This is a genomic window from Exiguobacterium sp. KKT215 (assembly GCF_055635335.1).
The window spans coordinates 1509500-1566652 of sequence record NZ_CM145756.1; the positions used below are offsets into that span (position 1 = coordinate 1509500).

Below are 57153 nucleotides of genomic sequence, written 5' to 3' on the forward strand. Positions count from 1 at the left end.
GGAATGCTAGCAATGTCCGATATCAATTGTATCAAATATCTGAGAAACCACAAATCACATTCGATCAATCGAATCGCTAAAAATCTAGACCTCAACTGGAGGACGGTAAAAAAATACGCGGATTCAGCTCAACTGCCGAGTGAAACCATTCGCCCCAAGAGAGGCATGATGTACGGAACGAAATGGGGCGAGATGGTCGAGGATTGGTTGACCGAGGATCAAATGCTTCAGAAAAAGTTAAGACGAACGAATAAAAAGCTTTATGAAACGCTGGTGGCGAACGGATTCGAGGGTTCTTACCGGACGGTCTGCAATTTCATCAAGAGCTGGCATATGACGAGCGAGGAGGAAAACGACACAAGGCAAGAACGATTGCAACACCCTCCGGGTGAGGCACAGGTAGATTTCGGGACGATGGAAGTCGTCAAAGATAGTCATGCGGTCGATGTAAAATGCCTCGTCATGAGCCTGCCCTTCAGTAACCGCACAGCAGCTGTCGCCCTGCCCGCAGAAAACCAAGAGTGCTTTTTGACGGGACTCAAAATGCTTTTTGAAGAAATCGGTGGTGTACCGCAACAGCTCAGAATCGATAATCTCCCCGCCGCAGTCATCCAACCACGAACGACAAAAGAAGAGGCGATCTATACAGATGCTTTCCTGCAGTTCATGGCACATTACGGCTTCCAAGTTCAAAGCTGTAATCCTTACAGAGGTAACGAGAAAGGAAGTGTCGAGAACAAGGTAGGATACGTTCGGTACAATTTTCTTGTCCCAGCCCCTGTCATGCATGATTACGATTCGACGAACCGGCAACTCGCAGCTTCCCTACGGGATGACATGGAGAGAGTGCATTACGAAAAGCATGTGCTGATCCGTGAGTTGTTCGAAGAAGAGCAGAGACATCTATTGCGATTGCCGCAAGAAGACTTCCCCGTCTTCAAAGAAGAACTGTTCAAGGTGAACAAGTACGGCGAAATAACGATCGATAAGACGAAAGTCTTGATCCCTTCAGGGGCTCGTCATGGGCAAGTACGCGCCATCTTAAGGTGGGATTCGATGAAGATTCTCTCACTTCACGGAGAAATCCTCTACGAAGAAAAACGTCCCTACATGATGACAAAGCGTGCGCTCCCATGGGAAAACATCATCAGCACTTGGCACAAGAAGCCGAGAAGCTTCGGGCACTCCCGTTATTCCGAATATCTGCCGGGTAGAATCAAAGAGTACCTGGGCGTACCCAACTTACTCGTTCGGCAGGAAAGACTGGCCTGGATCCGAGCCAAGCTCGCACTCTATCCAATCCTCGAGATCAATGAACGCCTATACGAGCTACTGAGCGAGGACGACGATCCAGCCGTGGTTGAGGACCATCCTTATGATGTGGATTGGAGCAAGTACGATAGCCTGAATCGGCCTTGGGGAGAAGGTGGTGCAGTATGAGCCTAAAAGAAATGTGCAAATCGCTCCGCCTTGCCTATGTCGCTGAAATCTATGAATCGATTCCAACGGAATCCCCTGAAAAGTTTCTCACGGAGCTTTTCTCGATGGAAATGCGCCTCCGCGAGGAAGCGAAAGCGCAACGGTTAATCAAAAAGGCAAAATTCATCAACAATAAGTCACTAGACGACTATCATTGGGGCAATCACATCTACTTCCCAAAGCATTTAGATAAGGACGAACTGACCTCACTGAATTTCGTCGAGCACTCACAGAACGTCGTTCTGACAGGGTCCCCGGGTACAGGAAAGACCCATTTGGCCATCGGGCTCGGGAGAGAAGCTTGTCACAAAGGTTATGAGGTGAGGTTCTTCCGGGTCTCTGAACTCGTCGAGCAACTTAACAAGGCCTGGCGGGATGGAAAACTAGGCAACTTCCATTCTCGTCTCGAGTCGGCAGATATGATTATTTTAGATGAGATGGGATATCCCCTCTCACAAAAGAATCTGCGGAACTTCTGTTTCATCTCATCACCGACTGGTACGAGCGAAAGAGCCTGATCATCACATCCAACCTTGAGTTCAGCCAATGGAATCGCATCTTTGGCGACGCGCGCTTGACTGCGGCACTCGTCGATCGCGTCATCCATCACGCTCACATACTAAACTTTACAGGTGACAGTTATCGTGTCACGCATGCGTTGTCGAAACACTAAAACCCAGCTGGCAAAGTTCTGTACTTTTCGTTGCATTATTGTGCACATTTGTATTGCAAAATACAGTCGAAGCAATACCTCCGTCATCTCGTCCATCGTCTGTTGATCTAGTTGGTAACTGTCCATCTGAATCTTCCTCTCCTGTTGATAGCCTCATGATACCTCGCATCCAAGCAGACAACATCTCGCCTAATTTCACGTAAGCCCTAGGGCTTGTTTAGAAAACATGCTCATTTTCAATAAACAAACCGTGTTTTCACTTCTGTCATTTCATCAAATAGTCTTCTTACGAGACAGACCAAAACAACGTCCAACCTTCACACACGAACCATCGCGTTTTCGTCATGCGAAAACGACCCTTTTCCGGATCCCGCTCTATGGATCCAGGCGAGAGCAACGCGAGTCGCCCATCCAGTCAAAGAAAAACGTACGTTTTTCTTCCTTGTCCTTACCGGACGGACCGGGACCGGTCCCCCGGCCCCACTCCATTCCGTTCAACCCATGTAACCTCGCTGTTTCATGCTGACGTACGACTCGTCCGCTCCGAGGATGAGATGGTCGAGCACCGGGATGCCGATGAGGTCCCCCGCCTCATGTAACCGTTCGGAGACGAGGATGTCCTCCCGGCTCGGCGTCGGGTCCCCGCTCGGGTGCTGATGACAGACGATGAGGCACGAGGCGTTGTTCAAGATGGCGCATTTGAAGACCTCCCGTGGGTGGACGACACTCGAGTTGACGCTCCCGACGTGTGCCCGGTGGACGCCGATGACCCGGTTCTTTGTGTTGAGCATGATGACGAGGAACACTTCACGGTCGTCGTCCCCGATGAACGAGGAACCGATTTGTCGGGCACTGTCCGGTGATTGGATGATGGCGTGCTCGAGAGCGACCATCTCCTCGCGAATCTCTTGTTTGATACGAATGACCTCGATGATGGATGTAAGTTCCATGATGGTTTGTCCCCTTTCGGATAAGCCGAGCTCAGAACGAACACCGTTGTGCGTCCTGTTGACGGGAACGAAGCGAGCGTCGGGAGACGGTGCAAGGGCGACCGCAGGGAGAGCCTCAAAAAAATGCGTAGAGCAAACGGAGGGACAGGCTTCCGTAGCCAACGAGCGAAAAGCCTCGCTTTGAGCCTAAAGCGAAGGAAGACGGGCCGGAGGGCGCGTCATTTTTTTGACGTCCCTTGCACCGAAGACCAGCGAGCTAGAGTACGGAAACAGGACGCACGGATTACCAATCACGAAAAAGGCTGTTCAAACGGGACAAATCGGGTATAAAATAAGAACAAACGTTCGTTTTATTGAGAGGGGTAATTATTATGACGATGTATCGCGATCGGGGCGAATTGAAATGGATCCCATTCCTCATGCCCGAGCACAAGGCGCTACTGACGAAATACTATAAAGAGATTCAAAAAATTGAGATGCCAGATATCGATGAACAGGTCCTATCGGTCTATGAGAATGTGCTGAACGACGCGATCTTCAGCGGAGATTTGGTAGAGGTAAAATATGTGGAGAAGCGGGAGATGAAACGATTCAGAGGATTCGTGCACCGGACGAACTACATGGAGCGGACCGTCGAGCTGGCCAATCAAAGGGAAGGGATCATCCATGTGCCGTTCGAGGCAATCATTCACGTCGAACAATCGATAGACTAACGCCCTGGCGGTTGCTGACGAAAAATCCTTTGCTGCTTTTATAGATGTATCAGTTAAAAGTTGCAGTACACTGATATCTTTAAATCATTCCGTTTGTCAATTTAAGCTAGACAGATCGACTCCATTCAGGTGACTCAAAAATGCCTCCAACGGTGTGCGGTAATTCAGTGACTTTCTTGGGATGTTATTCCGCTTGTCGGCCACCGACGAAATGAATGTTTGATCCACCTGGTTGAAGTCCATTTCCTTTGCCAAGCCGTCTTTCCGCAGGAGCCCGTTGGAGTTTTCATTCAAGGCGCGCTGAGAAGGCGTGCCGGGATCCGCAAAGTAAATCGAGACGTCGTGCCGGTTGCACAACGGTTTCCAATTGGAGAATTCCTTGCCGCAATCAAACGTGATGGATTTGAACAGATTTCTCGGGACCCCTTGGAACCACTGGTTCAACGCAGTTTCAATATCGCAAGCCTTGCGTCCTGCAGGCTTCAGGGCGATGATGACTTTCGTCAGCCGTTCGACCAGCGTGATCACCGCACTTTTGTGGCGGGCACCCACAATGGTGTCGCCTTCGATATGCCCGAACTCTTTTTTGAACGACGGGTTGTCGGCTTCCCGTTCGGAAATATGGCGTTTGAACGCCTGTTTTCCCCGGCGTTCCTGGTGTCCATTGGGTTTCCGTTTTCCTTTCATCGGCAGCGTGGCGGCGTCAAAGACCTGATTTTTGAACATGCGATAGATGGTGCGCGCGGAACAATCGATGGCCGTTTCTGCCCGGCCGACAATGACATCCGGCGTCCAGCCCTGCGCCACCTTGTCTTGAACATAGGCCACTTGTTTCTTCGGCAGGACAATCTTCCGCCGGCCGCAGCGTTTCTTATTTTTCTTGTATTGCGTGTAGAAGTCGAGCGCTGTATGTCCTGATTTCAGGAAATTGATGACGTTGTAGATTGGCTGCCTGGAACGGTTCATCAACTTAGCAATGATCGCTACAGGTATATTTTGGCGGTGGTAGGATTCTATCATCACCAGTTCATCCGTGGTAAGATGGGTGTAGGTCATTCGTGATCACTCCTATGTTTTTCTTTGGTCGGAAAATACATTGTGAGTGTACCACGAATGGCTTTTTCAATTGTCTAGCTTAATTTTACAATCGGCGATTAATGAATGAATGATCAATTTTTGAAAACTTTTTTGTGTTAATTGAATTTAAGTAGAAAAGAGAAGAAGCTTTTGGGCTTCCTCTCTTCCGATAATATCTCATATGTTAACTATAAAAATATATTTAATTATCCAAAGTCTTCAAACCTCCGTTTGACTTTAACCTAATACAAAACTGTGCCCCCAAGGTTAAAGAAAATTCAACTTTTGGGAGGCAGCACTTTTCGTGTACGACAATTAAACACGGTGTTAAACAGCTCTATTTCTTAGTTTCAATGTCATCGCATTGATAGCCACGATAACCGTGGACACGGACATCAGAACTGCTCCTGCGGCAGGAGCCAACGTAATCCCAATGGAGGCTAGAACACCCGCCGCTATGGGAATGGCAATAAAGTTATAACCGGCTCCCCACACGAGGTTCTGTTTCATTTTACTGGTTGTTTTATTGGCCAATTCGATAAAGGATTCAATATCGCCTGGATCCGACTGAGTCAAAATCACATCAGCGGAATCGATGGCGACTTGAGTTCCGGCACCGACTGCTATCCCAACGTCTGCTATTGCAAGGGATGGTGCATCGTTGACGCCATCGCCGACCATGATAACCGTTTGTCCATTATTTTTCAGTGATTCCACTAAACCATATTTATCTTGCGGTGATTGATTGGCTCTGTATTCAATGCCCAGTTCCTCTGCTACTCCTTGGGCCGCCGTTTCATTGTCACCTGTAGCCATAATCGGTTTTATATTGTAATGCTTCAATGCCTGTATCAGCGTTCTGCTCGTTTCTTTCAATTCATCGCCTAATGCGACCGTACCGATCGGATTCCCGTCCTCAACTAGTATACTTAATGTTGCCCCTTTGGGAACATCCACCGCTACATCTCTTCCAAGTGCCTTTTGGCTGATCAATTCGTATTTGCGGCCATTGGCGTTTCCTTCTATACCCGCACCCGACACAACATCAATCGAATCAAAGTGGACAGGCTGAATCCCTTGTTTCTCAGCGTATTGGACGATTGACTGGGCGATTGGGTGGCTGGACCCGCCTTCAATCCCTGCCATTAACGCCGCGATTTCGGCTTCGGTATGTTGACCATCCAGTGTTTCCATGTTCAAAACTTTAAATTCGCCAGTAGTCAATGTACCCGTTTTATCCAGTATCATTACATCAGCCTTAGTTGCCAGCTCCAATGCTTCGCGGTCTTTCACCAACAGCCCGCGGCTTGCACCTAAACTGGTGCTTCGTGCAATAACCAGCGGAATGGCAAGGCCGAGAGCGTGTGGACATGCAATGACTAATGTCGTAACCGTAAAAAGAACAGCGGTTTGAATGTCAGCAATGTACAGCCAAACGACAAAAGCGAGGAAAGCCGCCGCAATGGCGATATAAAACAGCCAGCCGGCTACTTTTTGAGCCAGATTTTCAGCTCTTGAAGGTTGATCCTGCGCCTGGCTTATCAGGGTTTGTACTTGGGAAATGAACGATTGGTCGCCGGTTTCCTGTACTTCAAGATATATGATGCCTGCACCGTTCGTGGAACCGCCGATCACTTTGTCTCCGGCTCCTTTTTCAATGGGTTTAGATTCCCCCGTCAGCAAAGCTTCATTGATCCGCGAGGTGCCTCTTTTGATGATGCCATCGGCAGGGACGTTTTCTCCGGCCTGAACCCGTACAAGGTCTCCGACTTTCAGCTCATTTACGGGACGCGTCTCGATCGAATCATCTTCCAATACCACATGTGCATCTTTCGGCACCAATTCGGCGAGCGATTTTTGCGCGTCTCCTGCTTCTCCGATAGCCTTCATTTCGATCCAGTGTCCAAGGAGCATGATCAACAGCAAGGACGCGAATTCAAAGAAGAAATCCATGATGTGATCGCCGGTTACGTAGCGTGCCAGCACGGCGTAAATGCTGTACAAATAGGAAACGGATATCCCTAATGAAATAAGGGCCATCATGCCCGGTGCTTTTTCCTTAAATTCAGCGATTGCACCTTGATAGAAGGGTTTTCCGCCATAAACCAATAAGATAGTTGCTAATACAGCGACCACAATATCCGAGTATGGAAAAGTAAATTGGAAAGGAAGCCGAACGTCCATCATCGGCGACAATAATAGAATGACAATGCCCAAGGGCAGCGACTTCAGGAAAATTTCTTTGAAATTCCCATGATGGTGATGTCCATGGTCACTATGATCGTGGCCACCATGATTGTGATGGGCATGATCATCATGAATTTTGGCAGGATTGCTGTCGTCTTGAATGCCTTCTTTCACTTGGTCTTCATGGTACGAATGCCCAACATGTTTGGAATGATCCATTTTACTGTGATCTACCTGTTCGTCTTGATGGTGGTGATGGTCTTTATCATTTTTAGCCATTCAGTGCGCCTCCTCCAAACTAGTGGTTCTTATCCTATTTAACCCTATTTACATTCTTAACATTCACAAAGTTCTTGCCGAATATACCACGCGAGGGTATATTTCATTTAAAAGTAAAGTGTGCTGTGAAAGCACCCTTATACGACGTCATACCCTTGTTCTTCAATCGCTTTCTGAATTTCGTTTAATGATGTCTTGGCAGTATCATAGTCTACTGCCACTTCGCCTTTTTTAAGATCAACTGTCACAGATGAAATCCCTTCGAGTTCACCGACGCCCGTTTCAACCGAGTTTGCACAGTGGCCGCAGGACATACCTTGTACTTTTAATGTTTCAATCATTATTATTCCTCCTAAAGTAATATTTCCTTAAACTTAACATACCCCGATAGGGTATATCAAGTGTTTAGTATCATTTTACTTTATCGCTGTTTCCATGACTCTAATTTAGAAGTTCACAATGACCCCCCAAAAAAACCGCACCATTGATTTTAATATTTGATTACTTGTCTATAAAATGTGCAGTTTCTATGGAGTTTCGGTATTTCTGTTTAGTTTGGAAAGGAGAGGGAAATCAAGTAAATGAAACAAAAATAAGAAATGGAGGTTTTAACATGGCTCATGAACAACATCAGGAATTGATTCGGGCATTACATGATTGTGCAGCGGAATGTAACCATTGTTTTGACGCTTGTCTGCAGGAAGATGATGTGAAGATGCTAGCACAGTGCATTCGATTAGACCGGGAATGCGCGGACATGTGTGCATTTTTGGAACATGCCATTACTCACAATTCACCGTTCGTTTCCGAACTGGCAGCCGTTTGCGCAACCATTTGCGAAGCTTGCGCAGAGGAATGTGAGAAGCACGCCGATCATCATGAACATTGCAGACGCTGTGCGGAAGCTTGCCGTAGATGTGCAGAAGCTTGCCGTAACGCCGCATAACCTTACTCAAAAAGGCCCGTCGGATAGACTGACCTAGCGAAATGAGACACTAATAAAAACACCTTGATTAGGCTGCCATCCCACCGTATTTTATCGGTGTGAGGTAGCCTAATTTTTCTTGGATACGTTCTTCGTTGTAGTAGGTCAAGTAATGGTTCACCCGTTCATGCACTTCCTGGTCGCTTAACGAGTTGAACTTGACGTACTGGAAGCCCTCAGACTTCAAGTTCGAATGGAATGATTCGATCACCGCATTATCCCAACAGTTGCCTCTTCGAGACATGCTGCTCGTCAGATGGCTCCTCTTAACGAAATCTTGAAAGGCATATGAGGTATAGACACTTCCTTGGTCCGAATGGATGATGACCCCTTCGGGGTTGTTCCGGCTTTCCAACGCCTTCTTTAACGTATCGATGACAAGGGGCGTCTGTTGATGCTCGTACAACTTATAGGCAACGATCTCATTGTTGAATAGGTCGATGATGGTCGAAAGATATTTCGTCGTGCTCCCGTATTGGATATAGGTGATGTCCGTCACCCACTTCTTATTCGGTTCACTGGCCGTGAAGTCTCGTTTGAGAAGGTCAGGTGCGATGATGATGCTCTCACCCTGAGACCTCCATTTTCGTTTGGGTTTGATCCGACACTGGAGATGGTGCTTTTTCATGATTCTCTGTACGGTGTTCCGGTTTGCTGTTAACTCATAGTTTTGCTCTAACAGGGCCTTTATCTTTCGATGTCCATATCGATATTTCGTATTCTTACATACTTCGACGATTGCTTGCTCTAGCACCGAAGGGTGCTTCACCGGTTCTCTGACCCAACGGTAATAGGTTGCCCGTGGCACGTCTAGGACACGTAGGATCGTCGTGATCGTATATTTCCTCTTCAGGAGTTCTACAGTCTTTAGGATTACTTCTTTCTCAACTCTCTTTCGATCTCCATGAATTTTTTTAAGATTTCGTTCTCCGTCTTCAGGTGGGATAGTTGACGCTCTTTCTTGTCATCCTCGCTGGCGGAATCAGGACCAAGTCCGTAGGTGTACTGCTTCCCGATCGGCTGGTCAAATCGATAGATTTCATTGGACCGATACCATCTCATCCATGTGTGGATCTGGGACTCACTTTTGATTCCGTGTTTCTCCATGATTTCTCTATTCGTCAACTCACCGCTCAGTTTGTCTTTCACCACTGCCCATTTCACTTCACTTGAATATACGTTTTTGCCCACGCAAAAACACCTCCGATGCTAGCACTTTTTTAAAGTGTACCACTGCGAAGGTGTTTTTATATTGTCTCAAAAATTTAGGTTAGCCCAGGAAATATTTTCCGACGGACCTTTTCTTTTATCAAGCATCATTCTGCTTCATGGATCCATTTGTAGCCGATTCCCCAAACCGTGAGAAAATGATCATCGACCGGAAAACCGGACTGGCGGATTTTTTCCCGAACATTTCGCACATGCGAATCGATGGTCCGCCCTTCCGTCTCTGAGTCGAATCCCCAAATTAACTGGATCAGCTGCTCCCTCGTAAACACTTTGTCGGCATTCTTCATCAGATGGCCCACCATCAGAAATTCTTTTGGCGTCAATTTGATGATATGTTTGCCGTACGTAAGTTCAAACCGGTCTTCGTCCCACACCAAACCGTCCACTTCAATGGTATTTTTCGGAGTTCTCCTGCGAAGCAGCGCCCCCATCCGGGCCAGCAACTCATCTTCATTAAACGGCTTTGTGATGTAATCATCCGCCCCGATATTCAATCCCTTAACAATATCCTCCTGTTGTTCCCGCGCCGTCAGCATAATGATTGGCACATCCGAAAATTTCCGGATTTCGCGGCACAGTTCCCAGCCATCCATTTCCGGCATCATGATATCCAGTAAGACGAGATCGAAAGGTTCCGATTCCAAATAGTCGAGGGCTTCATGAGCTCCCAGTGCTTTTTTACAGAGGTACTGATGCGGCTTCAAATATAAAGCCACTAAATCCAGCATTCGTTGTTCATCATCAACCAACAGCACTTTCTGCAAGCGAATCCCCCCTTTTCAATTCTATCAGGACGGTTGTCCCTTGTCCGTACTCACTTTGAAGCGTCATGAGACCACCGTGCGATTCGACGATTTCTTTCGCAATCGCCAGGCCAAGACCGCTTCCTCCGTACTGTCTGGATCTGGATTTATCGACCCGATACAATCGTTCAAAGACAAAAGGAAGATTTTTTTCCGGTATGCCCTCTCCTTCATCACGGATGCTTATGGTGATGGTACCTTTATCTTGGACTCCCTGTAATACCACTTGTGTTCCTTCAGGAGAATGCTTGCGGGCGTTGTCCAAGACATTCAGCAATACCTGCTGAAAACGTTCGGGATCAATGAAGGCGACAATCTCATGTTCACAATGGACAGCCAATGAAATCTGTTTCTCGTCAAAAGCTGGCCGAACCAAGGCAACGACGGATGCAAAAAGCATCTCCAGTGAAAATTCCTCTTTTTGAATGGCGAACTGGTTATGATCCATCTGAGCCAGCTCAAACAGCTGCCGGATCAATTCCGTCAAATGGGCCGTCTCTTCCCGGATGATGCCAATGTATTCCTTTTTCTCTTCCTCGGATGCATCCGGCCGGCTCGCGATATCGGCATATCCTTTGATATAGGTCAACGGCGTCCGCAACTCGTGCGAAATACTCGCCAAAAATTCATTCCGCTCATTTTTTAAATGTTCCAAGTCACTGGATAGAGCAGTGATGGCTTTCGCCAGCTCTCCCAACTCATCGTTTCGGCCAATATTCAGGCTGACCTCGTGGTGCCCTTCGCTTAACTGTTCCGTCGCTTCTTTCATCCGAATCAACGGCAACGTAATCAATCGGGATAGCAGAAAAATTGTGATGACGGTCAACCCGACAGCAATCAGGCCAACAATCAGGAATTGGTTTCGCAAATGACTGACCATCCCTTTGATATGATTGGTTTCCGCAAACATGAACACGTGGCCTCTATGTTCTCCTTCAATGGTGATTGGGCTGTCCGTCGCAATAAACTCTTTTTTGTCCCATCGCTCTTCCACGACCTTCCCTCCCTGCAGAACCTCATCAAAATCGGTGTGTTCCAACACTTCCCTCATTTCAGGTTCAATCAGATCGGAATGGGTCAATTCGTTGCCATCTGCATCCGTGATGATGACGATGAAATCGGAGGCCGATTCCATCAACGCCACATGGTTCAATGTCGCCGGTTCAAAACTGTCTTCCAATACTTCGCTGTGGGTGTTCCCTCTTGCAAGCAGGTTGGTCATGACTTCATCCACCCGTTCATTGACAAAAGTAACGTACAGGGTTAGAAACAAAACCGATTCAATGATGATAATAAACACAAAAAACAGCAAACCTATTTTCAATGCAAGCCTGTTTAACATGGCATCCCTCTTTAAGTCGATTGGTTAGCAGCAATCAAGACAAAGACTGCTGCCGAAAGCTGTTGGATTCGGTTCGTCTTTCAAACGGCTAGCTGGTTTCTACTTGGTTTTTCCCTCTTCCAGCAGCGTTTTCCAGGTCTGTAATCCGTCTTCCGACAAGTAGGCATTGCCTTCAAATGTGTAGATCGCCAGTTCCATTCCATCCATCGGGTTTTGTGCAATAAAAGCGACGGCATCTTGTGAAAGGTCCGGTGTATCCACCGGCTCGAGTTCTTCATTTTCCATAGTATACTTCACCAGAGCCGCCGCTGTCCCGTAGCTTCCGAAGTACAAATGGTCTTCGGTGAAATGCACCGCTGTGCCTGTTTCACTTCCGTCTGTAATGGCTTTAAAATTTTCTCCGCCATCCCGTGAGAAATAAATCCCTGCAGCCGTAGCTGCAGCGACGAAGTTTGAGTCAGCCGGGTGAAGAGCGAGCGAAGTCACTTCGCCTTCCAGCCCTTCAGCCTTCACAGTTTTCCATGATTCGCCTTCATCACCGCTTTTATATACGCCGGCTTCCAATAGGGAATTCTTGGCCGGATTGATTAGGAAAATGTCGTTACTGTTATATCCCACCGCCATGGCATGAAAATCCGTTTCTCCTTGAAATGCAATCTCTTCAATCGATTTACCGCTGTCGATGCTTCGCTGTATCCCTAGGGGATTGGGTAATTCTGAGTCTGCACTTGGGTGGCCCGACGTAATAAATCCTTCATTTGTTGCATTAAAGCCCATATAATCATGAAAATTATCCGCCGTTTCGAACCAGCCCTCTTCCCGGTAAATTTTCAGCCCGGTATGCGAGGCAAAATACAGTCCGTTCTCATTTCCTGCATAACCCATCCCATGAACATGGTTCAGTTCCCCTTCAAACGGCACTTCAAATGAATCCGTTGTATCATTGCTGCAGCCTGCCAGCAAAAGAAAAGCCGACAGCACTGCCGTTCCTATTCTCTTTTTTTTCATGTAGATGCCCTCCGAATATGTCATTTTTTATTTTTTATAAGTATAACATTCTTAAAGTTTAACGAAAAAGTTTCGACTTTTTGTGCAGATATCTTGATTTCAAAACAGGTAATCCATTCCCTCTACAATTGACCCAAAAGGAATAATCCTTCCAATCGGTCCGGTGGAGGATCTTTGCCTGATTTCTATTTATAAATTTTCTACACCTGACATTTCTTTTCTTTCGGTTAGTCCACTTTAAAGAAATGTTTTTTTCTCGTTTTTTCTTTGCAGCATTTTTCAAAATAACGTGGCCCGCATTATGCTTGGGAAATTCAGAGGTATCAGCACGGTTTGATCTGTTCCATATAACTCGCGATATCCTCTTCGGACATTTCACCCGTAATAATTTTCTCGATTTTGCCCTCTTGATTGACTAACAGAGTAGTCGGCAATGGACGGATATTATAAGCTTCCATAACACTTTTGTCCTTATCGATAACAATCGGGAACGTTAAATTTCGCTGTTCAGCAAATTGTCTCACTTCATAATCGGATTGCGCAATATTGACAGCGAGTATCTCCACACCTTGATCCTTGTATACCTGGTACTGCTTTTCCATCAGCGGGAACTCTTTTTCGCACGGTTTGCACCAAGTACCCCAAAAGTTCACGAACACCCCCTGCCCTTTGTACTCAGACAGCTGATGCCGTTCCTCGTTCAAATCCGTCAACGCAAAATCGGGTGCCGAATCTCCAACTTGCAGCAATTCGTTTTTCTCTTTTGTTAATCCGTTGTAGATGGTAAATGCAATAGCGACAACCAGAATGAACAAATACTTGTCCTCATAATCAAGCGATTTCTCTTTTTATCCTTTTTAGCAGCCATACACTGTCACGTCCTTCCTAGATGATGGGTTGAGTCCATTAAAACCCTGTAAATCCACCCGTAAATTGCGATAAAAAAGCGATGATTTCTGTCAGCATGTCAAAGTAAAGTAAAACGCCCATCAGAATCATTAATGCTCCTCCTATTGACATGAAAAGAGCGCTCTTCTTCTTCAAGAAAGTCATTTTCTCAATAAAAAACGACATCAAGAGAAAAGGAATGGAAAATCCCAGAACGTAAAACAGCATATAGAGTAAGCCACTGTCCGGATCCGCTACTCCGAGTGCAATAACTCCTGCAAGTATGGGACCGGTACACGGGGTCCATCCAGCTGCAAAGCCAATGCCGATCAGAACAGAACCCGCGTATCCGGAGGGCCTTTTCTGGAACTGTAATTTCTTATCCGACAGCAGGAAGTCGAATTTCAGAATACCGGTTAGGACCAAGCCAAAAAACACCATCAAAATAGCGCCCAATTGACGTAGAAGAACTTGATATTCCAAGAAGAAGTTTCCGATAAGCGAAGTCGACAAGCCCAACGCTAAAAAAATGATGGAGAAACCTATCAAAAATAGAACCGTATGAATCAAAGCCGTGCTCCTCATCATTCCCTTGCCCGTCTTTAACTCATTGACTGAAACTCCAGTAAGGTAGGATAAAAAAGCCGGATACAAAGGAAGGGAGCATGGAGAGATAAATGATAAAAGCCCTGCGCCAAACGCAAGATACAAACTAATTTCCGCCACTTGTACACCTCCTATTACAGTAAGTTGAATCCTCTTCTTTATCATTTTTGTATCCCTTAAGGAATCAAATGAAATTTTCTATATAAGACTCGGGGAATTTCAAGGTATGTAAAATTAAATACAGCCCCTCTCTTAACTTCTACTTCCCCGTGCTTGCTTAACCGTTCCAGAAGACGTCAACCAATCCAGTTTACCGATTAATTCTTGATTTTCTGTGCAGTTTCTTCTATTCCGGTTCAGGTGAAGTCCCGGATGATTTGCAGGAAGCCGAAAATCCAACCTTTGAAGTTGGAAGCCAGGCGATTATTGAAACCGATCATATGGAAGGCATGAAAGGTGCTGAAGCCACAATTGTCGGGGCTTATGATACAACCGCCTATGCAGTGACCTATACGGCGACGGACGGAGGCGAGCCGGTTGAAAATCACAAATGGGTGATTCACGCAGAATTGGAAAATCCAGGTGATGAACCATTGGAAACGGGCGATGAAGCGGCCATTGCCGCTGACCATATGGAGGGAATGGACGGCGCAACGGCTACGGTTGATTCTACCGAAGAAACGACCGTCTATATGGTTGATTTCGTCCCGACCACCGGAGGCGAGGAAGTCACCAATCATAAATGGGTGACTGAAAGCGAACTGTCACCCGAATAAAAGCGCCAAAACCCGGGATCTTGTCAACAAGATCCCGGGTTTTTATCTGTAATGGTTCATAAAGGATTCGATTTCGTTTGTATTACAAAAACATTAAGTTTTAGTAGTTAGGCTTCCCGTATAAATTCTGCACATTTTTTCAACATTTTTATAATAGAATAAATCAAATTTAAATAGTTTTAGAGAGGTCACCAAATCTATGAAAACAAATCAGCTTTTGAACGAATCCGGTCTGATTTCCCGATTAGATTCCAGAATATTAGAATTAGACATCAAGGGGATTGCCGATAACTCAAGCGATGTGGCAAAAGGTTTTGTGTTTGTTGCTATTAAAGGATTTGAAATTGATGGTCACGGGTTTATTGACCAGGCAATTGAAAAAGGGGCAGCCCTTGTCATCGGAGAACAAGGAATTACCCGGTTAGGTGTCCCTTATTTACAGGTGGAAAATAGCCGGAAAGCGCTTGGCATCCTGGCCAGGAATTTTTATGGCCGTCCATCTGACCAGAAAATAATGATTGGAATTACGGGCACCAACGGAAAAACGACGACGAGCTATATGCTCCAGCACTTTCTGGAAAGCAACGGTATGAGTTGTTCTGTCATCGGTACCAACCAAAATATTATCAATGGCGAAAAAATGAAAAGCTCGAACACCACACCAAATTCACTCGCTCTCCATAAACTGTTGACCCTCAGTCAGGATGAGGTCGTCATTATGGAAGTTTCTTCTCATGGACTGGCCCAGTATCGGTTAGAAGGCATTGAATTTGATTACGGCTTGTTCCTCAATCTTCACCATGAACACCTGGATTATCACAGTTCCATGGAAGAATATTTTCAGGCGAAGCTTACAATGTTCAATCAGATGAAAGAACATGGGATTGCTGTAGTGAATACAGATAATGAGTGGGGACGAAAGCTCTGTGGAATCCTGCAAACAAAGGGAAAACCGATTTATGCAATTGGCACATCCACTGAATGCAACCTGCGTGTTGCAAAATTTCATTCACTGTCCTCCACTATGCGGGTGATTGAAAGTAACGAAACGTATCAAATGGTCGCTGCCATGACCGGAATGCACAATATGTATAACACCTTAATGGCCTACGGAACATCATTGTTGCTGGGTATCCCCAAAGAAAAGCTCTTAAACTCCATTCACCATTTCAAGGGAGTCGATGGACGCTTTGAGGTCACGAAACTGGCCAAGGGCTCGATCGTTATTGTGGATTATGCCCATACTCCGGATGCCATCTCTTACTGCCTGGAAACTGCAAAATCACAAGGGGCCCAACGAATAACCCATATTTTCGGCTTTCGTGGAAATCGAGATGCCAGCAAGAGAAAGCACATGCTATCCATATCTGCTGAAATGAGTGACCGCTACATTTTAACGTTGGACGACCTGAACAATGTTTCTCCAGGAGATATGCTGGAAGTTTTAAACCAACTAAATGAAACATACGGCAACTCAAAAGGCAGCATCGTTCCAGACCGTACACTCGCCATTCAGCAAGCAATCCATGAAAGCAAGGAAGGCGACTGGATTGTGATTACCGGTAAAGGACACGAGAAATACCAGCAAACCTTTCATTTACCGACTGATTCGGACCGGGAAACCGTCAATTATATAATAAAGCAGAACTAAAATAATCACTCAGGAGGGAGTAGTTATGAAAAAACTAAGTGTTGTTTCAACCATTTTAATCATGATCAACACTTTAATCGTTTCGTCCGTTTTCAGTAAAACTGATGACCCTTCCCTGCCAAACGTATCCAGTGAAGCAGCTATTGTCATGGAAGCAACGACTGGAGAAATCCTCTATGAAAAAAATGCACAGTCGCAGATGTATCCTGCCAGCCTAACAAAAATTGCCACAGCCATTTATGCAATTGAAAACAGAAAATTAAATGATATTGTAACCATCAGTAAAAAAGCACGCAATACGGAAGGCACCCGTGTTTATTTGGAAGAGGGAGAACAAGTGACTTTAGAAAAACTGTTGCTGGGCCTCTTAGTCAACTCTGGAAATGATGCCGGCGTCGCCATTGCTGAACACATCAGCGGCAGCGTTGAGTTATTTTCTGCTGATATGAATTTATATTTAGAAGATGTAATTGGCCTGCGGAATACGAACTTCGAAAATCCCCACGGTCTTTTTGATCCCGAGCATGTTACGACAGCCGAAGATTTAGCGAAGTTAACCCGATATGCGATGAAGAACGATGAATTCATGAAAATATTTGGAACAAAAGAACTGCCCTGGAACGGTGAATCCTGGGATACCACGCTTTATACCCACCACAAACTATTAAGGGAAAAACCTTATGAAGGCGTTACGGGTGGTAAAACCGGGTTTGTGCCAGAAGCAGGCGTCACGCTGGCCACGACAGCCAAAAGAGAAAACCTGAATTTAATTGTCGTCACCTTAAAAAGCGACACAGAGGCAGAAGCTTATGCTGACACTATTCAACTTTTGGATTTTGGATTTGAAAATTTTAAAACAGTGAGCATTCCGAAAGAAAGCAGCTTTTTTGCCGGTGATGTGGAATACATTACGCCAGGCGATTTCTTTTATACACACCAAACAGATGAGCAAGTGACAATCGCTGTAAAAGAAGATGGACTATTAAGGATTACTGATCAGGATGGCACTCTTTTGTCTTCTTATCAGTTTCCCGTTGTCAGTGCTTCTGAGACAAACCTTCCTTCTAATTCTGAAGACGTTCGCACATTTTTCCCACCTGGGATTTTAAGTTCAATCTATTTGTTCCTCCTCGTCGTTGGCTTTTCAGGATTAGTGTATTACCGAATTCGAAAAAAGCGGATATAGAACGCACTTCTCTATCTTAAAATTTCATTCAACTGAACTTTTATATACCATCAATTTTTTAAACAGCGCAGGAGGCGGATTATACCATAAACACTCAGTTCCCCGTTTTAGAATTTCTGCTGCTTCTCATTTTCAACATAAGTATGGGTGCAGTTGGCTTTTTCCCAAGCTTTTTGCTCACGTCTCTCAATATCAGTTCTTTAGGGTTAACCATTGGCGTCATCCTTTCTTTGTCGGGGGAGATTTTTGGCGCTATCGTCGGATTTTACCTATATCGATATGGGTTTTCAAAAGTTAATCCAAAGTGGTTAAAGCGGCCGTTCTGGAGGTACATCCAGAGTTCTTCAATAAGCCGCGTCTTCTGGGCAATCATCTTGCTGCGCTTAATTCCTTTTGTCCCATCAGGTCTGGTAACAGCAGGGGCGGCCTTGACGCCCATTCCAGGTGGCTTATTCATTATTGCCAGCACCATCGGTAAAATTCCGGCCGTTTCTCTTGAAGTGGCTGTTGTTTATGGCCTTGTAGAATCCATACATCCCGGTTATCAGTACGGCTTATTTATTTTGATCTTTCTATCGTTTCTAGTGATCTGGGCAAAGAACAAAAGAAAAAATTCTTTGTAATTTTACCCCCTGTTTGAGAAAACTTCGATAAATTCATCCTCTTTTTCTGGCTCATCACCATAACTCGTGGTTGCTATTTTGACGACCGATCTCGAGGCGCAATCTTAAAAAGAATCGCTCGAGGTTTCGATAGCCATAGCCACGGCGTTTGATGAGCTTGATCTTGTTGTTCGTCCCTTCCATCTTCCCGTTCGACAGCCTTGACACGATTGTCTGGCGCATCGCTTGCTCCCGGACCCGGATTGCTTTCGCGATCTTCGCCAGGGGCCCGCACGGATGGAACTGATAACGGTCCAACCAGTCTGTGAGCCGCCGTTGCGACTGTATCTCGCACGTCGCCTTCAGCACATACCGGATATGCTGGAGCCCTTGATAGAGGTTCCGAATGAATGGATCTTCCTGCATACAGGAACGGGCGACCTCCCGGTCTTCCCCAGTCAGCGTTTCCGGGCGACGCGCGAGCGAACGATCGATCACGCGAACGTGGTGATGGCGTCTTGCCTCGTTCAAAAACGACGCCGTCGGCGAAGGGCGTCCGTGACGAACTGGACGAGGTGGAACCGGTCCAGCACATGTTCTGCCTCCGGGAAGACATGGTTGATGGCCTTCGCCATCGCCGGTGCAAAATCACTGACGACAGAACGGACATCCCCGGATACGCCTTGAAGTGCTGCCGAGATGGCTGCCACGTCCCGGCCCGGGACAATGGACAGAAGCTGGCCACTCTTGGCATCGAGGACAATCGTCGCATAGTGGTGCCCCTTTCTCGTGGCGAACTCGTCGACCAGGACATGCGTTGCACGCTCCATCGTCTCCACCGAAGCGTACTGATAGAACCAGCGCTCCACCGTCGTATAAGGGAGGCTGTACTCGCGTGCGACATCTGAGATTGTCAGTCCGTGGCAACGTTTTGCGATGCCTTTCCGGAACACCTCGGTGGAAGTGCTGACGAGCCCGAGACCGTAGTCATACACGAACGTCAAATCACAAGAGGTGCATCTTTGACGTGGGACATCCAGTTCGATCCAGAGTACACCGACGTTCCACGCATGACCGTGTCGAAAGCGACGCCGCTTTTTCGAATGCAGGATGGTCTTTCTCTGGCACAGCGGACAAGGGATGTCATGTCGATCCGGGATGACCGGAAAAACGTTTGGTTCTTCGTCTGAAGACATCTGAATCTGAAAAAGGTCTGGAAGTGGAAGAAGTAATTTGATAAACTGTTGGGACAAAGCGAAAACTCCAATCGTGGTTTGTCTAAGCAACAATTACGATACCGGGGTTTTCGCTTTTTTTCTATGTTCAATTCAAAATCTGATGGATTTTATGCGTCAACCACACCTTATGGTGATGAGCCTTTTTGTGACATACTGTTCAAAATCTACTTTGAACGGGGACGATTGCGATGAATACTTGGAAACACACTTTACTCTTACTAACTGGCGTCTGCATCTCGAACCTCGGCGCCTGGGTGTATTTCATCGCCCTCAACTTGATTGTTCTCGAGATGACGCAATCGCCGTTCGCCGTCTCGGTCCACTACATTCTGGTCCCGCTCGCGGCACTATGCGCGAACGTTTGGTCAGGCTCGGTCATCGACCGTACCGATACACGCCGCTTGATGATGTGGCTTGATGCGCTCCGCGCCGTCGTCGTCTTCAGTCTCGCTTTCATCGACTCACTCGCGCTCATCTACTTGCTCGTGTTTCTATTGAACATCGCGAGTTCCGTCTTCGAATCGGCCTCCCTCGTCTACATGACCAAGCTCGTCCCAAGCGGTGACCGTCAACGGTTCAACGCCATGAAAAATTTCGTCCAATCGGCCGGATTCATCTTAGGCCCGGCCATCGCGGGATTGTTGTTCATGATCGGTACACCCGCGCTCGCGATACAATTGAACGCGCTGGCGTTGCTCGTGTCTGTCGGAATCCTCTCCCTACTACCGAAGTTGTTCACGGCCCGCGACGAAGTCGAAGTGTTCAACCTGCGCATGATTCTCGATGATTGGAAAACGGTCGTCCGATTCGCATCGACCATGCGTTACGTGACACTCGTCTATGGCCTATTCTGCGTCATGACGATTTTCATGTCGAGGCTCGACTCGCTCGAGGCGTCGTTCGCGACGCAAGTGCTCAACTTTTCTGAGAGTCGCTACGGTTTTCTCGTCAGTGTTGCCGGAGCCGGGATTATCGCTGGTTCCATCATCAACGCGACGTTCAGTGCCCGGCTGACGTTACCGTTCCTAATCAGTTTCGGTGCCATCCTAACACCTGTCGGCTATCTCGTCTTCGCCTTCTCCGAGTCATTCGTGGTCGCAGCGGTCGGATTCTTCCTGCTCACGTTCGCCTTGTCGTTCGCGAACACCGGCTTCTTGTCGTTCTATCAAAACAATGTCCCGACCGACCTGATGGGCCGCTTCTCCGGGGTGATCAACGTAGCGGAGTCCGTCTTGATTATCGGGTTGACGTTCGGCATCGGTCTCCTCGCTGAATATGTCGGGATTCGCTCGACGTATGTCGCCTTTTCACTCGCTTTCTTGCTCGTCGGCTTGGTCACGGTTCGGGTAGTGTTAGAACATTCGAAACGAGGACTGTATGAGGCGGTCGTCGTTGAAGAAAATGTGTCATGAAGCTTTAGGACATAACAAGTAGCCAATCGTGAAGGCCTTCACGATTGGCTAATTATATAATCAAAAAACTTAATGAGTCTCGACACCTATTTGATAGAGGACTTTCTAAACCATCTCATATGTTTCGAGAATGAGCTCGACCTCTTCCAACTACAAATGTTCTACATCCTCCAAAGTATCAAGTAAGATTCAGTCCACTTCAAAAATGTCACGGTCCATTGGTCCCCTTTCATTTACAATCGACCTATTAAAACCATTGCTAATTAATTGGAAAACCTATATAATTTTGGAGATTTGGAATCCGAAAGGGAGTGTAGCGTTGAACAATTATCAAAACGTGCTCATCAAATTAAGCGGAGCGGCCATCGCCGGCGAGGACAACTCAAATTTCGATGCATACAATCTCGATCAAATTGCGGCTGAAATCCTGTCATTGATCGACATGGGCATCAACGTCTCCCTGATGATCGGCGGAGGGAACATCTTCCGAGGCAACATGGCCGAGGCATGGGGCATCGATCGCGTCGAGGCCGACAACATCGGCACGCTCGGCACCGTCATCAACAGCTTGATGCTACGCGGTGTGCTGAAAAGCAAGACCGACCGCGAAGTTCGGGTCATGACGGCCATGCCGATTCCAAGTATGGCCGAGCCGTACATCCCACTGAAGGCACTCACCCATCTGAATAAAGGGTACGTCCTCATCTTCGCAGGCGGTAACGGTCAGCCGTTCGTCTCGACCGATTATCCGGCGGTTCAACGCGCGGTCGAGATGCACTGCGACGCCCTGTTCGTCGCCAAGAACGGAATCTCCGGCGTCTATACGGACGACCCGAATCGTTCGAGCACGGCAAGACAATATACGTCGCTCCACTATAACGATGTGTTGCGCCACGACTTGAAGGTGATGGATCAATCGGCACTGCTGCTCGCGCGGGACAATCAGCTCCCGGTCCATGTGTTCGACTTTGAAGAGACGGGCGCGATGAAGCGTATCTGTTCGGGCGAATCAATCGGCACGTTGATTCACGATGGCCAGACCACCCTTGCTAAATAACTGACGACACCACCGGCATCTGTGTCGGTGGTGTCGTTTACTTAATCCCGAAGAACGCACTCGCTCCGATTCGAAAAACGGTCTCGTCGTTCCAGTCTAATGTTTTATAATGAAGGTGACGGACATCTTTGATTGGTTATTCCGCATATACAGCGGGTAATTGAAGAGGTGGCTCATCGTGAGCCGATTCAAGACAGATGGAGGGGTGAACATGAAGCAATGGACTAATGAATCGATTTATTTGTTCGGTCTCATCGCTTGTATGATTGTCGGTACGATGGCTTATACCGTCCTTTTGTCTGAAAGTAACACCGGTCTTCTCGGCTACTTGATTTTACCCACCATCATACTCTCTTCTCTCATCTTCGGGATGCGAGCTGGGCTGACTCTGTCTGTCACGCTCCTCCTCTTTTTATTCATCTATTTCCGATGGTTCGCGTCCATTTACGAAGCAGGAAACGTTCAGTTTTTTAACGCCAGAGGCATCAGTTTTACGATTCTGCTTCTCGTCATGTCCATTCTGTCTGGTCTCGTTCATCAACTCGTGAAGCACGCCCAACTGTCACGGCTCGAGTTAGAGGAGCGGGCCAGACAGCTCGTAGCCGTCGATCCTGAGACGTGGCTCGATAACGCCGAACGGTTTCGAATGGACTTGAATGCAGAACGAGATCGTCTCATTCGCCACGGTGACGCCTTCACGGTGTCGTTCATTCAAATCCATGAGCTGAGACAGTTCGAGGAACGGTTTGGACGGACCGAGTGTGAATGGTTCTTGAACTACTTCAGCGACGAGCTCCATCTGGCCACAAGACGAACGGATCATAAGTACCGCGTCGCCCTAGACACGTTCGCCATCATCTATCCTCACACGTCCCCTGAGGCCGCCCGCGTCGTACATGACCGGATTCGTCCGTTACTCGAACAGTACGAACTCCAAAGCGGTGAACACGTGTCGTTGACTCATGAACATACGTTTTATGATGTGAATCGAGAAAATGGAAACGCGGTCGTTGATGAAATCAATGCGAAAATTTCTTTCACTAGTTAAAATACATCCGATGAAAAAACCTTGAATGATCAACACTTGATAGAAGTGTGCATTCAAGGTTTTTTGTGTGCTCAAACCAACTCGTCATCCCCATTGAACCGTTCCGACAGGAGAATCCAGCACTTCGATTGTCCTTAAAACTGTATCGACAATCCGGGTACGGGTATCGTTTTTCGACAGCAATATCGCCTTGCCCGTCTCATCAAAGCAATACGCAATCGGAATCGAATGGCCACAGTTTCGATACGACCCGTCGGCATGGCTCGTCCCGAGAATGATTGAGCGTTGTTGCAATGCAATCTTTTTCGCTTCTCCAGACCAGTCGCCGTACTGTTCTTCACTGAACATGCCGACTCCGATCGGATTGAAGATGAGTTGAATGGGTTCTTCCGATTTGAGTCCTTCCAGCCCCATGAAGATTTCTCGACAGAGCACATATCCGTATCGAAGACCGTCGTCATCGGCGGTTGACGGCATGAACAGCGGCATCGCCTCTGGTGTCTTGGCACGGTCCAACAGTGTCTCCCCACGTTTGTTGATGATGAGGGCCCGGTCCACGTTCTGCTCGTTCCGATACCCCATCACGACCGCTGCCTGGAACATCTTCGCAAGCTCCTTGACCTCGTCCAGATGTGTGTATTGACAATAGCCCTCCGGATACAACATCAAGTCGACCGCAGGGTTCGCTTTGATGTCTTGAATGAATTGCTCTAAGTGTTGCTCCATTTTGGGTTGACCGATCAGAATCCTCATTTGTACCGCACATCCTTCTCTCATTTGCTTTGTTTAGAATCAATCCTCTCACTTCGAAGTAAACCCGACTGAATAAAGAGGTTTCTTCTCTTGAACCGCCTCGACCACGCCTCCGGCAATCTCTTCATGCGTCAACCAACGGCGCTCCCCCTTCTCGACCCGATAGCCGAGTTGAACTTGGTGATAACGGACGTCTTCAGGGATCGTCAGACCGTTTCTCACATCGCTCGAGTTGCCGCGGCTCCCGAGAACATGGAACACGTCCGTGCCCCCGCGCAGTGCTGACAACACACACGGCAAGGCGTCAGCTGCGTCCGAATGAATCCAGGTAACGACCAGGTCGAAATCTCCATGACTCGCCATCGAACGTCGCAGCGCCTCCTTCAGACGCAAGTCGTCCAGATAGTCGACCAATACGGCAGACAGCCGGCCCGGCGATTGCTCGGTCAATCGGCTCATGTTCTCGGCATCCCGTCCGACGATGGACACGTGATACCCAACCTCTGCCAACCAAAGGACCGTCCCCGCCAGCATCCCGCTGCCGCCAATCACTAGCGCATGTTTCACGATCTATCTTTCCCTTCTGATTATAAGTAAGGAAAGGAATCCTGACTGACGAAAGCGAAATCTACATACAACATCCCCTCAAGGAGGCATGATTCCCATTCCATCGACCATCTATTCCATCAAACCAATCGAGTCGCCACGCGAACTCGATGACTCGTTCCTTGTCATGAACCAACTGCGCACCGACCTGACGCTCGAGGCCTATCACGAGCTCGTCGCCGCCATGCGACCGCAAGGCTATGAACTGTATGCATTATACGCCGACGATACCATCGTCTCACTCGCAGGGATCGAGGTACGTCTCAATCTCTATCTCGAGAAGCACGTCTTCATTTACGACCTCGTGACGTGCGTGAACCATCGCTCGAACGGATACGGCGAGATGTTGCTTCACTTCGTCCACGAATACGCCCGCGACCTTGGGGCCAAATACGTCGCCCTCGAGTCAGGACTCGCTCGAACCGAGGCGCACCGTTTTTATACTGATAAGATGGACTACGCCATCACGAGTTATTCGTTCCGTAAACAACTTTGACTTCTATGTAACGAAAAAGGAAGAGCCGAACGCTCTTCCCGTCTTTATTATATCGTGATTCACGAGCCAAAAACAGACTGTCTTCTCCTAAATTCATCCACTATACTGTGAAGACAATCTAATTGAAGGAGAGATGAAGCATGACCGATGACATGAGACCGCTCGACCCCGGCCCGTTTTTCCACGGCACGAAAGCCGAACTGAAGCTGGGGGATTTGCTTGAACCGCAGCGACGCTCGAACTATCAAGACAAGCAGTCGAACTACATTTATTTCACGGCCACCCTCGACGCCGCCAAATGGGGTGCCGAACTGGCGAGCGGTGAGGCTCGTGAGCGCATCTATCTCGTCGAACCGACGGGTGACTTCGAGAACGACCCGAATTTGACGGACAAGCGCTTCCCCGGCAACCCGACCCGGTCGTACCGGTCGAGCGCCCCGCTCAAAGTCGTAGCCGAACTCGGGGCGTGGGAACGCCACCCTGACGATGTGATCGCGCATATGCTCGACTCACTTGAGAACCTGCGGCAAGCCGGAGAAGATGTGATTGACGACTGACACGAAGTAGAAACACTTTGAGTAAATCGCACAGAAAGCGCTGATATTCAGGTAAAATTGATCATGACAAACTTGATTTATGAATGGACCGAGTTAAATCACAATCTGAAGATTAATTTATCATAGGTTTCTCATAATACTGAGCGAATTCAATCACTATGAGTGGCTGCCCGTCTTGATGAAAAGAAAGTAAACATTCCACTGGCGATGGCTGAGAACACAATTTTTAAAAGATAGTTGTGAGTAAAACCATCAATCACGTATCCCTTCAGCTTTTGCAATAGAGTGGCTTCCGGAATCCAATCAATCACATAACCGATTCCTAACATTGAAGGAAGACTCATTAACAAGTACACCGAGACAAAAACGAGCATAAACGACTTCTTGTTCACCATCTTTACCTCCTTAGTTTTACGATAATCAAGTACTAAAAGAAAGCGGATGACATCAGTGTGTGATGCCGTCCGCTTTCTTTTGATTCATCTTTTGAAACGAGCTATCCTCATGCACGAGTGTGAACGGATCCACGAGTGACGCGGCTGCCGCCTCCGCTTCAGATATCGTCTCTTCGGTGACGACCGCTTCTTGACGTCGCAACCGGAACGCCCGCTCGAGTCGGCTCGTCAGCAAGTTGCTGAGAAAGACGAGCATAGACAGTCCGAGGGCCGGGACAAGGAACATATGGTTGGTCATCCACGTCGTCGCTGTGAACTGCTTGAAATAAAAACCGAACATCGACGACCATTCAAACAGTGTCGGTCGGACCCCTTCAAACAGGAAGACGGTCCCCCCGAAAAAGACGCCGAACAACGATAGGTGGATGAGCAACATCAGTGTTTGCACGAATTGCTGCATGAAGACGATGACCAATGTCGGGACGAGGTGTGGCCACAGATGACGCCTTGTCCGGTGCCACACGCTGCCGCCTAACGTCTCGGCGACAATCATAAACTCTTGTTTGAGCAACTGCCGGACCTCGGTAATCAAATAGAGTGTGACAGCAGGCAATCCGAGCGCCACGAACACCGTCAACTGCAGCGTCACGCGGTCCAATAGCGGCGGCACCATGGTTGAGTCTGCGAAGAAAAAGGACGGGAACAGCATCATCATGGCCAACAAAGAGATGGGTAGAATCAAAAAACCATCTAACACCATTTTGAAGATTCGGTTCACGCGCGCCCCGCGAAAAGCGAGCGGAATTCCAATCAATAAACCGAGTGCCATTCGTCCGAGCGCAACAACCGCACAAATACCAACCGTCCACTTGAAGCCTTCAATCATCATTTGGAACAAATCGTTCCCGGCCCGGTCGGTACCGAGCCACTGATCTTTCGATGGTTCGAGTGGCGGGATGCCAATCAACCGACCTTCATCGGAGTAACGGTTCAAGAATTGATCGACTTGGCCATCACGGAATACGGTATTGCCGATACTGAGTAACAACAAGCTGACAAATATCGCGAATCCAATCATAAAGATCGGATCGCGTAGGAGTGCACGACGCATCAAATCCCTCCTTTCCAGGCATTCGGAATGAGCCATTCCGCTACTAAATCCAATAGGAAAATCGGGATATAAACGACCAACAAGATGACGAGCAGAATCGGCATGACCGGGTTATAGACGGCGAACCGGAAAATACCTTGGACGTTGAACAAATACTCGATAATCAACAGACTCGATAGCACCGTGATTAAGTTCGAACGGAAAAAGAGGTAGAAGCGATACACCAAATTCGGCAACAAGTGTCTCCAGAACAAGGCGGCCGGTCGGACGCCTTTGGCCCGCGCCAGCTCGAGAAACAACGACACTTCTTCCTCGAGGATATGTTTCGTCAACCATTTGAGGAAGAAGAACAGAATCGTAAGCGTCAACGTCACAATCGGTAAAAAGCGTATGTATTCGGCGAACCCACCAGCGACTTCAATCCGATCGAACCCTGTCTTCTTATAAAACGTGATGGCGAGGAATTGCGAGAAGATGAGCCAAAATAAATCCGGGATCATCTCGAGCGTCTGACTCGTTTGTTGGAGCACCGTGCGCACGCGTTTGCCGCTCCGATAAAAGAAATAAGCATACAAAAGCGCGAACCCGACCGAGACGACGAGTGACGTCATAAAGATGATGACCGTCTCTTTCATGAGCGGGGCGAGATCTGGCAATAACGGTAACTCGCGTTGTGCGGTGACGTTGTAGTATGTAATCTCATCGAGTTTCGCCAATTGGCTGAACTGTTGTTGGAGCCCGTTCCAGTAGTTCGCTGGCACGAACTCGAGTTGCACGACGAGTGACGGCAAGGCACTGATCGCAATCAATACAAATATGGTGATGAAAAACTGAGCCGATTTTTGAGCAATCCAATTCATCCGGTTCTCTCCTTTCAAAATACAAGTACATTCTCATAACCGTTTCGAGCTTACTTATAGACCATAACCTATAGGTTCCATAGATTCGATTCCAAAATAAAGCATATCTCTCATCCCAAAGTAAAAAATCTCCATTTACACTGTTATGATTTTATCATAATCATTTATGAATAAAAACAATATTCCGAAAATTTCAGAAATTTAAATAGTCTTTTGATTCGACAGTTTCCACATTGAAATCAGTGTTGTTACAACTTAACGATATTTATTCCACTCACACATTTGCTTTATCGGAAAAGTAGATTTCACATAATAATTGAATTTATAGGACGAATGGCAGAACATCATTTAAAAAAAGTATCCTTCTAATCAGAAGAATACTTTAGTATGTTGAAAAGAGCGTATCGCCGTCTTTCGACTTCAGCACATAGTCAACCCCAGTCGAATTCACTTTCGTCAACGTGACGGTACAATCAAACAACGTGACAGGCTCATATGCGACGTCCTCCGGTATGTCTGAAAAATCGTAAGACTCCTCTTCAAACCAGAGCGTCACGCCGCCTTGTTTCGACTGATTGTCAACGACGTAGTACTTCCCAGTTTCCGTCTCATAACGGCCAAGCGCGCGGTCATATGTATCAGGTACGGCGATCATAAAACAAATGATTGCGATGCATATGCTGAATATAGCTCCTAGCAATTTCATCAGTTTGCGCTCGCTCCGCCACTGTAATGCATACATAAACGTCGAGAGCACACACATGAATCCGACAAACCAAAACATAAATATTTGTGCCAACCTGATCACCTCTTTCATATTATACGAATATTGTCGAAAAATGTTTCATCATCCTATCAGATTAAGGAGTCCTATATGGCCCACTTTCTCAAATTACAAAACCTCTCCATCCTGCTCGCGCTCACCCTACTCTTAAACATTCAACTGCTCGCCAACAGCGAACGGCTTTATTTGTTGATGGGTGATGCTTATATGCTAGCCATCACTATGTTCGGTCTTGTTTCACTCATCTTGTTCACGCGGCTCATCATCAAACGTATCAGGCAACTCGCACCTTCACTATGGAACCTATCCCTGTACGTGTTATGGCTCCCTTATTTGGCGCTGTTCACCTATGTCTGGACACAAATCGTCCCCGCCCTTGGTGAAGCTTCATGGCCAAGTCCTGCCGTCGGACTAGTGATCATCGCGCTCGTATTGACGTTTCCGCTTTATATATTCATCATCCATATGATCGCCCGCTCCAAACAACAAACGACCTAAAAAACGTGTGCAACCAACGACGGTTACACACGTTTTTTATGAGAGTTCCTGTCTCCGCTTCTGCCACGCCACGAGCAAGATGCTGATGATGACGAGCAGGAACCAGGACGACAACTTGCCGAGGTCGACGAGCGCCCAGCCGCTCAGCTGATTCGGATACGCCCAACCATTGTAGAACGTGACGATATTCTCGGCGAACCAGATGAAGCAGGCAATCAAAAAGAAGGCGACAACGACAGGCATCGTGAAACGGCGGTCGTCGAGCCGATACGTGACGATGGCCCGGCCGAAGACGAGAAAGACGAGACCGATCAACACCCAGCGTAAATCGAGCCAAATGTGGTGCCAAAAGAAGTTGAAGTAGATGGCAATGCCCAGACCGAACGCAATCAGCGGTGGGGGCATCTTCAGAAACTCCAAATCGAGCCGGCGCCATGACTGGACGACGTAGCTGCCGACGCTCGCATACATGAAGCCTGCATAGAGCGGCACGCCGAACACTTTTGTCAGCGCCTCGTCCGGATAGCTCCACGACCCCATCTGGACTTTGAACAGCTCGAGGCCGAGCCCAATGACATGGAACCAGCTGATGACCTTCACTTCTTCCATCGTCTCGAGCCCGGTCTTGACGAGCACGACTTGGACGAACAGACACCAGATGAGTAGCACGTCATAGCGTGGGAGCGGAAAGTCGAACCATTTCGTCAGCGCGAGCGCTCCGAAGATGGCGACCGGGAAGATACAGCTGAGTGCTTGTTCGTAACCAAAGATTAACAAATAACGGAGACGTCGCATCTTCTCACCTACAATTCGATGTATTCGTATAAGAACGACGACTCGCCGTCAAAGAAGCGCGGGTCATATAGACCGAGTCGCTCGTCATCCTCGACGACGACCACGAACTGGGACCACTGTTTGAGCGTGATCGCTTCTTTATTCTCGGCGAAGAGCGGTGCAAGATCTGCATCGTCGGCACTCATCAACTCGTATTGGACTTCAGGATTTTGATAGACCGAGTCGCTGTAAATCGACACCGACTCATCGGTCTTCGTGATCACGGTGAACTGGGTCGGGATGAACGAGGCTGACAACGCCACCTCGTCGTGATCGGCGGCATACGACTGATACAAGTACGCGCCTTGTGCACTTTGAATCAAGACGTGCACAACGATTGCTGCCCAGGCGTAGCGATACACCTTATGCCTGACGTCCGTTCGACGTGCAATCAGCCAGGCGACGAGGAAGATGCCCCAATAGACGAAATCAACAATCGGGATGACGCCGAAAGTGACCCGGACATCGGATAACGGTTCAAAGTAACCCGTCCCCCAGGCGTTGAACAAGTCCGACGTATTATGGATGAACACAGACAATAGCGCCCACCAGAAATAGCGGATATCGGTCACCTTGAACAAGAGACGCACGAGTATGTAAATGAGTAGTGCGAACAACGGGACGAGGAAAATCGAATGAGTGATGCCACGGTGCCACATCTGATACATCCCTTCCGTGTCCCATAGTCGCGAGATGACGTCACTATCTGGGATTTGACTCCCGACGAGCGTCGTGACGAACAAGGCCCGTTTTTCGTTTGTTTGTAAGTCTCGCTTATCGGCCGCCCCGTAGAGCGTCAGACCGAACAGCGTATGGGTAATCGTATCCAACGGTCTCCTCCTTTTGATGATGGAAAAGACATCCCCCTCATGACGAGAAGGATGTCCGTCCTAACTTATTTCTCTTGGTCCATTTTCATGGCGCGTCTTGCAACGACGGCGACAAAAATGACAGCGACAATCGGAATGATTAAAGGCATCCAATTCAACATCCGCCTGTCCCCCTTCTACAAGTGTCGCAAGCAGTATATCATACCTTCATTTCAATCGTTTCAGTGAATGCTCGCCTTCGCATAACGTCCGGCCATCGCCTCGATCGTCTCGCGCATGTGGTCGCGGAGTGTCACCGGTTCGAGCACCTCGACTTGCGTCCCAAGCGACAAGAGCCAGAAGACGAAGCCATCAGATACGGCCGCGTCAAATCGAATCAGGAAGCGGTCACCGTCTTGCGCGATCGAGACGTCTTCACCGAGCTTATCGAAGATGACCGGAAGGACCCGCTCGTCGACGGCGAGGACGATTTCCTCGTCGAGCCCGTTGTACATGTTGAACGACTTTTGGAAGTAGTCGTCCGGCAAATGTTGTTTCATGCGCGGCGTGTCGTCCTCGACGATTTCTGAGTTGACGATGCGGTCGACACGATAGTTGCGGATTTCCCCGATCGACTCATCGATGCCGATCAAATAATACTGCTCATGGTTCCAATGGAGGTCAATCGGATTGACGACGTAACGTTCGCCGTCACGGCGGAGCGGGAACGTCCGCTTCGTGGTGTCAAATCCGACGACGTCCGTGTATTGGAACGAGATCGCTTTTTGTTCTTGAATCGCGCGCTGGATGCGGTCGATATGGTAAGGAATCTGTCCGTGTTTCTTCTTCGGTGTCTTGATAATCGACTGGAGCGTCTCCGCTTCCGGGATGCTCGTCAGTTTTTGAAGTTTCTCGACGATCCGCTCTGTCACGTCCTCCGAGATGAACTTGGCTGCGACGATGGCATCGACCATCATCCGGAGCTCATGGATTTCAAACAAGCGGGCCGAATGCCAATACTTTTTGGCGAGACCGTTCTTCTCGAGCTCATCCTGCACCTCGAACCCCGAATCGGTCAATGCTTGGATGTCGTCTTTCACTGATTTTTTTGCTAACTTAGAAGTATCTCCGATAGTAGATAAATATTCGAGCAAGTCTTCTAACGTCTTTGGATGATTGTCATCTGTGTGGCGTTCGAAAAACCGTCTCACCTCGAGTAACCGTTCTCGGTTGTTCACGGTTTAATCCCCTTTCACTTCTCTATGTAAAATATGTATAAACAGACAGTAGCATGTTATTTCCATGAAATAAAGTTATTTTCCATTACAATCGGTTTAAGGAGGCCATTCCGTTTTGAAACATTACGCGCACGTCAACGGCACGAAAATCGAATATATGGACCGAGGTCACGGTCCGGTCATCATCCTGATTCATGGGACCCAGTCGTCAAGCCTCGAACCGTACCATGTGGACCGGCTCGTCGTGTCCGGTTTTCGGGTCATTGTCCCATCCCGTCCCGGTTACGGTGAGACTCCGTACTCATTTTCAGCCTCACCGCAAGCATTCGCCGCTAGCTTGCGTCGCATGATGGAAGTCATGGCGATCGATCAGTATCACGTGTATGGCATCTCGGCCGGGGGACCGACCGCCATCGAGCTCGCGTCGCAGAATGAGCATGCGCTCAGTCTCACGCTCGCGGCCGCAGTGACGAGTGTCGTCGACTTCCCGTATCGGCACTACGTCAGCCGTAACGTCGCCCAACCTGCGTTCATCGCGCTACAGTTCGCCATGAGAAAGTTCGTCCTCCGGGCGATTCAAAAACAGCCGTTCGAAGCGACGGCCCGCATGATTCAATCGACGAGCCTGCTCGCACTCGATGTCATTCGTGACGAAGTGACCCCGTACGATATCTTCTTATTGAAACGGGTCGCGAACCAAATGGCGTTCGGTCTCGGTGCCCAGTTCGACCTGCGGCAACAAGTGACCGATGAAGCGCTGCTCGGGGTGACGTGCCCGACGTATATCGTCCACTCCAAAAATGACAAGGCCGTTCCGGTCCGCCATGCGCATCATGCGAAGCGACTCATTCCGCACGCCCAACTCACCATCTTGAACAGCCCTGGTCATCTGATTTGGATTGGGCGTCAAGCGCGGAAGAGCGAGCAACAAATCGAGCGCTTTATCCGCTTCAACTCGTAAGACGCCATTCCAGGCGTCTTTTTTAGTCGCCTGACTCGAGCAGATCAATCAATTCCTCTGTCACGTCAGCCGGGAGGCGGTACCCGATGTTCGTGTCGTCCGCGTCATAAAGGCTACTGACGGATTTCGGATCATCGTTCAGCCATAAGTAATAGCGATTCGTCTCCCCGTCCTCGAAGTGGACCTCAATATCGTATTCAGGACCGACCGAATTGGCGACACCGGGAAGCTCGTCCGCCTCACGCAGCATGTCTTCGAATACTCGAATCGATTCCGACTCGTCGAACGTGACGACATCGCGCTCTTGGAAACTTGAAAAACCGTCCGATTTCGAGACGCGGACTTCTTCAATCCCATCCGTCCGAAAATCGTTCGAGCCGCAGCCAGTCAAAGTAAGGGCTAATATTATATAACCAAGAACTGACATATGACGTTGTTTCATAAATAGACTCCCTTTGTTTGTGTATGGTTGATATACGCGATGAAAGCTAGTAAAGTTCCCATCACATGTCTATCGATCACTCGTCCACCCCGAGCACTTGAATCAACCGATTCGTCATGTCTGCCGACACGCGATAGATGAGGTGTGAATGGGTCACGTCCATCAAATAGCTCGGTTGCTGCTTCTGTCCGAGCCATAGTTGATACTGCGCCATCACCCCGCCCTTCCAATGAATCTCTAAATCAAAGTCCGGTTCCCCGTGAATGGAATCTTCGAGCGCATCATCTGCATTGCGCAACATGTCTGCGAACGGTCTCACTTTTTCGACTCCATTGAACATAATGAAATCCGTCTCATTGAACGAACCGATCCCTGACGACTCAGCGACTCGCGCTTGAATCATTTCTTCATTATTCAATTCAGAACTATCTGGTTCCATGAATGCCTTAATCATCACCGAAGCCCCTGTCAATATGGCTCGATTTAGTTTCATGCCTTTCACCCCATTCACGTTGATAGTCATCATTTACGAGAATCCGGACGAAAGGTTTCACAATTTCTGACATCGGATTGTGATCCGTTCATGCCCGTCTCCTCGTTCGCTCCAAGAAAATCGGCAATAGGTTCAATAGAATCGAGATGCTGGTGAGAACCCATAATGCCCGTCCCATGCCGGGGATGACATCCGCCAATGCACCCCAATCTTCCGCTTCGACCCAGACCGACAAATAACTGTAATCTGCACACACCGTCAACGCGGTCAGCGATAACGCAAGCGCCATCGGCAGTTTGTAATCTTTCCCGACGCTAAACGTATACAAATTGACCAGTGTCGCGCCAATCGCGAGCAATCCTAAAATCATCCACATTTCTAAACCGCCCCCTATCTAATATGTAAGTTATTACCTATTCTCAGAGTAACACAAGCCACTTCATTTATAGACAAACAAAAAAAGCCGAGCCGAAGCTCAGCTTTTCCTTATTGATACGTCCAACCGGTCAGGCTCGCAGTCGCGCCTTCGTAGCGCAACTGTTTCTCGAGCTCGCTCGGGAAGACACGGAGTGTCGCGACCGCCTCTCCGTCATTGACAAAGCATTCGACACTTGACGAGTCGACGAACAAATGAAGCGACGTCACGGCAATCGCTTTCGTCCGTGTCGTGCCATACTCGGTCGCGAACGTCTCGCCGGCATGCGTCCGGTCGATCGTCAATTCGCCTGCCGCTGCGTCGTATCGGATGACGAATGACTCGTCGCCGACTTGAAGCAAGTCGAGGCTGAAGTCTAAGCCGTCCGTTTTCAGCTCCAGCTCGTAACGGTCCGGTGTCGCGACGCTGACCGACGTGCCAGTCGCGTCGAGAAATGTGTCTCGGCGAAGCGTTGTCATCTCCGCCACCGGACGCTGCTTAAGCATCCCGTCCTCAATTGTGAGCACTCGCGGTAGCGTCAAGGCGTGTGCCCAGCCGAAGCGGTCCGTCGGATACTCGATCTCAGGCAAGCCCATCCATCCGACGAGGACGCGACGTCCGTCTTGTTCGGTCGTCTGCGGCGCATAGAAATCGAAACCGAAGTCGAGTTCCTCGAACGCGCCGTGGGTGAACGTCAACGTTTTAAGGTCGAGCTTGCCGATCAAGAATCCGGACTGATAGATGTTGTGATAGCGATGCCCGTCCGGTTCAATCCCTTGCGGCGAGAAGACGAGGACATGCTGTCCGTTCAGTTCGAACACGTCGGGACATTCCCACATGTAGCCGAACGAATCGAGTCCCGTCTTAATCTCACCGAGAAACGTCCACTCATCCAAGTCGATCGAGCGGTACAACACGACGCATCCTGTCTCGTCCGTGCGTTGTGCGCCGACGACGGCGTAATAGATGCCGTCCTCGAGCCATACTTTCGGGTCACGGAAGTGTTCCGTGTACCCGGCCGGCACGTCCGGGATCGCGACGTTCCGACGTTCGATTTTGCCGTCTCGTAATACACCGATGACCTGCGAGGCGTGACGCGTCCAGTCATCCGTCCGGTGATTGCCGGTGTACATGACGTGGAGTTCTCCGTCCTTCACGAACCCGCTGCCTGAATAGGCACCGTGTGAATCTTCGGTCGTCTCCGGGACTAACGCTACCCCGCGGTCCGTCCACGTGACGAGGTCGGGTGATGTGACATGATACCAATGCTTGAGACCGTGTACCGGTCCAAGCGGGAACCACTGATAAAACATGTGATATTCCCCGTTGTAATATGCGAATCCGTTCGGGTCGTTCAGGAGTCCCGTCGGCGGTTGGATATGGTATCCGAACCGCCACGGGGAAGCCGCCGTCTTTGTGCGGAGCGTCTCCATCTCGAGGGCACTCACGTCACGTAACGAGCGATAACGCTCTGCCTTCGTCCAACTCATAACATCACTTCCTTTTTCTTAAGCTGCTTCTTTTACTGCTTCTTTTTTCGCTTGGCGTTTTGCGAGCACGAACGTCAATCCGAAGGCGACCGCGAAGGCAATGGCCATCCCGATGATATACGAGACGATTGACGCTGGTGCAATCGAGATAATCCCTGGAAGACCTGCCGCACCGAGGGCGACGGCGAGGACTTCACGTCCGACGATGAACGCCGAGGCAATTCCTGAGCCGATGATGGCCGCGATGAACGGATAGCGTAGTTTCAAGTTGACCCCGAACATGGCCGGCTCCGTGATTCCGAGGAGTGCCGAGATACCAGATGCCGAAGCGACACCTTTCATCTTTTGATCACGTGTCAAGAAGAAGACGGCGAGTGTGGCCGCACCTTGCGCGACGTTCGACATCGCGGCGATCGGGAAGATGAACGACCCGCCTGTGCGGGCGATATCCGCGAGAAGTTGTGTCTCGATGGCGATAAAGCTGTGGTGCATCCCTGTGATGACGATTGGTGCGTACAAGAGACCCATGACGAGACCGCCGAAGAAGCCGAGTGAGTCGTACGTCCAAACGAGACCGTCGATAATCAAGTTACCCGCTTCACGCGTGATCGGTCCGACGAAAGCGAACGTGACGAACGCTGTGATGAGGAGCGAGAGGAGCGGTGTGAGCAAGATATCGAGTGAAGCTGGCATGAATTTACGGATATTGATTTCAAGTTTCGACAAGATATAAGCGGATACGAGGACCGGTAACACTTGTCCTTGGTAACCGAGCTTCTCGATTTCAAAGCCGAGAATATTCCAAACCGGAATATCGCCAACCGTTGCTTGCGCGTAGGCGTTGACGAGATCCGGGTGAACCATGATCATCCCGAGCGCGGCGCCAAGGTACGGGTTACCCCCAAACCGCTTGGCGGCGGAGAAACCTATCAGGACAGGTAAGAAGACGAAGGCGGCGTTGGCGAACGTGTTGATCATCGCGGCGAGGTCGGCGATGCCAGGGTACTGGTCAATCAATGAGCTGCCTTCGAAGAACAAATCAGGTGCCGTGAGCAAGTTGTTGATCCCCATCAAGAGACCACCGGCGACGATGGCCGGGATGATCGGGACGAAAATATCAGACAACATCTTAACGAACTGTTGGAGTGGGTTGCCTTTCTTCGCACCGGCCGACTTGACGTCGCTTGTCGACATATCGCCGAGGCCTGTCAGTTGAGCGAATTCGGCGTATACCTTGTTGACCGTACCTGTACCAATGATGATTTGATATTGGCCACCCGTCGAGAACGTCCCTTTGACGACGTCTAAGGCGTCCAACTTCTTCTCATCGACTTTCGATTCGTCGTTCAAGACGAGGCGGAGCCGGGTCGCACAGTGGGCCGCGGCGGCGACGTTGTCTTTTCCGCCGATTGCCTCTAAAATCGCTTCTGCTTCTTGTCTGTAGTTCATGCTGGTTTCCCTCCTAGCGCTTCAAGCACGCGTTGTTGTGTTGGTATGGCTGGAATCGCGCCGTATGCAGTGCATGTCAATGCACCGGTCACGTTCGCATATTCGATGTCCTGCAAGAGTCGGTCGTCATCCATCCCGAGTGTCGACAACCGATATAGATAGGCTCCGACGAAGGCGTCGCCCGCTCCCGTCGAATCGACGCTGTCGATTTTCACTGAAGCGATGACATCTTCGACATCTTTCGTCGCAATCAGCGTCCCGCGCGAGCCGAGCGTGATGGCGATTCGTTTCGCACCCGCTTCAAGCAGTGACGCGACCGCTTGATTCAAATCTTCAAGCCCCGTCAACAAGTGCGCCTCTTCTTCGCTCAATTTGACGAAGTCGGATTCAGCGATGAAATGGAGCGAATCTTGTTTGAACGCCTCGAGGTCGGTCACAAGCGCGTCACGGTAGTTCGGATCGAACGAGACGAACAGGCCGTCACGTTTGGCGAACTGAAGAAGTTTGAAGTAGGCGTTCTTTAACTCGCCGTCGAGGAGCGCCGTCGCCGACCCGAAATGGACGATGTCTCCAGACTTGAATGCCGACAAGTCAATCGACTCGAACGCGTAGTCACCGTCGCTGCCGCGGCGGAACGTGAAGTCCCGTTCTCCGTCTTCTTGAATCGAGACGAACGCGAACGTCGTGTCACCTTCCTCAACGAGGTTCTCGACGCCGACACCGTTATCAACGAGCGTCTGTTTTAAAAATCGGCCGAACGGGTCAGCCCCGACTTGACCGAGGAAGCTCGAGCTTCCACCGTGTTTGCTGACGACGGCCGCGACGTTTGCCGGTGCGCCCCCTGCTTTCTTCACGAATGTCGTCCCGTTGACGAGGTCGCTCGACGCGTCCTCACAAACCCAATCAATCAATAGTTCACCAATGCAATGTACGGTATTCATCCGTCCACCTCCATGTCTGAATGTATTGCTTCGTAGCATCTGTCGAACCGGTTCCAAAAACAAATAAAAAAATGTTGCGGAACCGGTTCCGCAACACAAATGTAAACGATTTAATTTAAAATGTCAACGCTTTCGCGCAGTTTTAATTCAAAAGTTGTGAACGTTTTCATCGGGATGGTTTCACCTGTTAACAACTGGAGAATCATGTCAGCCGCTCGGGATCCGGTCCGACGGTATGGGAGGTGGACCGTCGTGATGGACGGATGGAGCACTTCGGTAAAATCATAGCCTCCAAATCCACTCACCGAGATGTCGCCCGGGACCGTCTTGCCGGCGTTGGCAAGTCCCTTCAACACGCCGAGTGCGATGTTGTCGGTCGCACAGACGACGAGTGACGCCGACAGCTCATGCCCTATCTGAGCCCCAATCGGAATCGCGTCATCGATTTTAAATGACGTCGTGTACGTCTTCACATCCGCCCCTGCCTCGTTGAAGGCGCGTAAGAAACCATCACGTCTCGTTTGACCGACGGCGATGTCGTACTCCTCGACGCCCACATAGATGATGTCGCGATGTCCCCAATCCATGAACTGCTTTCCGAGGGCGTACGCCGCGTCAAAGTCGGGATAAACGAGGCTATGAACGTGTCCATGTTCCTGACCGATCAATAAGACGGGGATTTGAATGTCTTGTATTGCCTGCAAGTGTCGCTCCGTCACGGTCGTCCCGAGCCAGATGATACCGGCCACTTTTTGTTTCGCCAAGTTATACAACTGCTCGATTTCCCGTTCGGTCTGTTGGGCCGTGTTGACGACGAGCATTTGATACCCGCGTTCGGTCAGTCGTTCATCGATGCCCATCATGGTCCGCGAAGCGGCATAGGAATCGAGCCGCGGCACGATGACACCAATCATTTTTGTCTGTTTCGACTTCAAGCTTTGCGCGAACTGGTTCGGCTCATAGTTCGTCTCTTGGATGACGCGCTCAATCTTGTCGCGGGTCGCCTGTCCGACCGAGCCCCCGTTCAAGTAACGGGAAACGGTGCTTTTCGCAACTCCGGCCAATTTGGCGATGTCATTGATTGTCACTTGTTTCATCTCAAAAACCTCCATACGAAAAAACTGACGCGTTAGACGCCGTCAGTTCAATGGTTGATTACATATCGTTTTTTAAAGTTTAAATAATAAAGGCCGTTCCGTTTCTCGAAGCCGTTCTTCTCGAGGACATGGCGTACCGCTTCCTGATGCGGACTCGTCGGCGGGATGCCGGCGCGGACCGTATGCCCTTCTTTCAAATCGGACTGCTCGAGCGCGAGGCGAAGCCCTTCAGTCGCATAACCCTTGTCTTTGAATGGGTCGAACACCATCAAATCAAGCTGATAGACGCGAGCCAGTTTCAAGAGCAACACTTTTCCGACGACTTGACCATCGACACGGAGGTCGTAATAGAAGTCCTCCCCATAGCTATGGGCGTCGGCTGAGTACACCTGCTCTTCGCCCATCTCGACAAAGATGCCTTTTAACTCTTCGGCTGACATGCCGTAAGAACTTTGACCGTATTTTTTAAAATGCTCATATTCGATCTCATCAATCTGACGAATAGGTTGACGCACGATTTCCATCCCGTGCCCTCCTTAACAGTTATCTCATTGTCTTTCCACACTCATTATATACGAACGGCGCCGTGAAGCGCAAAAGATAACCGAAATCAGACCGGTTCGATGTGAATGTGGACTGTATCGACGGCATGGTGTTCGTCGAGTTCGCGCTCGATGTCATCACATAAATCGTGCGCCTCCTCGACGGTGAGGCTTCCTTCGACGGCAATCGTCACATCGAGCATGACGTGATTGCCGAGGTGGCGTCCTTTGATTTCACGGACTTCCTTGACGGCATCAAAGTGTTGGATCGTCTCTTCATACGAATCGACAAGGTCCGGTGGGAACCCGTCCGAGAGCTGATGGGTCGCGTCGAGAAAGATTTGAATCGCCGTCCGGATAATCATCCCCGCGATGAGGACGGCGAGCACCGTATCCATCCACGGCAATTTAAAGTAGGCAAACAGGACGCCGAGCGTCGCCCCGATTGAAATCATGGCGTCGGCGAGATTGTCTTTCGCTGCCGCCTTCAAGGCGAGTGACCGGGTCTGCTTGGCCAATCTCGAATTGTACGCATATACGCCGAACATGACGAGCGCACTCACGAACGCGACGACGGCCGCGAGCGGGTTCGGTTCCACGTATTCGCCCCCTATCAGAGTGGCGATACTGTTCAATAGAACGAACACCCCAACGGCGACCATGATCAGTGATGCGACGAGTGCGGCGAGTGTCTCCATCTTGGCGTGCCCGTATTTATGTTCCGCGTCCCGGGGCAGTGCGGCGATGCGAATGCCGATATAAACGGCGATTGAAGCGATGATATCGGTCGTGTTATTGAATCCGTCGGCGAGGACGGCTTCCGAATTATACAAATAACCGAATACGACTTTTAGGACAGATAAGACCAAATACGTCGTGATGGATAAAATGGCGCCTTTGAGCGCTTTTGGTGGATGAGTTGTCGACTGCATCCGACCACCTCCTTATTAGCTAAGTCAGTATACCAGTCGAATGTCGTGTGGGCATAGAGAAACAGTGTTTCCCTCAGTCAAATAAAATGGAATATATTCCCGGTAGTTTCGTCTTTCGATAATTATGGTAAAGTAAATGAGAAGATACCTAACGGTTACCCAACAAAAGAGGTGAAACGAATGTTTACAGAACGTGATGGAATCAAGCTTCGCTTGGAACAAATTGACAGATTACTCGCCGATTTGAACCGAGAAGCAAAACAGTTGATGGCTCGTCTGCGTGAACTCGACGCAAGCGGTGAAAACCCGCATGAAGTGACGCTCAAGCCGGAAGATCGTGATACGCTCAAATCGTCAATCGATGAGACGCTCGAAGCGCTTCAAAGCCGCTCGAAACGCCCGATCAACCCGAATGATGAGAAGAAGAAAGAACTCGCCTCGCATAAGGCGCTCATCGATGAATTGTCGGATTTACTCAGCAAGAAAAAATGAGACGCCTCCGCGTCTCATTTTTTCAGTAAGGAGATGCTATGACCTATATCGTTACGACTTGTTTACGCCCAACCGAGGCAACCATCGAACGGGCCGCGGCTCACGCAGCAACGTACGACGTCCGTTTTATCCCCCGACGCAAACACTCCATCGACACGTTAAAGCAACGCCACCAGACAGGCGTCCTCGTCTTTGATAAGCGCCGTGTCGAATATACCCCACTCGACGGAGATGAACCGTTCTTTTTCCACCCATCGAGCTCGGTTTTCCGTGTGAAGCAACTTGCGCGCGGTGGGAACGACCCGCTCGTCGATGCTGCCGCAATCAAACCAGGTGACCGCGTCCTCGACTGCACACTCGGGCTCGGCTCGGACAGCATCGTCCTCAGTCATGCCGTCGGTCCGACCGGTCGCGCCGTCGGTCTCGAGAGTGAGTTCGTCACCGCGATGCTCGTCAAAGAAGGCTTGACCGTCTGGGAAGAGAAACACGATGCGGTCAATGAGGCGATGCGTCGACTCGAGGTCGTCTGGACGGATGCCCTCACCTATTTGAAATCATGCCCGGACGATTCGTTCGACGTCGTCTACTTCGATCCGATGTTCGAAAAGACGATTTCAGAATCGGTTCACTTGAACCCATTACGTTCACTCGCCAACACGAATCCACTGTCTCTTGAACTCATGACGGAGGCCCGTCGTGTCGCGGCCAGACGGATTGTCCTAAAGGCTCATTTTGAGAGTGAGACGTTCGAAACGTTTGGTTTTACAAGGATTGTTCGCAAAACATCCAAATTTCATTACGGCATCATCGATGTAGAGACTTGACCCCTTAGGTCTTTAGGACCAATCGGGACGAAAGTCTCTTTTTTCGATTCTTATTTTCTGAATATTGACATTAATCTGACACAAGTTTAATGTTGGATTCAAGCTCACACAATTTCCCATTATTTTCACAGGAGGTTAGTACAAATGAAAAAACGTTCCATCCGTCGCACGACGCTCGCCGTCGCGCTGACATCGGTCATGAGCGTCAGTGCGATCCCGGCCGTCGGTGCCGCTCCACTCGCCGCCTCACCGCTACCAACCCCAAGCACGAATGCTCCATTCGATCACAACATCATCGATGAGGATCGGCTCGCCAAAGCGCTCGAGAAACGAGGCGTCATCAAAAAAGGGCTTTCGGCCACCGAGCGCCAAAAGGCCGTCGATGCCTATATCGAGAAGAAGCAAGGTAATGCGCAAGACGTCCATAAGCACGGCTTGAACGATAAAGCCGCTGAAGCAAAAGAGAAGATACATAACCAATTCGAGAAAGAATCGAAACGTCTCCTCGACAAAGCGAAAAAAGGACAAGCGAACTATCGGAAAGGCAAGCCGAACGGCCAAGTCAAAGTCGACCCGGCCAAGCAAGCTGGCTATAACGGCGCCGTCCGTGAAGACAAAGTACTCGTCCTTCTCGTCGAATATAGCGACTTCAAACATAACAACGTCGTCCAAGAAGAAGGTTATCTTTATAGCGACAACTTCAGTAAAGAACACTACGAGCAGTATATGTTCGGCGACGAGTCGTTCGAACTGTTCAACGGTGAAAAAGTCCAAACGTTCAAACAGTATTATGAAGAGCAGTCGGGCGGCAGCTACACGGTCGACGGCACGGTTTCTGACTGGTTGACCGTCCCAGGCACGGCGAAAGACTATGGTGGTGACAATCCGGCTGGCGGGAATGACAACATCGGACCAGGTCCGCGTCAACTCGTTAAAGACACGTTGAACGCGGCAGTCGCTTCAGGCATGGACCTCGCCGAATATGATGAATACGATTTATATGACCTCGACGGTGACGGCGACTTCAACGAGCCGGACGGCTTGGTCGACCACTTGATGATCATCCATGCCGGTACCGGCCAAGAAGCGGGTGGCGGTGTCCTTGGTGATGATGCAGTCTGGTCACACCGTTGGGTCGTCGGGAACAGCCCTTACCGTGTAGCTGGAACGACAGCCGACGTCCCATACTGGGGCGGTCAAATGGCGGCATTCGATTACACGATTCAACCGGAAGACGGCGCAGTCGGCGTCTTCGCTCACGAATATGGTCACGACCTCGGTCTTCCAGATGAATATGACACACAGTACACAGGCCAAGGCGAGCCGATCCAATCATGGTCGATTATGAGTGGCGGCAGTTGGGCCGGTAAAGTGGCAGGTACTGAGCCGACGAGCTTCTCGCCACAAAACAAAGAGTACTTCCAAAAATTGATGGGCGGCAACTGGGCGAACATCACGGAAGTCGATCTTGAAGACATCACACAACAAGGTTTCGTCTCGAAACTCGATCAATCGGTGACGAAATCAACGAACCCTGGTTTGTTGAAAGTAAATCTTCCTGACAAGAAAGTAAAAGGCATCGAGCCAGCATACGGCGAGTATTACTACTACTCGACGAAAGGCGATAACTTGCATACCGAACTCGCTACACCGACGGTCAAACTCGGTGCGGACGGCACGCTCGCGTTCGACACACGTTTTGATGTCGAGTTTGACTACGACTACTTGTACGTGAAAGCACTCAGCGGCGGCAAAGAAGTCGTCCTTGACGTCTATGGCGATGACAACACTGGAAACGGTGCGGAATCGACGAACGGCGCTTGGGTGAACAAATCGTACGACTTGTCTCAATTCGCGGGTCAAGACGTGCAAATCGTCTTCGAATACGTGACAGACGGTGGACTTGCCCTTGAAGGGTTCGCACTCGACAACTTGTCAATCACGTCAGGCGGTCAATCACTTCTCGCAGACGATGCGGAAGGCGCAGAGAAAGTCACACTCGACGGCTTCGTCAAGTCGGACGGCTATGACACGAAACCGCACTACTACTACCTCGAATGGCGCAACCATGTAGGCGCTGATACTGGTCTCTTGAACGGCCGTGGCGTCAAGTACAACACAGGTCTCGTCGTCTGGTATGCGGATGATTCGTTCTCAGACAACTGGGTCGGGATTCACCCGGGTGAAGGTTTCCTAGGTGTCGTCGACTCACACCCTGAGGCGATCATCGGCAACTTGAACGGGAAAGAGACAGTCACGGGCAGCACGCGTTACCAAATCGCCGACGCGGCGTTCAGCTTAGATAAGACGCTCCCATGGTACATCGACTCACCGAGCCGTGGCATCTATGACTACAAAGCTCAACCAGGCGTGAAGCAATTCAACGACGCCAACACGTATATCAACTCGCTCATCCCGGATGCGGGCCGTAAACTTCCACAATACGGTCTCGTCGTCGACGTCGTCGGCGAAGCGAAAGACAACTCGGCTGGAGCCGTTTGGGTCCGTACGAAGTAAGCTTGATTCAACGCACCCCCGCCCTTCTCACTTTGAGAAGGATGGGGGTCTTATTATTCTAAAAAAGCTTGAAATTTCAGATCAGACTGTGTAACATACTAGATGTAACCGCCTCTGTAGGTTAGTGGCAGACCTCAGCAATGGTAATGCTGCAGCACGAGTTCGATTCTCGTCGGAGGCATCAAGAATACCGCTCAATCAAGCGGTTCAGAGCACTTCCTGTTTATGACAGGAGGTGCTTTTTATTTATCCGTGAACACAACTTTGACAGACGACAAAAAACGCCCCGAAGGACGCTTATTTGATGTATTCCCTAATCTTTTCTAAACTTTTAACTGATCATTCAATTTGTTTTCTTTAGGTTGATAGCTCTCTTTAGAAGTGAAAAAGAAAATGATAGACAGTATAAAAAGTGCTACAGGAAATATTATTAAAGAAGCATTAAATTTAGTGGAACTAATAGCATACTCGCCATACAAATAAATCGTCATCCATAAAGAGTTACATAATAAAATCACTGCCGATATAATTTTCATAATTTGCCCACCTTTCAAGTGATATTATAACCGATTTCCGAGCCACTTTTGGACGCTTCCTAAAACTTACAAAATATCATTCATTAATATTATTTATTGGTGTCTAATTACAATTAGATACTCCATTTAACAAATATGGGTATACATAGTTTAGATGATGTTACAATAGACTCGATGAAAGAAGGGAGTGTTTTTTGATGTCAGTCGACTGGTATTACGCTCTGAACATAATCTTGATGTTGACGGCGGGAATCGCGTTCATGGCGAGAAGTTATTTTATCAAGAAAGTCATTGAGGGTGACGAATCCGTCTACCAACACAAGCAAAACAAGCGTCGCGTCCATCAATCGAGCATTATCTTGGCGGCTGGGGTTCTTGGGATTCTCATTTTAATAGGAGCAACCAGCTTACAAGAAGACGATTCGGCAGTCGAAACAGCGACGGACCAGACGGAAACAATGATACTCGCGGATGGCGAATATGGGCCAGGCACTTATAAGGTCGGTACAGACATCGACGCCGGTGAGTACAAGCTCACTGCTGCTGATGAAGATTATCACGGCTATTATGAGGTAAAGACTGATTCTTCGCCAGATGGGGACATGGTCGGAAACTCGATGTTCGAAACCACAGAGTATGTAAGTGTCGAGGATGGCCAGTATTTAATCGTCAAACGCGCAACCTTCGCAATGAGTAAAGAGGCTACCGTGGCTGAACCAAAAGAAACGGACAAAGATTCAATTTTAGAGCCGACCGATGACACTGTCGATGCGTTCTTTGATACTCCGGAACAGGAAGCTGAGTTTTTCAAAGCAATCGCACTGACGGTGGAACAAGGACGTGAGACGATACAGTTAGCATCTGCCTTGACGCGAACATGCGGAAAGCTATGCCCTGATGTCCCTGGTGAGGAGTGGGTGTTGCAACTCGAATCGGCGAACAACGAAATGTTCGGACTGCAACGAAGTCTTCACGATTTCGCTATTGACCTACGCGTTATCCCCGTCGGCAGTTCGGAGAATATCGACTTTACGCAACGGGACGAGCTTGCCAGTGAATTTGAACGAGTCTCAGAACTCATCACCCCAATTATGCTGAAAGAAGATTGGGCGACATGGGACGACGCCAATGCGGCGGTCGATGAAGCAATCACGCTTATGCAAAATATGCGCGCCGAAGACGTTTACACGGTCCCGAATCAACAATGAAGTTATGTAAAAATCGTGCACAGTAACGTGCACACTTACCGCCCATGCACAGGCGAATTCACAGTTTTTCCAACTACTTTCTTACAAATTCAAGACCATCAACCCGCATAACGGCGCGAATTCTCAAGCGTTCTCATTCCCACGAAAAACCAAAATAGAAATGGTAATGCTGCAGCACGAGTTCGATTCTCGTCGGAGGCATCAAACGCATTCCGTGACACGGACCAACACAAGCACTTTCTCAAACCTTGAGAGAGTGCTTTTTTATTGTCGATCGCCCATCCTGATATTCCAATAAATGGTATGATGAATAAATACTTATCTATAAAGGAGACTCGATATGAAACGTATCCTCATCATACTTGCTACCGTCGCCTTATTGGCCGCCTGTACTGAACAGACGACAGTTCCTACGTCTGACTCATCCCCGAAAGCTAAACATGTCGTGATTGATGTATCTGAGACGCAACCTTTCTCCGAGCCCGTCCCGACCAAAGAAGAAATCACAATCTTTTTAGGGTATCTCGAATCTCTGAGCAGTGACACACTCGGGTCTTTGCGTGAATCAGAGCAATCGATTTTCCCCTGTGGGAAGTCTTGTGAAGATCGTCCGCTCGACGAAATCTCTGCGCAAATCGACAGTAACCGGGAAGGGCTCGAATCCGTCCGTGCCGACATTGATGAGATTCTCCCGGCGCTCGATCACCTTGTCGAATCTGACGCGTCAGGCATCGACCGTGAAGGGCTGACCAGCGTATTAAACGAACTCACAACCGTCAGCGAGGGAATCTCGCAGTTTTTAGAGGCTGACGATTGGGCATATTGGGAAGAAGCGCGCAGCCGATTGAATTACCTGTCATCGCTTATGAAAGGTATCTCCATTAATCTAAGTGGTGTATAATGGCATACCAACTAGATATATCGCTCTCACCAAAAACTATGGTGAGAGCTTTTTCCGTTTAGTCATGGAAACTGTCTTGACACGGTTTCCGTTCCTCTATAAACTTGTAAAGTTGACAGAATGAATGATTTGGAAGGAGTACGATCCCCATGCTCAATGAATGGTTATGGATTCCTTCTGCCTTGCTCACGCTCGGTCTACTCGTCCTCAGCTATAAGCTGTTCGGACGCGTCGGACTGTTCGCCTGGATTGCGATGGCCTCGGTCGTCGCCAACATCCAAGTGACGCAGCAGATTGTAATCGGTGGTTTCATCTTTACTCTCGGGAATATCGTCTACGGTTCCCTTTATTTAGCGACAGACATCTTGAATGAAAAATACGGTCGTCACACCGCCCGTAAAGGCGTCTGGCTCGGCTTCTTCATCTTGATCGTCTCGACCCTGCTCATGCAATATGCATTGCTCTATGAGCCGTTTGAAGAAGCACTGTTCATGCATGAGAGCTTCGAAGCGCTGTTCTCGATGCTTCCGCTCATCACGCTCGGTAGCCTCGCCGCGTACCTCGTCTCGCAACTGTTCGACGTCTTCATCTATTCGAAGATTCGCGCCAAGACGGGTGAGAAAAAACTGTGGCTTCGGACGACCGGTTCGACCGTCGTCTCTCAGTTCATCGATACGCTCACTTTCTGTACGATCGCCTTCTGGGGCATGGAATGGGATATCTGGTGGAACATATTCATCACGACATATGTCGCCAAGTTCATCATCGCATGGATGGCGACGCCGTTCATGTATTATGCGAAACGGACCGTCCCACAGGACGACGAAAAAGAAGAAGCAGCCTAAGCAAAACCGCGAGCCCATCGGCTCGCGGTTTTTACTTTCCTTTGATATGGAGCCGCACCGCATAAGGGCGTGCATCTTCAAGCGACGATTTCTCCCGACAAACGGTGAGTGCCACGTACGCGTCGATGGCGAGCGCCTCGATGGCCTCGTCCGTCGCCTCGACCTCTAGTATGGTGTAGGGCGGCAGTTGCTCGATTTTGACCCACTGCCCGTGTAGATTTTTCGCGTAGATGATTGGTTCGTCGATCGAATAGCGTCGGAGTAAGTCCTTGACATTCATACGATCCCTCCTTCACCAACTCTGTCTTTCTATTATAGAAAGCGTTTGCAATTCTGTAAACCGCGCTTCCTAAATTTTGGTGGCTCCCCCCTTCACGAATCGCCACAAATAGCCGATAATCTAGGTAGAGAAATGAGGTGAACCGATGCGCTATCGACGACAAGAAACGTTTCGCTATATTTTACCGAATCCCCGCTTCATCCCATATCGCCTCATTTGGGAAGACAAAGAACTGCATGACGGGGAAGCACAACTGCTCAATATCAGTGCCCACGGTCTGAAGATGCGGTGCGACTACTTATTCCCACTTTCTGAAGGATTGAAAGTCCAAGTCAAACTCGACCTCGTCCCGTTGATTCAACCGCTCGATCTGACAGGTCACGTCCGCCACCGCGGACAAATGGGAAGCCTATATGATTACGGGATCCGACTCGAATCAGACTCAGACGAGACCCAGCAACTCGTGACGATGATTAAAGCGTATGCTCGTGAAAACCAATGAGAACGTGTCGATTGACACTTCTCATTTTTTGTTCGCTTGATTCCGGGGTATACTAATGGAAACAGAGACAGACTCGAGGTGTTGGGCATGACTAGAAAGTTTTTACTCATTCCGTGGGCCGCCGCGATCGCGATCGCGCTCCTCGGCCCGAATGAACCGTTCTCGAGCCGGTTTTTGCTCGATTTCATCACGTATAACACGGACGCCTATGAAGGATATTCGCTTTCCCTTTTCAGCATCCTAGGCGTCTATCCGCTCGCCTTGTTCCCGCTTCTTTGGTCCGAGGTGAACCAGTTGCGCCCGAACCCGCTCTTACCGGCAGCGACCGGTTTCGTCGTCGGCGGCTTCATCATCGCCCCGTACTTGGCGTTCGCGCGGCAGTCGCCTTATCCGACACCGATTAAGCCGCTCCCGACGCGACTGCTCGGGGTGCTGCTCTTGCTCGTCACGATCGGCTTGTTCATCGCCGCCTCAACGACCGGGAACGTGGCCGAATATTGGTCTTACGTCGAACAGAACCAGTTCGTCCGGACGATGACGGTCGATTTCTTCTTGCTCGCCTTCATCCAAATCACGTTGATGAATCGGGATGCCAAGCGCTACAAGATGAGTTTGTGGCCTCTGCCTTATATCCCCTTGTTCGGTTTGTTGTTCTGGCTGATCATTCGCCATAAACAACCGTTCAACGAGGCACCACCGAACCGCCACAAATTAAAATGAGACGAGCCCCTTTCACATTCAACACGGAAGGGGCATCTCTATGGAAACCGGGATGACGGTTCCCAAATCAGGCCAGCTCCTTTATACTGAGAATTCAGCTTACAGACGAAAGAAGGTACACCAATGAGATTTTTTAAAGTGATGACGCATACGAACGACAGAGGCGAAGACATCATCTTGAGCGAATACTTCAAAATTAACGACAAACAAGTCGATCAGTTTTTGAAGGACACGCTCGAGCTTGATATGTACGACCAGAAAGTGACACTGAAAGAGTGTCAAATCGCCAAAGACCGTTGGGAATGCCCGGTCGGCGATTTCGTCGTCGTCGAGTATTTCAATGAGAAAGAATTCGACAAGATGACCGAGTATCGCAGCCCGGCACCGAAGAAATAACAGTAAAAAGGGATTTCCGACATTGATCGGAAATCCCTTTTTGTATGAATCGCCGATCAAGCATCGGCGTCCTTAGTTTGAGTCGTCATTGTCCTGTTCCGGGTCCGGATCTGGATGTTGGGTCGGTGCCGGTTTAGTGGCCGGATCTGACTCTTCATCCGGGACTGGATCTGGGTGTACCCCAGGTTGTGATTCATCACGTTTCATTGAGCATCCCTCCTCTGCATAATGCTTTAATTCCACATTCCGTCTTCACTAAAACATTAGTGTATGTCTTTGTTACCGATGACACGACGCGAGATGGCTTTCTCGATTTCGACGATGACAAAGACGATGAGACCGAACGCGACCGGATAAATCCAGTCTTGCAGCTCGAGCGGTGCCGTACCGAACAGCGTATGCATGAACGGGACGTAGGTGATGAACAACTGGAGCCCGATCAGTAGTGCTGAGACGACAAAGGCAATTTTATTGTCGAAGAAATGACGGTTGAACGCTGGCGCGAGCTCGGTCCGACAGTTGAACAAGTGGAACAGTTGCGCCATGACGATCGTATTGAGCGTAATCGTCTGCAATTTGTCGGTCGAATAATCGAAATCGCCGAGCATATAGTTGATGATTAAACTTCCGCCCCCGATCAAGATCGAGACGAACGTAATACGGAACACGTAATATCGACTTAGCAATGGCACGTTCGCCGGCCGCGGCGGCCGCTTCATCGTGCTCTCTTCAAGCGGCTCGAATGCGATGGCGAGCGAGAGCGTGATGGCGACGACCATGTTGACCCAAAGGATTTGAACCGGGCTGAGTGGTGCCGCTGCGCCAAGCAATATACTCATGGCGACGAGGAGTGCTTGACCACCGTTTGTCGGGAGCAAGAACAAAATCGTCTTCTTCAAGTTATCGTAGACACGGCGTCCTTCACGGACGGCGTTATAAATCGTCTTGAAGTTGTCATCGACGAGGACCATCTGCGAGGCCTCTTTCGCGACCTCTGTCCCTTTAATCCCCATCGCGACGCCGATGTCGGCCCGTTTCAAGGCCGGTGCGTCGTTGACGCCGTCCCCTGTCATCGATGTGATTAAGCCGTTCTGTTGTAACCCTTTGACGAGACGAAGTTTATCGTTCGGACTCGTCCGGGCGAAGACGTCATTATGGACCGACGCCTCTTTGATTTCTTCGTCGGACATATTCGTCAATTCTTTCCCTTCAAGGGCACCCTCGACTTCCATACCGAGTTCACGGGCGATGGCGACGGCCGTGTCTTTATGGTCGCCAGTGATCATCTTGATGCGAATTCCGGCATCACGGCAAGCCGCGACCGCTTCAATCGCTTCTTGACGTGGCGGATCGACGATGCCGTAAAGGCCGAGGAACGTGATGCCGTTCTCAACATCTTCATGGTCGACCGTTTCTTTGGAGGCGTCGACACGCTTGAATCCCCCACCGAGCACACGTTGTCCGCGGTCGGCAATCTCTTTTCGTTTCTCATCCCAGTAGGCACGGTCAAACTCCGTGTCTTCCGCCATATCGAACAGGCGGTCGGGCGCCCCTTTGATGAAAATCATGCGCTCACCCTTATAATCAACGAGCGTTGCCATATATTTGTACTCTGAATCGAATGGAATCTTCGAGATGACGTCTAACCGCTCAATCGGCCGCTCCGCCTTCTCAGCTAGCGTGAGCAAACATGCTTCCGTAGGGTCACCATTGACGACCCATTCGCCGCCTTCCTCGTACAATTGGGCGTCGTTACACGTTTTCCCGACCGTGAGCAAATCGATCATCGACTCGTCATCATCTAAATCGAACGGTTGACCGTTCAATTCTAAATCACCGTCCGGCGCATAACCGCTCCCTGACACTTCGATGTCGTGTTTGACCGTGACGACTTGTTTGACAGTCATCTCATTCTTCGTTAACGTCCCGGTCTTATCGGTACAGATGACCGATACGGCACCAAGCGTCTCGACCGACGGCAAGCTACGGACGATGGCCTTCTTCTCGGCCATGTTTCGGACGCCGAGCGCGAGGATAATCGAGATAACGGCCGGTAATCCTTCTGGAATCGCGGCGACGGCAAGACCGATCGTCGTCAGCATCAACTCAATCGGGTCGAAATCGCGGACGAAGTAACCGAACGCGTAAATGACGACCGAGATGACGAGGATGGCAATGGATACCGTCTGACCAAATTTTGTCGTCTGGCGAATGAGCGGCGTCTTCACCGTCTCGACTTCAGCAATCGAGGCGTTGATTTGGCCGAGTTCCGTGCCTTCTCCGATGGACGTGACGATTGCTTTCGCGCTTCCTGTCGCCACGCTCGTACCCGAATAAATCATGTTTTTGCGATCACCGAGGACGGCGTCTTCCGGTACGACTTGAATTTTCTTTTCGACCGTCGTCGCTTCACCCGTCAATGCCGATTCCTCGACTTTGAACTTCTCCGCTTGGATGACACGGGCGTCAGCCGGGACCTTGTCCCCGGCGGCAAGGACCAAGATGTCCCCGACGACGAGGTCACTCGAGTCGACTTGGCTCTGCTTGCCGTCACGGATGACGCTCGCCTTCGTCTCGAGTAACTTCTTAATACCTTCTAACGCTTGCTCCGCCTTGTTCTCTTGGAGGTAACCGACGACCGCGATAATCGTCACGACGAGCACGATGACGATCGTATCGATGTACTCCCCTAAAAAGCCGGTGACAACAGCGGCACCAAGTAAGACGAAGACAAGAATATCATTGAACTGACGCAAAAATTTTATGATTTCAGGTGTCTTCTCTTTCTCGGGCAATACGTTCTTTCCATACTGCTCTTGCCGACTTGACACTTCCCCTTTCGACAGACCACTGTTCGTGTCCGTCTCGAGCGAACTCTGTACCGCATCCGGTTCGAGTGCGTGCCAATTTTTGTTCTCCATCTGCATCTCTACTCCTCCTTGGTCATTCCTATATGAAAAGTCTTTCCCCTTTCTGTTCCCACTCCGGCCCGGACTGACACATCTGAGCTTGTTTTTCCCCAAATTTCACAGCTGATTTTGTTCACAATTATCCAATTCCGAAGATGGAAACGCTACCACCAAAAAAAGTCGTGTCAGATGGATGAAATGGCTTTACAGAACCGTTCGAATGGTTAACTATAGAGGAAATATAGAATAGAGAGAAAGAGGTACACCATATGGTCATTATTCAAGGTATCGCACTTTTACTGTTGATTCTTGCCTTATTCACATTATTCAGCTACAAAGCCCCGTTCGGGATGAAAGCGATGGGCGCCCTAGCCGGCGCCGCCATCGCCAGTTTCTTGGTCGAGGCGTTCAACGCCTATGCCATCGGCGGTCTACTCCCACTCCCTTTATATGAAGAAGTCGGACAAGCAGCCGGTTCATTATCAGGTCCGGCCGCAGCCGCGCTCGTATCGATTGCCCTCGGTATCAATCCGGTCTACGCGCTCATGCTCGGACTATCGGTCGCGGGCTTCGGGATTCTTCCCGGCTTTTTCGCCGGCTATATCCTCGCACTCGCCGGTCGCAAATTAGATCGGCATTTGCCGGCCGGTGTCGATATGATCTTTTACGTCATCATCATGGCTCCGCTCGCCCGTCTCGTGGCGACAGGCGTCGACCCGCTCGTCACGAACACGCTGACACAAATCGGTGCGGTCATCGAACTCGCCGCGACACAGAATCCGGTCGTGATGGGACTTGTCCTTGGTGGCATCGTCACGGTCGTCTCGACGTCGCCACTCAGCTCGATGGCACTCACGGCTATGCTCGGTTTGACAGGCGTGCCGATGGCCATCGCCGCCCTCGCCTTGACGGCGTCAATCTCGATGAATTTCTTGCTTTTCAAACGGTTGAACATCGGGACGAAGAAAGATCAACTATCGGTCGCGATCGAACCACTCACGCAAGCCGACCTCATCTCGGCGAACCCGATTCCCATTTATAGCGTCAACTTTGTCGGCGGTGCGATTGCCGGACTCATCGTCGCCATGACCGGCATGGTAAACGATGCCCCAGGCTCCGCTGCCGGTATTCCGGGATTGCTCGTCATGTACGGCTTCAATGATTGGCAGACCGTGACGGTGACGGCGGTCATCTTGTTCGGCGTCGGAATCATTGCCGGACTCGTCGGTAGCAAGCTGTTCCGTAACTTCCCGATTACGCGCCAAACTGAAAAAATGGCCGCTTCGGACGAAGATGCTGCATAATATGAAAGGTTCTCACTCCATCTCGAGTGAGAACCTTTTTGTTATCGTTCCGCTTTCACCTCGGTGACCGTCTCTCCGACCGGTGTCCGATAGAGCGGAAAGAAATCAGATAACCCGTAGCGGAGCAAATGGTCTTGGTTCAACCGATGATAGACCACCTCGTCGAGCACGGCTTGACCGATGTAATACGTGAGCGGCTCATCACCGGAGAAGCTCTGCTTGAAATCGAAGAGCGCATCTTCCCCGGTCGCACCGCCACCAAGATGCACGTATGTCTTCTCTTTCTCGATCGCGCGACGAATCATCTCCCGGAACAAGAAGTGGTTCGGTCGGAGTGCCAAGTAATCCGCATCCGATCCGCCGAGATGATAGTGGGCCCCGTCGTCCCCGAACAACATGAACACGCCCGCCACGATGACGCCGTCATGGACGGCAAACAACAACTCCGTCTCACACGTATCGCTGTTCCACAAATCCTCGAAGTATCGGTCCGGAAAATAATAGACGTCGTTCGCAGCACGCCGGTCCATCGTGGCTCGGTACAATCGAATGAACTCACACAGTTCATGGGACCGCCCACGAGCGACCGTCATTTGTTCACGGACAGCCCGCTTCACATTCCGTTTCGTCATCTTGCTGAAACGCTGCTCCAACTGCTCAAACGAATCATTCAGCCGGACATGGACCGTCTGACGAATCGGGACGGCTTGCCCGAACGCATGCATCAAGTCCGGATCGATGCGACAAGGGTGATAACGAATCGTCTCGGTGACGGTCGCTTGATTCTCGGGACGCTGCAGAAAGAGTCGGCGCGCCTCCTTGACGTCCTCGTTCGTGAAGTTGCCTTCACGGAACGGGCCGCCGTAACCGTACGCCGTCACGAGGTCATCATGGCGATGTGCGATTGGACGACGGATATACGGGTACAGCAAAATCCCATCATCCTTGGCCGCGATATACAACTCAGGCTGCTCGCCGGGTTCACAGTTGGCCAACACATAGTCGTAATGGTCATACGAATCACAGTTGACCTCCCGCAACCAGTTCTCCCACTCCCAACGGTGTTTCACGATTTGATTGAACATCATCCGTTCCCCTCTTCCTAAAGTTCGTCATTGGTTCGAAGCGTGACAGGACAGTCTGAAGTCGTTTCCTAATGTCTTGTTCCCATTCACCGCTGACTATTTGAAAGAGACGGATAGCTTTTTGTTGTTAACAAACATGAAGCGAGTTTGTTCATTCACAATAAAATCATCATGATTTCTTTTAAATTACGGAAAAAGACGACCGTGCCGAACACGGCAGGTCGTCCTACAAAATTATGAGTTGAAGTCGAGGACACGTTGGGAACGGGACGACTCACGGTCCGTCTCGATGACGCGTGTCGTCAAAAGCGCGTCATCAAGTGGGACGAGCGGACGTCGCGTCGTATAGCTATCCGCGAGCGCTTGATAGAATGTCACATAGCCGCCCGGTTCGATGTCGATCGTCGTTTCCGAATCCGTGACGACCGCTCCGGTCTCACGGTCGGGGCATCTGACTTCTCCGTTCCGGAGACACGCCTCCTGTGGATCGAGCCCGAATTTGAGGAAGCTGCCTTCCGTCCCGTGCACTTCGAACCGCGGCGCCTCGATGGCGATGAACGGGTTCGAGCGAAGATAGACCCGCTTCTCTCCATAATGCAACGTCACATGGAAACCATCATCGGACTGACCCTCGTCACGTTGTACCATGACATCGGCCGATACCTTGTCCGGCGCCCCGAACAAGACGAGTGCTTGGTCGATCAAATGACTGCCGAGGTCGAATAAAATTCCGGCGCCCGGCCCCGCGTTCTCGCGCCAACGGTCACGGACGATCGGACGGAACCGATCGAACCGGGACTCGAGCACTTTCCAATCGCCGAGGCGTCGTTCTTCCAGCAGCCGTTTGACGGTCAAGAAGTCTCCGTCCATCCGCCGATTATGGAACACGTTGACGATGCCGTCACTTGCCTGTTCCAGTCGGAGTAACTCCTCCCCTTCCTCGGTCGTCACGAACGCCGGTTTCTCGACGAGCACGTCTTTGCCTGCTGTCAGGCAATGTTCGACCATATCCTTATGTAAATGGGATGGTGTCGTGATGACGAACAACGAAGCGTCTGTCGCAAGTGCCTCGTCTAACGTCGCGTACACCGAGACGTCACCGAGTACGGCTTGTACATCCTCAGGGCGTGAAGAGACGACACCATCGATTTGGAAGTCATCGAGTTCCTGTAAAAAGGGTAAATGGAATGTCGTCGCGGAGAAGCCGAAACCGACAAGTATTGTATGAATCATTTTGTTTCCTCCCATCAATTCGCTTTTCAGTATACCAAAAAAAGGGGTTGGTTGACCCCTTATGCACTGACACTCTCATCCATATTGTATTCGAACGTGTTGTATCCGTCCCGTGAGTCCACGAAGACGAAGCCAAACCGTGGATAATAACTATTCAAGAACGCATTGTCGGCCACACAGTCGAGTCGAATCGGTTCATGTGTGTCGGCCTCACGCAAGACGTGCTCCATCAGTTGTTGACCGACGCCTTGGCCTTTTAACCGTTCGCTGACGACGATTCGATGGATGTATTGACCGCGTTCGCCATCTTCCCATAAATTGTGATCCCAGTCATCTGCCGGAAGTAAGGCGATCGAGGCCAATACCGATTCGTCTTGCTCGTACACGTAGACGTGTCCTGAAGTGATGTCCGTCTGCACCCGATCCATGAGGTCTTGCTCCAAATATTCCGTCCATTGGTCGCTACCTTGTTGTTTTAGCGCTACGGCTCGTTGTTCGATTAGGTCCG

General features: G+C 49.6%; 58 protein-coding genes, 1 tRNA gene and 3 pseudogenes (1 of these 62 running past the window's edge). 26 read left to right on the plus strand and 36 right to left on the minus strand.

The features are described 5' to 3' along the window. Positions 1-12 precede the first annotated feature (12 nt). Positions 13-1440, plus strand: coding sequence for an IS21 family transposase (gene istA, locus ACZ2GZ_RS07875; RefSeq protein ID WP_470295604.1), 1428 nt, complete (start codon positions 13-15; stop codon positions 1438-1440). Further along, positions 1437-2152: pseudogene (gene istB, locus ACZ2GZ_RS07880) on the plus strand (IS21-like element helper ATPase IstB). Before istA ends, istB begins: the two are co-directional and overlap by 4 nt. 494 nt (positions 2153-2646) lie before the next feature. Here the strand turns inward: istB and ACZ2GZ_RS07885 are convergent. After that, entirely contained in the window at positions 2647-3102 is a 456-nt protein-coding gene (locus tag ACZ2GZ_RS07885; RefSeq protein WP_035385670.1) for a JAB domain-containing protein, read from the minus strand. 371 nt (positions 3103-3473) lie between these two features. On the opposite strand from ACZ2GZ_RS07885, the gene ACZ2GZ_RS07890 reads away from it, so the two are divergent. Next, a complete protein-coding gene (locus tag ACZ2GZ_RS07890; protein ID WP_029595514.1) occupies positions 3474-3815 on the plus strand; it encodes a YolD-like family protein in 342 nt (113 codons plus the stop codon). Between the two features lie 96 nt (positions 3816-3911). Here ACZ2GZ_RS07890 and ACZ2GZ_RS07895 read toward each other — a convergent pair whose 3' ends face one another. The 3 genes from ACZ2GZ_RS07895 to copZ all read right to left on the minus strand — a co-directional run bounded on the left by ACZ2GZ_RS07895 (position 3912) and on the right by copZ (position 7699). Further along, positions 3912-4871, minus strand: coding sequence for an IS30 family transposase (locus ACZ2GZ_RS07895; protein ID WP_114167461.1), 960 nt, complete (start codon positions 4869-4871; stop codon positions 3912-3914). A 348-nt stretch (positions 4872-5219) separates the two neighbouring features. After that, the gene (locus ACZ2GZ_RS07900) at positions 5220-7358 is read right to left on the minus strand and encodes a heavy metal translocating P-type ATPase (RefSeq protein WP_029595516.1); all 2139 of its coding nucleotides are present in this window, start codon (positions 7356-7358) and stop codon (positions 5220-5222) included. A 137-nt stretch (positions 7359-7495) separates the two neighbouring features. Next, the gene (gene copZ, locus ACZ2GZ_RS07905) at positions 7496-7699 is read right to left on the minus strand and encodes a copper chaperone CopZ (protein WP_029336157.1); all 204 of its coding nucleotides are present in this window, start codon (positions 7697-7699) and stop codon (positions 7496-7498) included. A gap of 272 nt (positions 7700-7971) precedes the next feature. On the opposite strand from copZ, the gene ACZ2GZ_RS07910 reads away from it, so the two are divergent. After that, on the plus strand, positions 7972-8304 hold the full coding sequence (locus ACZ2GZ_RS07910) for a four-helix bundle copper-binding protein (protein WP_084158420.1): 333 nt from the start codon (positions 7972-7974) through the stop codon (positions 8302-8304). A 67-nt stretch (positions 8305-8371) separates the two neighbouring features. On the opposite strand, the gene ACZ2GZ_RS07915 is transcribed toward ACZ2GZ_RS07910, so the two are convergent. From ACZ2GZ_RS07915 to ACZ2GZ_RS07940, 6 genes and pseudogenes are all read right to left on the minus strand, one after another. Continuing rightward, a protein-coding gene (locus ACZ2GZ_RS07915) for an IS3 family transposase (RefSeq protein ID WP_470295176.1) occupies positions 8372-9534 on the minus strand; the annotation gives its coding sequence in 2 pieces (ribosomal slippage) (positions 8372-9258 and positions 9258-9534; 1164 coding nt in all). A 125-nt stretch (positions 9535-9659) separates the two neighbouring features. Beyond that, positions 9660-10337 (minus strand): response regulator transcription factor, encoded by a 678-nt coding sequence (locus tag ACZ2GZ_RS07920; RefSeq protein WP_029595517.1) that lies wholly within the window; start codon positions 10335-10337, stop codon positions 9660-9662. After that, positions 10315-11718, minus strand: a complete 1404-nt coding sequence (locus ACZ2GZ_RS07925) for a sensor histidine kinase (RefSeq protein ID WP_029595518.1) — start codon at positions 11716-11718, stop codon at positions 10315-10317. Before ACZ2GZ_RS07925 ends, ACZ2GZ_RS07920 begins: the two co-directional genes overlap by 23 nt. Positions 11719-11817: 99 nt before the next feature. Continuing rightward, a complete protein-coding gene (locus ACZ2GZ_RS07930) occupies positions 11818-12726 on the minus strand; it encodes a F510_1955 family glycosylhydrolase (RefSeq protein ID WP_029595519.1) in 909 nt (302 codons plus the stop codon). A gap of 323 nt (positions 12727-13049) precedes the next feature. Next, positions 13050-13594, minus strand: a pseudogene (resA, locus tag ACZ2GZ_RS07935) (thiol-disulfide oxidoreductase ResA). A gap of 38 nt (positions 13595-13632) precedes the next feature. After that, the gene (locus ACZ2GZ_RS07940; RefSeq protein ID WP_029595520.1) at positions 13633-14340 is read right to left on the minus strand and encodes a cytochrome c biogenesis CcdA family protein; all 708 of its coding nucleotides are present in this window, start codon (positions 14338-14340) and stop codon (positions 13633-13635) included. A gap of 230 nt (positions 14341-14570) precedes the next feature. Between ACZ2GZ_RS07940 and ACZ2GZ_RS07945 the strand changes: the two are divergent. The 4 genes and pseudogenes from ACZ2GZ_RS07945 to ACZ2GZ_RS07960 form a co-directional block, all read left to right on the plus strand. Continuing rightward, a pseudogene (locus tag ACZ2GZ_RS07945) lies at positions 14571-14996 on the plus strand (YdhK family protein); the annotation flags it as partial. 199 nt (positions 14997-15195) lie between these two features. After that, positions 15196-16647 (plus strand): UDP-N-acetylmuramoyl-L-alanyl-D-glutamate--2,6-diaminopimelate ligase, encoded by a 1452-nt coding sequence (locus tag ACZ2GZ_RS07950; protein WP_029595522.1) that lies wholly within the window; start codon positions 15196-15198, stop codon positions 16645-16647. 25 nt (positions 16648-16672) lie between these two features. Then, a complete protein-coding gene (locus ACZ2GZ_RS07955; protein ID WP_029595523.1) occupies positions 16673-17833 on the plus strand; it encodes a D-alanyl-D-alanine carboxypeptidase family protein in 1161 nt (386 codons plus the stop codon). Between the two features lie 143 nt (positions 17834-17976). Further along, positions 17977-18456 (plus strand): TVP38/TMEM64 family protein, encoded by a 480-nt coding sequence (locus ACZ2GZ_RS07960; RefSeq protein ID WP_125318013.1) that lies wholly within the window; start codon positions 17977-17979, stop codon positions 18454-18456. Between the two features lie 54 nt (positions 18457-18510). On the opposite strand, the gene ACZ2GZ_RS07965 is transcribed toward ACZ2GZ_RS07960, so the two are convergent. After that, the gene (locus tag ACZ2GZ_RS07965; protein WP_084158424.1) at positions 18511-18966 is read right to left on the minus strand and encodes a transposase; all 456 of its coding nucleotides are present in this window, start codon (positions 18964-18966) and stop codon (positions 18511-18513) included. After that, positions 18963-19688 (minus strand): transposase, encoded by a 726-nt coding sequence (locus ACZ2GZ_RS07970; protein ID WP_131490821.1) that lies wholly within the window; start codon positions 19686-19688, stop codon positions 18963-18965. The genes ACZ2GZ_RS07965 and ACZ2GZ_RS07970 overlap by 4 nt, the downstream gene beginning before the upstream one ends. A gap of 173 nt (positions 19689-19861) precedes the next feature. On the opposite strand from ACZ2GZ_RS07970, the gene ACZ2GZ_RS07975 reads away from it, so the two are divergent. From ACZ2GZ_RS07975 to ACZ2GZ_RS07985, 3 genes are all read left to right on the plus strand, one after another. Beyond that, entirely contained in the window at positions 19862-21085 is a 1224-nt protein-coding gene (locus ACZ2GZ_RS07975; protein WP_214716432.1) for an MFS transporter, read from the plus strand. Between the two features lie 319 nt (positions 21086-21404). Next, entirely contained in the window at positions 21405-22142 is a 738-nt protein-coding gene (gene pyrH, locus ACZ2GZ_RS07980) for a UMP kinase (RefSeq protein WP_214716430.1), read from the plus strand. 211 nt (positions 22143-22353) lie between these two features. Beyond that, a complete protein-coding gene (locus ACZ2GZ_RS07985) occupies positions 22354-23190 on the plus strand; it encodes a GGDEF domain-containing protein (protein ID WP_214716428.1) in 837 nt (278 codons plus the stop codon). An 84-nt stretch (positions 23191-23274) separates the two neighbouring features. On the opposite strand, the gene ACZ2GZ_RS07990 is transcribed toward ACZ2GZ_RS07985, so the two are convergent. Together ACZ2GZ_RS07990 and ACZ2GZ_RS07995 are read right to left on the minus strand one after the other, a co-directional pair. Next, positions 23275-23943 (minus strand): hypothetical protein, encoded by a 669-nt coding sequence (locus ACZ2GZ_RS07990; RefSeq protein ID WP_214716421.1) that lies wholly within the window; start codon positions 23941-23943, stop codon positions 23275-23277. A gap of 48 nt (positions 23944-23991) precedes the next feature. After that, complete coding sequence (locus ACZ2GZ_RS07995; protein WP_214716419.1) at positions 23992-24510, minus strand: Rossmann-fold NAD(P)-binding domain-containing protein; 519 nt, start codon at positions 24508-24510, stop codon at positions 23992-23994. A gap of 88 nt (positions 24511-24598) precedes the next feature. Between ACZ2GZ_RS07995 and ACZ2GZ_RS08000 the strand changes: the two genes are divergently transcribed. Together ACZ2GZ_RS08000 and arr are read left to right on the plus strand one after the other, a co-directional pair. After that, positions 24599-25045 carry a GNAT family N-acetyltransferase gene (locus ACZ2GZ_RS08000; RefSeq protein ID WP_251136313.1) on the plus strand — a complete coding sequence of 149 codons (447 nt, stop codon included), beginning with the start codon at positions 24599-24601 and terminating at the stop codon, positions 25043-25045. 140 nt (positions 25046-25185) lie between these two features. Continuing rightward, entirely contained in the window at positions 25186-25602 is a 417-nt protein-coding gene (gene arr / locus ACZ2GZ_RS08005; RefSeq protein WP_214716417.1) for an NAD(+)--rifampin ADP-ribosyltransferase, read from the plus strand. 149 nt (positions 25603-25751) lie between these two features. Here arr and ACZ2GZ_RS08010 read toward each other — a convergent pair whose 3' ends face one another. The 4 genes from ACZ2GZ_RS08010 to ACZ2GZ_RS08025 form a co-directional block, all read right to left on the minus strand. Beyond that, positions 25752-25994 carry a hypothetical protein gene (locus tag ACZ2GZ_RS08010; protein ID WP_214716415.1) on the minus strand — a complete coding sequence of 81 codons (243 nt, stop codon included), beginning with the start codon at positions 25992-25994 and terminating at the stop codon, positions 25752-25754. Positions 25995-26049: 55 nt separating this feature from the next. Further along, complete coding sequence (locus ACZ2GZ_RS08015) at positions 26050-27108, minus strand: ABC transporter permease (RefSeq protein WP_214716413.1); 1059 nt, start codon at positions 27106-27108, stop codon at positions 26050-26052. Further along, positions 27108-27968 (minus strand): ABC transporter permease subunit, encoded by an 861-nt coding sequence (locus ACZ2GZ_RS08020; RefSeq protein ID WP_214803879.1) that lies wholly within the window; start codon positions 27966-27968, stop codon positions 27108-27110. The genes ACZ2GZ_RS08015 and ACZ2GZ_RS08020 overlap by 1 nt, the downstream gene beginning before the upstream one ends. Positions 27969-28350: 382 nt before the next feature. Further along, positions 28351-28767: a hypothetical protein gene (locus ACZ2GZ_RS08025; protein WP_470295177.1), complete on the minus strand. Its 417-nt coding sequence runs from the start codon at positions 28765-28767 to the stop codon at positions 28351-28353. A gap of 75 nt (positions 28768-28842) precedes the next feature. Between ACZ2GZ_RS08025 and ACZ2GZ_RS08030 the strand changes: the two genes are divergently transcribed. After that, positions 28843-29250 (plus strand): hypothetical protein, encoded by a 408-nt coding sequence (locus ACZ2GZ_RS08030; protein WP_214716403.1) that lies wholly within the window; start codon positions 28843-28845, stop codon positions 29248-29250. 36 nt (positions 29251-29286) lie between these two features. Here ACZ2GZ_RS08030 and ACZ2GZ_RS08035 read toward each other — a convergent pair whose 3' ends face one another. The 3 genes from ACZ2GZ_RS08035 to ACZ2GZ_RS08045 form a co-directional block, all read right to left on the minus strand. Next, complete coding sequence (locus ACZ2GZ_RS08035; RefSeq protein ID WP_214713640.1) at positions 29287-30045, minus strand: DUF817 domain-containing protein; 759 nt, start codon at positions 30043-30045, stop codon at positions 29287-29289. Positions 30046-30053: 8 nt separating this feature from the next. Next, on the minus strand, positions 30054-30914 hold the full coding sequence (locus ACZ2GZ_RS08040; protein ID WP_214713642.1) for a metal-dependent hydrolase: 861 nt from the start codon (positions 30912-30914) through the stop codon (positions 30054-30056). Positions 30915-31135: 221 nt separating this feature from the next. Further along, the gene (locus ACZ2GZ_RS08045) at positions 31136-32131 is read right to left on the minus strand and encodes a helix-turn-helix transcriptional regulator (RefSeq protein WP_029595538.1); all 996 of its coding nucleotides are present in this window, start codon (positions 32129-32131) and stop codon (positions 31136-31138) included. A 115-nt stretch (positions 32132-32246) separates the two neighbouring features. Between ACZ2GZ_RS08045 and ACZ2GZ_RS08050 the strand changes: the two genes are divergently transcribed. Beyond that, entirely contained in the window at positions 32247-33092 is an 846-nt protein-coding gene (locus ACZ2GZ_RS08050; RefSeq protein ID WP_029595539.1) for an alpha/beta fold hydrolase, read from the plus strand. A gap of 22 nt (positions 33093-33114) precedes the next feature. Here ACZ2GZ_RS08050 and ACZ2GZ_RS08055 read toward each other — a convergent pair whose 3' ends face one another. From ACZ2GZ_RS08055 to ACZ2GZ_RS08095, 9 genes are all read right to left on the minus strand, one after another. Beyond that, positions 33115-33534: a YhfM domain-containing protein gene (locus ACZ2GZ_RS08055; RefSeq protein ID WP_214713644.1), complete on the minus strand. Its 420-nt coding sequence runs from the start codon at positions 33532-33534 to the stop codon at positions 33115-33117. A gap of 76 nt (positions 33535-33610) precedes the next feature. Beyond that, complete coding sequence (locus ACZ2GZ_RS08060) at positions 33611-34027, minus strand: YhfM domain-containing protein (RefSeq protein ID WP_214713646.1); 417 nt, start codon at positions 34025-34027, stop codon at positions 33611-33613. An 88-nt stretch (positions 34028-34115) separates the two neighbouring features. Further along, entirely contained in the window at positions 34116-34403 is a 288-nt protein-coding gene (locus tag ACZ2GZ_RS08065; protein ID WP_029595544.1) for a hypothetical protein, read from the minus strand. 110 nt (positions 34404-34513) lie between these two features. Beyond that, positions 34514-35932, minus strand: a complete 1419-nt coding sequence (locus ACZ2GZ_RS08070) for a sucrose-6-phosphate hydrolase (protein ID WP_214713648.1) — start codon at positions 35930-35932, stop codon at positions 34514-34516. Between the two features lie 18 nt (positions 35933-35950). Continuing rightward, positions 35951-37381, minus strand: coding sequence for a sucrose-specific PTS transporter subunit IIBC (locus ACZ2GZ_RS08075; protein ID WP_021067362.1), 1431 nt, complete (start codon positions 37379-37381; stop codon positions 35951-35953). Continuing rightward, a complete protein-coding gene (locus ACZ2GZ_RS08080; protein ID WP_214713650.1) occupies positions 37378-38322 on the minus strand; it encodes a carbohydrate kinase family protein in 945 nt (314 codons plus the stop codon). The genes ACZ2GZ_RS08075 and ACZ2GZ_RS08080 overlap by 4 nt, the downstream gene beginning before the upstream one ends. A gap of 110 nt (positions 38323-38432) precedes the next feature. Beyond that, positions 38433-39419: a LacI family DNA-binding transcriptional regulator gene (locus ACZ2GZ_RS08085; protein WP_021067360.1), complete on the minus strand. Its 987-nt coding sequence runs from the start codon at positions 39417-39419 to the stop codon at positions 38433-38435. Positions 39420-39466: 47 nt separating this feature from the next. After that, on the minus strand, positions 39467-39943 hold the full coding sequence (locus ACZ2GZ_RS08090; RefSeq protein WP_021067359.1) for a GNAT family N-acetyltransferase: 477 nt from the start codon (positions 39941-39943) through the stop codon (positions 39467-39469). A gap of 86 nt (positions 39944-40029) precedes the next feature. Further along, entirely contained in the window at positions 40030-40893 is an 864-nt protein-coding gene (locus ACZ2GZ_RS08095) for a cation diffusion facilitator family transporter (RefSeq protein ID WP_021067358.1), read from the minus strand. Between the two features lie 180 nt (positions 40894-41073). Here ACZ2GZ_RS08095 and ACZ2GZ_RS08100 point away from each other — a divergent pair, with 180 nt between their 5' ends. The 7 genes from ACZ2GZ_RS08100 (at position 41074) to ACZ2GZ_RS08130 (ending at position 48216) form a co-directional block, all read left to right on the plus strand. Next, entirely contained in the window at positions 41074-41385 is a 312-nt protein-coding gene (locus ACZ2GZ_RS08100) for a hypothetical protein (protein ID WP_021067357.1), read from the plus strand. 38 nt (positions 41386-41423) lie between these two features. Further along, complete coding sequence (locus tag ACZ2GZ_RS08105; protein WP_029595547.1) at positions 41424-42209, plus strand: class I SAM-dependent methyltransferase; 786 nt, start codon at positions 41424-41426, stop codon at positions 42207-42209. A gap of 144 nt (positions 42210-42353) precedes the next feature. Further along, entirely contained in the window at positions 42354-44726 is a 2373-nt protein-coding gene (locus tag ACZ2GZ_RS08110) for an immune inhibitor A domain-containing protein (RefSeq protein ID WP_214713651.1), read from the plus strand. Positions 44727-44836: 110 nt separating this feature from the next. Beyond that, positions 44837-44907: transfer RNA gene (locus ACZ2GZ_RS08115), tRNA-Thr, on the plus strand. A gap of 552 nt (positions 44908-45459) precedes the next feature. Then, on the plus strand, positions 45460-46470 hold the full coding sequence (locus ACZ2GZ_RS08120; RefSeq protein ID WP_214713653.1) for a hypothetical protein: 1011 nt from the start codon (positions 45460-45462) through the stop codon (positions 46468-46470). Positions 46471-46810: 340 nt separating this feature from the next. Next, a complete protein-coding gene (locus ACZ2GZ_RS08125) occupies positions 46811-47371 on the plus strand; it encodes a putative periplasmic lipoprotein (RefSeq protein WP_214713655.1) in 561 nt (186 codons plus the stop codon). 149 nt (positions 47372-47520) lie between these two features. Then, positions 47521-48216, plus strand: a complete 696-nt coding sequence (locus ACZ2GZ_RS08130; protein ID WP_214713657.1) for a queuosine precursor transporter — start codon at positions 47521-47523, stop codon at positions 48214-48216. A 31-nt stretch (positions 48217-48247) separates the two neighbouring features. Here ACZ2GZ_RS08130 and ACZ2GZ_RS08135 read toward each other — a convergent pair whose 3' ends face one another. Then, complete coding sequence (locus tag ACZ2GZ_RS08135; protein ID WP_029595550.1) at positions 48248-48496, minus strand: hypothetical protein; 249 nt, start codon at positions 48494-48496, stop codon at positions 48248-48250. A gap of 145 nt (positions 48497-48641) precedes the next feature. On the opposite strand from ACZ2GZ_RS08135, the gene ACZ2GZ_RS08140 reads away from it, so the two are divergent. From ACZ2GZ_RS08140 to ACZ2GZ_RS08150, 3 genes are all read left to right on the plus strand, one after another. Then, the gene (locus ACZ2GZ_RS08140) at positions 48642-48998 is read left to right on the plus strand and encodes a PilZ domain-containing protein (RefSeq protein WP_021067352.1); all 357 of its coding nucleotides are present in this window, start codon (positions 48642-48644) and stop codon (positions 48996-48998) included. Positions 48999-49085: 87 nt separating this feature from the next. Continuing rightward, entirely contained in the window at positions 49086-49718 is a 633-nt protein-coding gene (locus tag ACZ2GZ_RS08145; protein ID WP_029595552.1) for a hypothetical protein, read from the plus strand. 123 nt (positions 49719-49841) lie between these two features. Further along, positions 49842-50114, plus strand: coding sequence for a hypothetical protein (locus ACZ2GZ_RS08150; protein WP_021067350.1), 273 nt, complete (start codon positions 49842-49844; stop codon positions 50112-50114). 72 nt (positions 50115-50186) lie between these two features. Here the strand turns inward: ACZ2GZ_RS08150 and ACZ2GZ_RS08155 are convergent, their stop codons facing one another. Further along, positions 50187-50321, minus strand: a complete 135-nt coding sequence (locus ACZ2GZ_RS08155) for a hypothetical protein (protein WP_021067349.1) — start codon at positions 50319-50321, stop codon at positions 50187-50189. Between the two features lie 56 nt (positions 50322-50377). Beyond that, positions 50378-53041, minus strand: coding sequence for a cation-transporting P-type ATPase (locus ACZ2GZ_RS08160; protein ID WP_470295178.1), 2664 nt, complete (start codon positions 53039-53041; stop codon positions 50378-50380). Positions 53042-53292: 251 nt separating this feature from the next. On the opposite strand from ACZ2GZ_RS08160, the gene ACZ2GZ_RS08165 reads away from it, so the two are divergent. Next, a complete protein-coding gene (locus ACZ2GZ_RS08165) occupies positions 53293-54327 on the plus strand; it encodes a PTS sugar transporter subunit IIC (protein ID WP_214713661.1) in 1035 nt (344 codons plus the stop codon). A 41-nt stretch (positions 54328-54368) separates the two neighbouring features. Here ACZ2GZ_RS08165 and ACZ2GZ_RS08170 read toward each other — a convergent pair whose 3' ends face one another. The 3 genes from ACZ2GZ_RS08170 to ACZ2GZ_RS08180 form a co-directional block, all read right to left on the minus strand. Continuing rightward, positions 54369-55415 (minus strand): lipid II:glycine glycyltransferase FemX, encoded by a 1047-nt coding sequence (locus tag ACZ2GZ_RS08170; protein ID WP_470295179.1) that lies wholly within the window; start codon positions 55413-55415, stop codon positions 54369-54371. Positions 55416-55646: 231 nt separating this feature from the next. Then, on the minus strand, positions 55647-56645 hold the full coding sequence (locus ACZ2GZ_RS08175; RefSeq protein ID WP_470295180.1) for a Gfo/Idh/MocA family oxidoreductase: 999 nt from the start codon (positions 56643-56645) through the stop codon (positions 55647-55649). A 59-nt stretch (positions 56646-56704) separates the two neighbouring features. Next, positions 56705-57153 carry the 3' portion of a GNAT family N-acetyltransferase gene (locus ACZ2GZ_RS08180; protein WP_214713666.1) on the minus strand. Its footprint extends 40 nt past the window's final position, so 449 of the gene's 489 nt are visible here — the last part of the coding sequence; its start codon lies beyond the right edge, outside the window; its stop codon occupies positions 56705-56707.

Excerpts from the sequence above, each read along its gene's own strand:
- istA (WP_470295604.1), top strand. The coding sequence starts at position 13 with ATGTCCGATATCAATTGTATCAAATATCTGAGAAACCACAAATCACAT.
- ACZ2GZ_RS07885 (WP_035385670.1), bottom strand. The coding sequence starts at position 3,102 with ATGGAACTTACATCCATCATCGAGGTCATTCGTATCAAACAAGAGATT.
- ACZ2GZ_RS07890 (WP_029595514.1), top strand. The coding sequence starts at position 3,474 with ATGACGATGTATCGCGATCGGGGCGAATTGAAATGGATCCCATTCCTC.
- ACZ2GZ_RS07895 (WP_114167461.1), bottom strand. The coding sequence starts at position 4,871 with ATGACCTACACCCATCTTACCACGGATGAACTGGTGATGATAGAATCC.
- ACZ2GZ_RS07900 (WP_029595516.1), bottom strand. The coding sequence starts at position 7,358 with ATGGCTAAAAATGATAAAGACCATCACCACCATCAAGACGAACAGGTA.
- copZ (WP_029336157.1), bottom strand. The coding sequence starts at position 7,699 with ATGATTGAAACATTAAAAGTACAAGGTATGTCCTGCGGCCACTGTGCA.
- ACZ2GZ_RS07910 (WP_084158420.1), top strand. The coding sequence starts at position 7,972 with ATGGCTCATGAACAACATCAGGAATTGATTCGGGCATTACATGATTGT.
- ACZ2GZ_RS07925 (WP_029595518.1), bottom strand. The coding sequence starts at position 11,718 with ATGTTAAACAGGCTTGCATTGAAAATAGGTTTGCTGTTTTTTGTGTTT.
- ACZ2GZ_RS07930 (WP_029595519.1), bottom strand. The coding sequence starts at position 12,726 with ATGAAAAAAAAGAGAATAGGAACGGCAGTGCTGTCGGCTTTTCTTTTG.
- ACZ2GZ_RS07950 (WP_029595522.1), top strand. The coding sequence starts at position 15,196 with ATGAAAACAAATCAGCTTTTGAACGAATCCGGTCTGATTTCCCGATTA.
- ACZ2GZ_RS07955 (WP_029595523.1), top strand. The coding sequence starts at position 16,673 with ATGAAAAAACTAAGTGTTGTTTCAACCATTTTAATCATGATCAACACT.
- ACZ2GZ_RS07960 (WP_125318013.1), top strand. The coding sequence starts at position 17,977 with ATGGGTGCAGTTGGCTTTTTCCCAAGCTTTTTGCTCACGTCTCTCAAT.
- ACZ2GZ_RS07975 (WP_214716432.1), top strand. The coding sequence starts at position 19,862 with ATGAATACTTGGAAACACACTTTACTCTTACTAACTGGCGTCTGCATC.
- ACZ2GZ_RS07985 (WP_214716428.1), top strand. The coding sequence starts at position 22,354 with ATGAAGCAATGGACTAATGAATCGATTTATTTGTTCGGTCTCATCGCT.
- ACZ2GZ_RS07990 (WP_214716421.1), bottom strand. The coding sequence starts at position 23,943 with ATGAGGATTCTGATCGGTCAACCCAAAATGGAGCAACACTTAGAGCAA.
- ACZ2GZ_RS08000 (WP_251136313.1), top strand. The coding sequence starts at position 24,599 with ATGATTCCCATTCCATCGACCATCTATTCCATCAAACCAATCGAGTCG.
- arr (WP_214716417.1), top strand. The coding sequence starts at position 25,186 with ATGACCGATGACATGAGACCGCTCGACCCCGGCCCGTTTTTCCACGGC.
- ACZ2GZ_RS08015 (WP_214716413.1), bottom strand. The coding sequence starts at position 27,108 with ATGCGTCGTGCACTCCTACGCGATCCGATCTTTATGATTGGATTCGCG.
- ACZ2GZ_RS08020 (WP_214803879.1), bottom strand. The coding sequence starts at position 27,968 with ATGAATTGGATTGCTCAAAAATCGGCTCAGTTTTTCATCACCATATTT.
- ACZ2GZ_RS08030 (WP_214716403.1), top strand. The coding sequence starts at position 28,843 with ATGGCCCACTTTCTCAAATTACAAAACCTCTCCATCCTGCTCGCGCTC.
- ACZ2GZ_RS08035 (WP_214713640.1), bottom strand. The coding sequence starts at position 30,045 with ATGCGACGTCTCCGTTATTTGTTAATCTTTGGTTACGAACAAGCACTC.
- ACZ2GZ_RS08055 (WP_214713644.1), bottom strand. The coding sequence starts at position 33,534 with ATGAAACAACGTCATATGTCAGTTCTTGGTTATATAATATTAGCCCTT.
- ACZ2GZ_RS08060 (WP_214713646.1), bottom strand. The coding sequence starts at position 34,027 with ATGAAACTAAATCGAGCCATATTGACAGGGGCTTCGGTGATGATTAAG.
- ACZ2GZ_RS08065 (WP_029595544.1), bottom strand. The coding sequence starts at position 34,403 with ATGTGGATGATTTTAGGATTGCTCGCGATTGGCGCGACACTGGTCAAT.
- ACZ2GZ_RS08070 (WP_214713648.1), bottom strand. The coding sequence starts at position 35,932 with ATGAGTTGGACGAAGGCAGAGCGTTATCGCTCGTTACGTGACGTGAGT.
- ACZ2GZ_RS08075 (WP_021067362.1), bottom strand. The coding sequence starts at position 37,381 with ATGAACTACAGACAAGAAGCAGAAGCGATTTTAGAGGCAATCGGCGGA.
- ACZ2GZ_RS08080 (WP_214713650.1), bottom strand. The coding sequence starts at position 38,322 with ATGAATACCGTACATTGCATTGGTGAACTATTGATTGATTGGGTTTGT.
- ACZ2GZ_RS08085 (WP_021067360.1), bottom strand. The coding sequence starts at position 39,419 with ATGAAACAAGTGACAATCAATGACATCGCCAAATTGGCCGGAGTTGCG.
- ACZ2GZ_RS08090 (WP_021067359.1), bottom strand. The coding sequence starts at position 39,943 with ATGGAAATCGTGCGTCAACCTATTCGTCAGATTGATGAGATCGAATAT.
- ACZ2GZ_RS08095 (WP_021067358.1), bottom strand. The coding sequence starts at position 40,893 with ATGCAGTCGACAACTCATCCACCAAAAGCGCTCAAAGGCGCCATTTTA.
- ACZ2GZ_RS08100 (WP_021067357.1), top strand. The coding sequence starts at position 41,074 with ATGTTTACAGAACGTGATGGAATCAAGCTTCGCTTGGAACAAATTGAC.
- ACZ2GZ_RS08105 (WP_029595547.1), top strand. The coding sequence starts at position 41,424 with ATGACCTATATCGTTACGACTTGTTTACGCCCAACCGAGGCAACCATC.
- ACZ2GZ_RS08110 (WP_214713651.1), top strand. The coding sequence starts at position 42,354 with ATGAAAAAACGTTCCATCCGTCGCACGACGCTCGCCGTCGCGCTGACA.
- ACZ2GZ_RS08120 (WP_214713653.1), top strand. The coding sequence starts at position 45,460 with ATGTCAGTCGACTGGTATTACGCTCTGAACATAATCTTGATGTTGACG.
- ACZ2GZ_RS08125 (WP_214713655.1), top strand. The coding sequence starts at position 46,811 with ATGAAACGTATCCTCATCATACTTGCTACCGTCGCCTTATTGGCCGCC.
- ACZ2GZ_RS08130 (WP_214713657.1), top strand. The coding sequence starts at position 47,521 with ATGCTCAATGAATGGTTATGGATTCCTTCTGCCTTGCTCACGCTCGGT.
- ACZ2GZ_RS08135 (WP_029595550.1), bottom strand. The coding sequence starts at position 48,496 with ATGAATGTCAAGGACTTACTCCGACGCTATTCGATCGACGAACCAATC.
- ACZ2GZ_RS08140 (WP_021067352.1), top strand. The coding sequence starts at position 48,642 with ATGCGCTATCGACGACAAGAAACGTTTCGCTATATTTTACCGAATCCC.
- ACZ2GZ_RS08145 (WP_029595552.1), top strand. The coding sequence starts at position 49,086 with ATGACTAGAAAGTTTTTACTCATTCCGTGGGCCGCCGCGATCGCGATC.
- ACZ2GZ_RS08150 (WP_021067350.1), top strand. The coding sequence starts at position 49,842 with ATGAGATTTTTTAAAGTGATGACGCATACGAACGACAGAGGCGAAGAC.
- ACZ2GZ_RS08155 (WP_021067349.1), bottom strand. The coding sequence starts at position 50,321 with ATGAAACGTGATGAATCACAACCTGGGGTACACCCAGATCCAGTCCCG.
- ACZ2GZ_RS08160 (WP_470295178.1), bottom strand. The coding sequence starts at position 53,041 with ATGCAGATGGAGAACAAAAATTGGCACGCACTCGAACCGGATGCGGTA.
- ACZ2GZ_RS08165 (WP_214713661.1), top strand. The coding sequence starts at position 53,293 with ATGGTCATTATTCAAGGTATCGCACTTTTACTGTTGATTCTTGCCTTA.
- ACZ2GZ_RS08170 (WP_470295179.1), bottom strand. The coding sequence starts at position 55,415 with ATGATGTTCAATCAAATCGTGAAACACCGTTGGGAGTGGGAGAACTGG.
- ACZ2GZ_RS08175 (WP_470295180.1), bottom strand. The coding sequence starts at position 56,645 with ATGATTCATACAATACTTGTCGGTTTCGGCTTCTCCGCGACGACATTC.